Raw genomic sequence first — 57671 nt, 5'->3', positions numbered from 1 at the left:
GCCGTGGCGGTTGCCGCGTCTGGCGCTGCTGCGCAGGCGTACAGCTTTTCGTGCGTGGCAGGCGACGTGACGCCCGGCAGCAATGCCGTGGGGTGTACGACAGCCGGCACGAGCCTGGCCAGCTGGAGCCTGTTGGGCAATGTGCTGACCATCCAGAACGCATCTGGCGCTGGCAATGGCTCGGTCATCACCGGCATCAGCTTTGACGGCAGCCTGGGTGACACCGTGGCCTTGTCCGCCACACAGGGTACGGGTGTCCTGTACACCACCGGTGGCGGCGCCCATCTGCCCGCCAGCCTGAACTGGACGGTGGATTTCAACTTCCAGCCCGATCGCAAGCCCACCACCAACGGCATCAACGCAGGTGAATCGCTGGCCTTCAACCTCGGCGGCGTGTCGCTGGCCGACATCCAGAATGGTTCGTTCAAGTTTGGCCTGCACATCCAGGCCCTGCCTGGTGGCCGCAGCGAGAAGCTGGTGACGACAGCGGTGCCCGAGCCTGAGTCTTACGCCATGGCGCTGGCCGGTCTGGCCGTCGTGGGTGGCGTGGCGGTGCGCCGCAGGGTGCGTGGCTGAGGCTGAACAAGAAGGAAGAAGGCATCAGCGTCACGGGTTGATCTCACCTGGGCTCAAACGTCTCGACGTTGTTCCGGCTGGCCGATGGCGTCTAGCACCTCTTGGGGCCACTCAACGGGGTAGGCCGTTTTGCGGCTGAGCCAGTTGCCAAACCCTACAACGAGGTTGATGGGCAGAAACAAGGGAAAGGCCAGGTGGCTGAAAAACGTGAATGTCGGGTTGGTCTTCCACCATGTCAGGTAGCCCTTGCCAAAGACGCCCACGGCACCCATGCATTGCCACAAGGTTTGCGGCGCTTCGTACTGGGCAAGCGGTTCGCCGCCCGGTACGGGGGGGCCGTTTTCCTCCATGTAGCGGCGGATGTGCTCCCACACGGCGGGGGTGGTGATTTCATTCATCACCAGGCCATTGCCGATGTTGAAGCTGTCGATGATGGTCGGGTCCGTGGCGTTTTTGCGCACGATGAACATCAAGGCGTGGCGGCGCGAAACCGTGCTGCCGTTGGTGCCAAGTTGAGCCACGTGCTCCACGTCAATCAAGTCCCAGTCGTATTCGCAGGCACGCATGGGCCAGGGCTTGAACTGGCCAAACCAGCCCGCAGGGAGTTCACGAAAAAGGCGATAGACCTTTCGATGCTCACGATCGAAGATCGTGGGTTCGTCCAGTGGGCAGAACATTTCAATTCGCCACATCTTGAGGGACATGACAATGGCGAAGTAGATGCTTCCGGGAACCACAATAAACCGCCCAAGTACGATCGCAACGATATCTGCGTTTGGACTAAAGGTTCCATCGAGAATTTCGTAAGTCGTCGCGAAAGCACCGATTGAAAAGCACAGAAGACCAGCGGCAAGGCCATAACCACGAATACCTTGTCCGACGCCAATGAAGGAAACGGCGTGCTTGTACACGGCAGTGATAAAACCCAAACTGAGCACATCCTTGCCAGCGGGCTGCTTTTTGGCGAACCGCTTGACCGTGCCTGAGAGCTTCCCGTCAGGGCGAGCTTGATCGGTGCTCACTCCGGCAGCGCTTTGGTGCTGCCCCTTTGCGGGCATGTACGCAGGGCGAAGGTATTCACCATGGCGTAACAGCTTGGAAACTTTCATTGGGCAGGTGCTGTGGCGTGTTCGGTTGCGGGGGTTGTCGATGCTTGTGGGCTTGCCGCCTTGAGGGCATCTTGCAAGCCCGCTAGTTCGGCAGCCCAGTCGCCCTTGGCAAACATGTCATCACGCTTACCGGACATGCTGAAGATACTCGAATCTCGACCAAAGTAGCTGCGCTGTGCCCAGCGCTGCATGGGCGATGGTGTCAGCACAATGGCGCCGAGTTGAAATGTGACACCGGCGCCTAGCAGTATCAGGCCCCAGCCTGACACTGATATGCCCAAGATGGTCAACGCTGCGTCAGTCCCAAGTGAAACGCCTAGTCGCAAGGCAACTGTTTCTACGACCGCTCCGCCAATCCCTCGTCCAATAAGGGCGTCGGCGAGGGCACCAGTGGCGCTTGCAACCGAGGTAAACCCCGTGCCTAGAAACATTGCCGCAGAAATTCGATAGGCCTGAGAAACGATAACGTCCCCCCCCTCCATCGCATCTCTACTTTTTGCTGTGTTGGCAACATAGTTCACCACACCACCTGCCGCACCAGCCAAGTTCGCGGCAAATCGCATGGCGGCAAGCGGCACACTGCTAGCCACCCCATCAGCCCCCCGGTTGGCCACCACCCTGGCCGCACCCGCCACAGCGGCCACTTCCAAGGCACCACTCACCAACCCAGCAGAGCTGTCATAGATGCCGTACAAGGCGTCTCTCACGCCATTTGCGTCACCCTTGGCCTTTGCCGCACAGAGTGCATTCAGGCCGTTCACCAGCCCCAGGCCCTGGACAAACATGCTGCCCAGCCCCAATCTGCCATCCACCGAGAGCGCGATGGCTTTGAGGTCTGCACCACCTTGCGTCAAGGCCTTGCCCACCGCCTTTGCCAAGGCCCCCTGGCTTTGCTGCCCGGCGTAGAGCCTCAAGAATTCGGATTCGCTGAGCACCAGCGCTCCGCTCAAGCCTTCGGTGGCGCTGTGTGCGGCTGCCGCCTTCATTTTCACGGTCCCGGTGTTCGGGTCTTTGATCAGCTTGTCCAGGTCACCTTGTGCAGCCTTGAGTGTGTCGGTGTCGGTCAGCAAACTCAGTGCAATCTGAGCCCCCTTGCCTTGCTTCTTGATGCGGCTGCGGCTGGTGCCCAGGCTTTGCCCGTCGCGCGCTCGCAGGGTGGCCAGCGCTCTTTGGGCATCCACGCGCATGGTGATCAAGACGGGCAGGTTCGCGGCCTGCTTATTGACCGAGCCCAAGGTGCCCCCTGCCAGGATCTCCAAGCCGCGATGCACTGCCCAATATTGCTGAGCCCGCCAGGCCAGTGACGATGCCTTCTTTTGCAGCTGACCGCCAGATTGTGAGCTCATTGCTGCGCTCATGATGGCAGCCGTAAAGGCGGTCGTCTGGCTGATGCTGAGCCGGGCCAAACCATCACCAAACCATTTGTAGTGCTCCAGGCGGGTCTTTTCTCGCAGGCCCTTTAGTACGTCGTAGGTCTTGTCGCGAATTCCGCCGCCTTCGCTGGCGTCCTTGCCAGGGTCTCCAACAAGTTGGGCGTACACCGCTTCGATCCAGCTTTGCTGATTGCCCAGGATGGCCCGGCTGATCACCGCAGCGGGTTGGTTGATGGGCACCTCAAACCTGGAGAGGTAACCCTCCATGACGGCGCCCAGGGTGTAGGGCGCAGGCGTGTTGATGAGGTTGTTCTCTTGCGCGTAATTCAAGCCTGGGCAGACGGGCTTCTTGGGGTCATTGACCGCTTCAGCATCAAAGTGCGCCAGGAAATAGTCCAGCGTGGCGGCATCATCTGAGGCGTTGCGCCAGTCTTGCTCGAACTTGGCCAAAGGCTGGTAATGCTCTTTGTTCATGCGTTCGTCAAAGGCCTTGACCCAGGTGGCCCGTTTGCCCTCGTCGTAGTGGGGGAGCATTTCATCCCAGGTCTTGGCAACCTGCTGCTCGGCCCATGCTTGCGCGCGGGTGTCGTGATCAGGGTAGAACACACGGCCCAGGTCGGTACGCCGAAACGCCAGTTCATAGGGCTTCAACCAGGCCGACTTGGAGGCAGCGTTCAGCCACCGGTCACGGTCTGCTGGGGTCAGGGCCTGCCATTCGGTACCTGGTGGCAAGGTGGCCACCGATGCGTCAAAGGCTTGTTTGGTCTTGATCGGGCTGACTCGGGCATAACTCTCCGTCATTTCCGCGTCCAGCATGGATTTTTTTAAACCCATCAGGACATTGGAGCTGTTCAAGGGGTGTGCGTTCTCGGGGCGTGCCTTGAATTGCTCAGCCAGGTCATAGCGGCGTAAACGCAGGGCATTGAGTTCAGCGGCCACACCAACTGGATCACGGAGAACCACAGCCATTTCAAGGCCTGTGGTCTTGGGGTGGCAAGCTGCTGCGCGTTTGAGGTTGTCTGCCAGGTTTTCAACCTGCGCGGCCATGGTGATGAAGGGGAACTCCTGATCTTGCTTGACGGCGCTTTTAGGATCGCCAGAAGCGGGTACTTTGATGTCACCAAGCGCACATTCCATCACTTGTCTCTTGAGCGCATCGGTCGTGGGCGTGAATGTATGTGCTCCACAGCTTCTCAAGCTCACCCTCTGCATGGCTCTCGGGTTTGCAGCGTTCTGGCCCTTCAGCTTGTCGCTCCAGAGGTTCGCGCTGAACGAGATCCAGATTTCACTGAGCTTATGGGCTTGAGGAATGGACAACAGCTTCATGCCTGCAGCGTTGTGCCCATTGCGGCTGCAAGCCGGGGGCATGGGCATTTGGCTGAATACCGGGTCAGTTTGGGCAATCAGGTCGGCCCCATCGGTTACCCGGTACACCATCCAGTTCTTCATCCCTGGTGGTGGACTGGGGATGAAGACGTGTACGTAGCCCGCGCGAAGAAGGCGCAGCACGTAGCGGCTCTCCGTAGGCTTGCGGGTGGGGATCAGGCCTTCCACTACGTTGTCGGCGCTGAGCAAGGCCTTTGCGCCGATGGGGGCCAGTGCTTCGTCCTTGGCGATGGGGCTGGGTCGTAGCAGCAACAAAGAAAGAACGCTCTTGTTGCAGGTGTCGCAACCTTGCTGTTTGGTGCTCATGACGTGGCTTTCAGGCACATGGCGTGGAGCAGGGGGCTCAACGCGTTGAGGGTTTCAAGAGGCTCGCCCGGTTGAGTTGCGGCGTCGAGTGAGGCAACGATGGCGGGCATCCGTTGTATGTCGCCGTGCAGCAGGGTCAGTACAGCCCAGGCGATGCGGTCGGAGGCGTTTGCAAAGCGCTGAGGCCAACGACGCATGGCTGCGTCAGCCTGTTCCAGCGCCACTGTGCTTTTGGCGTAGCAAGATTGCGTTGCGTGACGGCTTGTGGCTGGTTGCTCACCCAGCCATCGGGCCACTGTCGGGTGAAGCAAGTCACCTTTGATGAAGGAGGCCCATTCAGTGCGGCTCAGGCGCAACGGCGTAGCCGCTTCGGACGTGCTGCGGAGTTGCCTCAGTTTTCGGCATGGGTCGAGGTAGCACCAACGTTGTATGCGGCCCAGATGTGTGGCGATGCGTGCTTCGCCCACCACGTCGAGCAACAAGTCAAGTGCTCGGCGATCAGCCAGACGTTGATAGCGGGCTGTGGTGCTGGCTTCCGTGTTGACCTGCATCAGGGCACTGATGGCCTGAGCCAGCTCGTCTGGTGTCTGGCTGCTGAGCAGCCAACCTCCAATTCGATGGGCACTGGCTCCCGTGCCAGCCACGCCATCAGCTTGGGCCAGACTGAGCTCATCAAGTGCCATCTCAACGGTAGCGGCGAGCAAGGGGTCACTCGCGCCATTCAAGGCCACGAGGTAAGGGTGCAGATGCAGAGGCAGGGAAATGGGCCTGGCCAAGGTGATTTGGTGGACTGGGCGCATCCAGGCTTGTTCGCGAGACGCGACCAATGCGCTTTGATCCACGTTCGCTGGCTCGTATGACATGGGCAAGGGCTCGCCCAGCATCGGATCCACGAGAACGAAACACGGTGTACCAATGTCAAGTAGCGATGCCATTTCTGACACCAACGCAGATGCTTCCATGAGATCAATGGTCAGATGGCGCTGGCGCCGCTCGCGCCAGCTGAAGCGAGGGCGGTGGGGCATTCAGCCAACTTGCCAGGCTTGGACAGGTTGAGCGATGCGCTCGCACTGCTCCCTCCCGCCAACTCCTTCATCGACGCCAGGAAACTCGCATTCCCACTCGTCCCGATTTCGATGTTGCCGCCTTCGATCTTGATGTAGCCCCCGCCTCCATTGAGCAGAATCTTCTCGGGTGCGCTGATGGTGATGCTGGCCGCCGTGCTCTGCAGGTCCACGGCCTTTTCGGCTGTCAGTGTGAAGGCGTCGCTTTGCGCCTGCACGTTCACATTGCCGCTGGCGGCGTGCAGCTTCATGCCCACGTCCTGCACGGCGCGTTGGCCATCCTTGGCTTCGCCGCGTGTGAACAGGCTGATGCCGTCTTTCACCGCCCATGCGGCATGGCGTTGGCTCAGCAGGTTGGTGTCCTGGCCGGCGGTGAGCGTGGTGTGCTGACCGGCGCTGATCACGGTATGTGCTGGGGTGGCGCTGCTGATGTCGGCCGCGGCGCTGACGACGAGGTCCGGGCGCTCGGTGATGGGGATGCTGCCGTGGCCGCCGTCGATGGCGACCATGTCGTTGCCTGCTGAATCGGCGTCGGAGTTGTTGGCACCGCCACCGGAAGCGTTGACGCCCTTGAGGCTGCTCAGCGTGGCCTGCAGGGCCAGTTGTGATGGCAGTTTGTCAGCGGTGGCCTCATTGGGCAGCTTGGCCAGGTGCGTTTGCGCGTTCTCGCTCAAGGCTTTGACCAGCTCGGCGTGGCTTTGCAGTTGGGACTGCGCCTCGCGGGTGTTGGTGGGCTGGCCTTGTGTGGCACTGCTGCCGCCGTGGCGCGCGTGCGTGCTGATGTGCAGGCCGCTGGCGGCGCGCACGGCGCCTTGTGCCTGGGTGTGCAGCTCCAGGCCGTGGCCGCGGCGGGCCAGGCGCTGGTTGTCGTTTTGCTGGAGCAGGTGGCCGATCTGCAGCCAGGTCTGGCTTTGCGTGGTGTGTGCCAGCACGCGGCCCTGGCCGGGCGTGTCGTCGAACACCAGCTGGTTGTAGGCGCCGCCGCCGGCCTGGGATGCGTCCAGGCTCTGGCTCTTGAAGCCGCTGAGCGTGGCGGTGTGGGCATGGCCCTCTTGCTCACCTTGGCGCGCTGAGCCAGGGAACCACACCGGCGCGTTGCCGGTGGCGTTGGCCGCACCACCTGCCACCGCGTTGCCTTGGGCGTTCTCGCTGCCCTGGCCGTTGTAGGCCGCGCCGATCACCACGGGGCGGTCGATGTCGCCTTCCACGAAGGCCACGACCACTTCCTGGCCCAGGCGCGGGATGAAGACGCCGCCCCAGTTGGCGCCGGCCCAGTCTTGTGCCACGCGCACCCAGGTGCCTGAGGCATCGGATGCCGGGGCGTTGTCGCTGGCCGGGTGGCTCAGGCGGTGGCTGCTGCCTGCGCCGCGTTGCCAGTGGAACTGCACCTTCACGCGGCCATCGCGGTCGGTGTGAACGGGGCCGTCCAGGCCCACGACCAAGGCGGTCTGCGTGCCCCAGACCGTGGGTTTGGGGTGGAGCAGGGCGCCGTGCTCGTCTGTCAGGGCAGGGCGCACGGGCACGCTCACACGCTGGGCGTCAAAGCGGGCTTCGTACAGGGGCTCGGCGCTGTGGTTGCCGGCGGCGGCGTCCTGGGCGGGCGCATGCTCGCCACCGAGCAAGGCGTGGCCCAGCAGGTGCTGCAGGCCGGCCTTGGCGTCGGCGCTCATGTTGTTGCGGGCGGTGTGCACCACGCTCAGCACGACGAAGCGGGCGCTGTCGTCCCCGCCGTGCAGCAGGTCGGCGTCGTGCTCGGCATGGTCGGCCAGCACGAAGCTGGTGGCGGGCGACAGGGTGCGCACGGTGGCGCGGCCTTCGAACTGCTTGCGGCGCGCTTCAAGTGACTGCAGGTAGACCAGGGCGAGGCGCTCGGCCTCGGCCGGGGTCTCGTAGGCGTAGGCGCCGGGCTGGTCGCTGTGGACCAGGGGCATGGGCTGGTCGTGGCCGGCGCCAACCGTGCCGCTGGCGGCGTGGTTGGCCACCGAGCGGTAGTCGAAGCTGGCGGTGTTCAGGGTGCTGACACCCACGCGGCGTTTGCCGTGCCAGCGGGTGACGCTGTCTTCCTTCATCACCGCGCCAGGCTGGGTGAAGCGGATGCGGCCTTGCGCGTTGGCGGCGAAAGCACCGTTGTGGTCGGCGATGACCAGGGTGTGGCTGCCCAAGGTGGCCGGGTCGGACGCATCACCCGTGTGTTCGAACCAGCAGAACAGGCCGTTGGCGGCCCACAGGCGCTGCAGGAAGTCGAAGTCGGTTTCGTCGTGCTGGCTGAGCGTGCTCAGCTGGGGGTAGACGGCCTCGTCCTTGATGTCCCAGCGCCACTTGGGTTGCAGGGTGCCTTGCGCGGCGTAGTCGGCAAAGATGGCCTCGGTGATCTGGACCACGCTCTGGTCCTGGAAGATCCAGGCGTCGGTGCGGTGGCGCAGGAAGTCCAGCCAGGCGCCGATCTGCAGTCGGTAGCGGGCGTAACCGCCATCCGAGCCCAGCAGCTCGAAGCCCAGCACATGGCCATGGAAGGGGCGCAGCGCCGTCGTGCTGTGGGCGGTGAGCAGCTCCAGCAGCACGGGCTGGCCGATGAGGTCAACAGGCTGGATGCCGGCGTTGGTGCTCAAGGCCAGCAACTCGATGGCGAAGGGGGCCTGGGCCTGGCGTGGGCCGATGCCCTCGGTGACCCGTGCGCGCTCGGCCAGCAGCATGTTGGGCCCCAGCGGGGTGTGCAGCCGCAGCAAACGGGTGTGCTGGTTGGGGCCGAAGCCGAGCAGGTCGCTCAGCAGGCCATCAACCAGGTCGTGTACGGCGCCGGCCAACGCAGATTGGATGCCGGATAGGTCGGTCATGCTTCCATCCCAGATTTCTTATAGGGCGAATCAATGGAAACCCACGTCGCCTGAGGCTGGGAAGTTAGCGCAAAAGGCCCTGCCCGGACCGGGCCTACCCCCGCTTGGGGGCCCGCTTTGCCCTACCAATGTGCAAGCAAATGTTAGGCAGCGTGTGACATCAGCTGCTTGGCATCGCCGGCCTGATTTCACGGCTTTGACAACACCCTGAGCTGCACCCCGGTTGACAGTTGTAACGGCTTTGGCACACTGTTTGCAGCGAGTGGCATCATGAGTGCAAACCAGATTCACCCGCCCCTTGTGCTGGTGCCCGCCTGTCAGCGCATCCTCGGGCGTCATCCCTTCCATGTCGCGGGCAAAAAGTACATCGATGCGGTGCGCATGGCGGGTTGTGTACCCTTGGTGGTGCCCGCTGCACAAGCAGACGAGTTGCCAGCCTTGCTGGACATCGCCAGCGGCATCTTGCTGACCGGCTCACCCTCCAACGTCCACCCCAGCCATTTCGGCGAGGCCGTGCTGGACGAAACCCTGCCGCTGGACCCCGAACGCGACGCGTGGACGCTGCCCCTGATCAGGATGGCCTTGCGCCGGGGCATGCCTTTGCTGGGCATCTGCCGGGGCTTTCAGGAGGTCAACGTCGCCTTGGGGGGCTCGCTTTACCAGGCTGTGCACGAGCAACCAGGCCTGATGGACCACCGCGGCGATGGCAGCAAACCGGTTGAAGAGGAATATGGCCTGTCCCATCCCGTCAAGCTGATTCACGGCGGGGAGCTGGACCGCGCCCTGCACGGTTTGACCGAGCCGGTGCTCCAGGGTGGCGAGTTCATGGTCAACAGCCTGCACGGGCAAGGCGTGAGGCGGCTGGCCGAGGGCGTGCGCATCGAGGCGCTGGCGCCCGATGGCGTGGTCGAGGCCTTCTCGTGGCACCCCGGTGCAGACGACACCGAAGCGGTGCATGGCGGCTTCAATCTGTGCCTGCAATGGCACCCCGAGTGGCAGGCCGCCAGCAACCCGGTTTCGCAAAAGATCTTCCACGCCTTTGGGGCAGCCTGTGCCGTTTACCAGGCCGCGCCTCGGTCTGCGACCACGGGGCATGGCTCGGACCACGTCGAGCCCGTGCCGCGCCCCGAGCGACGTTAGTTTCCAACCCGTTCAACACAGAACTTAGGTGATGACATGCAAAGCAAGTTACCCGGCAGCTTCAGCGATCTGGAGCAATGGCTCAACGAGCGGCGTGTCACCGAGATCGAATGCCTCGTCCCTGACCTGACCGGCGTGGCGCGCGGCAAGATCCTGCCGCGCGAGAAGTTCACCGAAGACCGCGGCATGCGCCTGCCCGAAGGCATCGTGGCCATCGGGGTCACCGGCGAGTTCCCGGCTTCCGGGCCGTATTACGACGTGATCACACCCACCGACCGGGACATGCACCTGCAGCCCGACCCGGCCACCGTGCGCATCGTGCCCTGGGCCACGGACCCGACCGCCCAGGTCATCCATGATTGTTATGACCGCGAAGGCAAGCTGATCCCGTATGCGCCTCGATCGGTGCTCAAGCGTGTGTGCCAGCTGTATGACGATCAGGGCTGGTCACCCGTGGTGGCGCCCGAGCTGGAGTTCTACCTGATCGAGCGCAGCGTGGACCCGAACATGCCGCTCAAGCCGCCCAAGGGCCGCAGTGGCCGCGCCGAGACCTCGCGCCAGGCCTATTCGATCGATGCCGTCAACGAGTTCGACCCGCTGTTCGAAGACATCTACGACTACTGCGAGAAGATGGAGCTCAACGTGGACACCCTGATCCACGAAGTGGGCGCCGGGCAGATGGAGATCAACTTCTTTCACGACCACCCGCTGGGCCTGGCCGACGAGGTGTTCTTCTTCAAGCGCACGATCCGTGAGGCGGCGCTGCGCCACGAGATGTACGCCACCTTCATGGCCAAGCCCATGGCCAACGAGCCGGGCAGCGCCATGCACATCCACCAGAGCGTGGTGGACAAGGTCACGCAGCAGAACATCTTCAGCAACGCGGATGGCTCGCCGTCAAAGGCCTTCTATTGGTTCATCGGCGGTCTGCAACGCTACATCCCTTCGGCCATGGCCTTGTTCGCGCCGTATGTGAACAGCTATCGCCGCCTGGTGCGCTCCAATGCGGCGCCGATCAACATCCAGTGGGGCACGGACAACCGCACCGTGGGCATCCGCTCACCCGTGGCCACGCCCGCCGCCCGCCGCATCGAGAACCGCGTGGTCGGATCGGACGCCAATCCCTATGTGGCCATGGCCGCCACACTGGCCTGCGGCTACCTGGGCATCATCAAGCAGATCGAGCCTTCGCCGGAATGCAGGGGGGACGCCTATCTGGGCGACTACCAGCTGCCGCGCAGCCTGGGTGAGGCCGTCAACCTCTTGCGTGACGAGGCCGATCTGGCCGAGGTGCTGGGGCAGGACTTCATCACCGTGTACACCGAGATCAAGGACGTCGAGCACGCCGAGTTCATGAAGGTGATCTCGCCATGGGAGCGCGAGCACCTGCTGCTGCACGTGTGATGCCGCCGCACCATTGATAAAGATAACGAGGACCCACCATGAGCCCCACCTTCGAACACAGCACCGCCGAGTGGCAGGCGCTGGACGCTGCCCACTTCCTGCACCCCTTCACCGACTTCAAGGCGCTGGCGGCCAAGGGCACGCGTGTCATCACCAAGGCCGACAACATCTACCTGTGGGACAGCGAGGGCCACAAGCTGTTCGATGCCATGAGTGGGCTGTGGTGCGTGAACGTGGGTTATGGGCAGAAGGCCTTGATCGACGCGGCCACCGAGCAGCTCACGACCCTGCCGTTCTACAACTCCTTCTTCCAGACCACGACCATGCCGGCCATCGCGCTGGCGCACAAGCTGTCGCAGCTCAGCCCGCCCGGCTTCGAGCATGTGTTCTTCAGCGGCTCGGGCTCGGAGGGCAATGACACGGTGGTGCGCCTGGTGCGCCGCTATTGGGACTTGATGGGGCAGCCGGGGCGCCACACCCTCATCAGCCGCTTCAACGCGTACCACGGCTCGACCATGGCGGGTGCCTCATTGGGGGGCATGACGGACATGCACGCCCAAGGCGGCCTGCCCATCCCTGGCATCGTCCACATCGACCAGCCCTATTTCGTGCAGCACGGCCGGCCCGGCGAAAGCAAGGACGACTTCGGCAAACGCGCCGCCTCCTGGCTGGAGGCCAAGATCCTGGAGGTCGGGCCCGACAAGGTGGCGGCCTTCATTGGCGAGCCGGTACAGGGCGCGGGCGGCGTCATCATCCCGCCTGACACTTACTGGCCCGAGATCCAGCGCATCTGCGATCAATACGGCATCTTGCTGGTGTCCGACGAGGTGATCTGCGGCTTCGGGCGCACCGGCCACTGGTTCGGTTGCGAACGCTTTGGCTACAAGCCTGACCTCATCACCTTTGCCAAGGGGGTCACCTCGGGCTACATCCCGCTGGGCGGTGTGCTGGTGGGCGAGCGCGTGGCCAAGGTGCTGATCGAGCAAGGTGGCGAGTTTGCACACGGCTACACCTACAGCGGCCACCCGGTGGCCTGTGCCGTGGCGCTGGCCAACCTGCAGCTGATCGAAGAGCAGGGCCTGGTGCAGCGCGTGCATGACGACACCGGCCCGTATCTGGCCGCGCAGTTTGCGGCGCTGGCGGCGCACCCCTTGGTGGGCGAGGCCGAGACCTGCGGGCTGATGGGGGCGATCAGGCTGGTGCGGCGCAAGGCGCAGGGCGATCAAGCGGCCGAGGCGTTTGCGGCAGACCAGTCAGTGGGCATGGTCTGCCGGGGGCATTGTTTTGGCAACGGGCTGATCATGCGGGCGGTGGGGGACCGCATGATCATCGCGCCGCCCTTGGTGATGACGCGTGTCCAGATCGATGAATTGACAGGGCTGATCAGGCATTGCCTGGACCTGACCCTGGCTGACCTGCAAGGCCGCGGCTGGGTTTGATGCCACGCCGCTGGCGGCGGCGGGCCAGGAAGCCAGCGACCATGCCCAGTCCGAGCAGGCTCATGGCCCCGGATGAGGGCTCCGGCACGGCGCTGGTGGTGACCGGCACGGCTGCGCCAGCGTCGAACGTGAGCGTCGCCCCCTGGGGCACTTGCAGCCCGGTGACCGTCAGGGTGTGCGCAAAATCGGCGTTCGCGTTGTTTGTGCTGACGGCGTCGATGCCCAGGCTGAAGCCGTAGAAGTACTTGCCGCAGTAAGCCCGGCCTGCGCCGATCTCCGGGCAGGCGAACGCCATGCCTTCGGCGGACACGGAGAAGTCCTTGTCGAAGGTGTCGGTGCCGCCCATGCCATCGGTGTGCTGGGCGCTGAAGACCCGCGCGTGGACATCGTTGATCTGGGGCAGCGTCTGCATGACTTGCAAGACATCCACCTCTCCGCCCTGGCTTGCCTGATCCAGCGCAGCCAGCGTGCCTTCATCGACGCCCGAACCCAGCGCCATCACCATCACGGCGGCTGTCGAACCCGCCGTGCGCGACGTCAAGGTGCCTGAGAGATGGAAGTCCATCTTGACGGTGCCTGGCTGGTCCATGATGGTGAAGTAGCTGACACCGGCCATGGCCAAGCCCATGGCGTGCACGTCGGAAAAGCTCTGTCCGGTGCTGGTGAATGCGGCCACGCTCAATTTGGTCGGTGAGACCGCCGCATAGGCCGAGGCGGTGTCGTATTCGCCTGCCACCACTTTGGTGATCGGCTTGGCCAGCCCCAGCAACATCGCCGAGTCCATGCCGGCATCGTCGCCGGCCGATTCGCCCGCCACGCTGGCCAGCGTGTTGGACGCCGATACATACCAATGGTTGAGTTGCCCCTCCTGGAAGGAGGGCAGGACGGAGATCGCGTTGGCGGGCGATACCGGGCCCAGTTGAGCCAGGGCCTGGCCGCCGCTTGTGCTCAACAGCAAGGCCAGTGCAACGCCCAGGCAAGGGCGCCCATGACAGATGGTTCTCATTTGATGTTCCCTGAATATGTGTATTTGGAGGCGCTTGGCGCCGCCCAGATTCTAGGGTTGGCAATGGGCCGTGCAGGCTCCCACCTGTGGGGGGCTCGTGGCGCCAACGGGGCTTCGTGCCGCTTGGCTTGCAGCGTTCTTTTGGCGCAACAATTGCTTCGTGGATAGGGGTTTGACCGCTGGCGCCTTGGGCGATCGGCTTGGACTTGAGCGCAAGATGCGCAGACAATACCAACGACTTCAAGGAGCTGGACACCATGACCGCAAGGACGACTGTGAAGACCTTTTTGAACCCGCTGTGCGCCGCCACGTTGCTGGCGCTGACGGCTATGGGCACGGCCCATGCCGAAGAAGAGAAGGTGCTCAACGTCTACAACTGGTCCAACTACATTGCGCCGGACACAGTGGCCAACTTCGAGAAGGAGTACGGCATCAAGGTGCGTTATGACGTGTTCGACTCCAACGAGATCGTGCACGCCAAGCTGGTGGCCGGCAAGACGGGTTATGACATCGTCGTGCCCTCGTCCTACTGGGCCAAGATGCAGGCCGATGGCGGCTTGCTGCAGAAGGTCGACAAGGCCAAGCTGCCCAATCTGAAGAACATCGATCCGGCCATCCTGGCTCAGCTGGCTCGCCTGGACCCAGGCAACCAGTACATGGTCAACTGGATGTGGGGCTACACCACGGTGGGCATCAACGTCGACAAGGTCAAGGCCGCCCTGGGTGACCTGCCCATGCCGGACAACACCTGGGACCTGGTCTTCAAGCCCGAGTACATCAGCCGGCTCAAGAGCTGCGGCGTGTCCTTCCTGGACTCCCCCACCGAAGTGGTGCCCGCTGCCTTGCACTACCTGGGCCGCCCCGCCTACAGCAAGAACATCGCCGATTACCAGGCCGTGCCGCCGCTGCTCAAGTCCATCCGCCCTTATGTGACGCTGTTCAGCTCGACCGGCTACATCAATGACCTGGCCAATGGCTCCATCTGTGCCGCCTTCGGTTACTCGGGCGACATCAACATCGCCAAGAACCGCGCCCTGGAAGGCCGCACCGGCCAGAACATCAAGACGCTGACACCCAAGACGGGCGGCGTGATCTTCATGGACACCATGGTGATCCCTGCGGATGCACCTCACCCCGAGAACGCGCACCTGTGGATGAACTACATCATGCGCCCCGAGGTGCATGCGTCGTTGACCAACAAGGTGTTCTACGCCAACCCCAATCTGGCGGCACGCAAGTTCGTCAAGCCCGAGATCGCCAATGACCCGGCCGTGTTCCCGCCCGAGTCCGAGATGAAGAAGATGGCCCAACCCGAAGCGCTCAACAACGACATCCGTCGCCAGATGACGCGCATCTACACCTCGTTCAAGACCGGCCTGTAAGCCACACCAAAGGGGCCCGGCATGAGCGTTGGTGATCCGGCTGAGGCCTTCCTGCGCATCGACAAGCTGATCAAGGATTTCGGTGCGCAAGACGGCAGCGTGTTCCGCGCTGTCGATGGGGTGTCGCTGGACATCGTCAAGGGTGAGATCTTCGCCTTGCTGGGGCCTTCCGGCTGCGGCAAGACCTCGCTGCTGCGCATGCTGGGGGGCTTTGATCTGCCCACCTCGGGCCGCATCCTGCTGGGCGGGCAGGACCAGGCGCAGCTGGCGCCTTATCAGCGGCCCATCAACATGATGTTCCAGTCCTACGCGCTGTTTCCGCACCTGAGCGTGTGGGACAACATCGCCTTCGGGCTGCGGCGCGAGGGCCTGCCCAAAGCCCAGATCAGCGAGCGCGTGGAGGCCATGCTCAAGCTGGTTCAGCTGGGCAAGTTCGCGCACCGCAAACCGCATCAGCTCTCAGGCGGGCAGCAGCAACGCGTGGCCCTGGCACGCAGCCTGGCCAAGCAGCCCAAGCTCTTGTTGCTGGACGAGCCCCTGGGTGCGCTGGACAAGAAGCTGCGCGAAGAGACCCAGATCGAGCTGGTCAACATCATCGAGACCGTGGGCGTGACCTGCGTGATGGTGACGCACGACCAGGAGGAGGCCATGGCCATGGCCAGCCGCATCGGCGTCATGAGCGAAGGCCGCATCCTGCAAGTGGGCTCGCCACGCGAGATCTACGAAACCCCGGCCACCCGCTTCGTGGCGGACTTCATCGGCAACGTCAACCTGATGGACGGCACGCTGGAGGTGGACGAGGCCGCGCACGTCGAGATCACCTGCCCGGATGTGCGGCACTACGTGGGCCACGGCATCACCGGCCACACCGGCATGCCGGTGACGGTGGCGCTGCGCACCGAAAAGATCCGCATCTCGCGCAAGCCCCCTGTGCAGGAAGAGGGCATGGCCCCCGCGCCCTACAACCAGGTCAAGGGGCGCGTGAAGGACATGGTCTATTTCGGCAGCGACACGCTCTACCACCTGCAGATGCCCAGTGGGGCCATCCTCAAGGTCACGCAGAGCAACACCGAGCGCCACCCGGATGACACCCTGAGCTGGGACGACGAAGCCTATGCCTGGTGGCTGCCCAGTGCCCATGTGGTGCTGACTCAATAAGGTGGGCCGGGCATGAGCAGCATCGCCAAGCCAAAGCTGACCTGGGCCGGCCGCAGTGTGATCGGCGTGCCCTATCTGTGGCTGCTGCTGTTCTTCATGCTGCCCTTCCTGATCGTGCTCAAGATCAGCATCTCCGAGATGGAGACGGTGGCCTTCAAGGACCTGATCACCTGGGTGGACGGCGTCTTGCAGGTGCGCGTCAAGCTGAGCAACTACCTGTTCATCACGCAGGACGACCTGTATTTCAAGACCTACCTGGCCAGCCTGAAGTACGCCGGCATCACGACCGCACTGTGCCTGATGGTGGGTTACCCCTTCGCCTATTTCATGGCGCGTGCTGCCAAGGCCGTGCAGCCCGCCTTGTTGATGATGGTGATGCTGCCCTTCTGGACCTCCTTCCTGCTGCGGGTGTACGCATGGAAGGGCCTGCTGACCGAAGGCGGCTGGGTGGCGACGGTGCTGGACGCCTTGCACATTGACCAGTTGTTGATCGCCACGAACCTGATCCCCGGGCCGGGGCAGTACATGAACACGCCTTTCTCGCTGGTGCTGGGCATGGTCTACACCTACCTGCCCTTCATGATCCTGCCGCTGTACGCCAACCTGTCCAAGATGGACATGCGCCTGCTGGAGGCCGCCTCCGACCTGGGTGCCACGCCCTGGGTGACTTTCTGGAAGGTGACCGTGCCGCTGTCCCGCGCGGGCATCGTGGCAGGCTCCATGCTCGTGTTCATACCCTGCGTGGGTGAGTTCGTGATCCCCGAGCTGCTGGGTGGCCCGCAGACGCTGATGATCGGGCGCGTGCTGTGGGACGAGTTCTTTGCCAACAACGACTGGCCCATGGCGTCCAGCGTGGCGGTGGTGATGATCCTGCTGATCCTGGTGCCGCTGGCGCTGTTCAACAAGGCGCAGGCCGACCAGGAGGCTCACCGATGAGCAAGCCCCTGGCCATCCCGGCTTACCAGCGGCGCGGGCAATGGATCGCGCGGGCCTGGCTGACGGCCGGCTTCGTCTTCCTGTACCTACCCATCGTGGCGCTGGTGGTGTACTCGTTCAACAACTCGCCCCTGCCCACGGTGTGGGGCGGCTTCACCTTGCAGTGGTTTGCCAAGCTGGCTGAAGACACCGAGATCCTCGGTGGCCTGTGGCTGTCGCTCAAGATCGCGTTCTGCACGGCCTCGGCTGCCGTGGTGCTGGGCATGCTGGCGGCCTGGGGGCTGGCCAAGTTCAAGCGCTTTGGTGGCCGCACGCTCATGGTGGGCATGATCAACGCACCGCTGGTGATGCCCGAGGTCATCATCGGGCTGTCCTTGCTGCTGATGCTGGTGTCCATCCAGCGTGCACTGGGCTACCCCGAGCGCGGCATGCTCACGATCTGGCTGGGGCACCTGCTGGTGGGCATGGCCTATGCCACGGTGGTGATCCAGGCCCGTCTGCAAGACCTCAATCCGCAACTGGAAGAAGCCGCGCAGGACCTGGGCGCACGGCCCCTGCAGGTCTTCTTCCTGATCACCCTGCCGATGATCGCGCAGTCCCTGGCTTCGGCGTGGCTGCTGACCTTCACCCTGTCGCTGGACGACGTGGTGCTGGCGGCCTTCCTGTCGGGGCCGGGCTCGTCCACCCTGCCACTGGTGATCTTCTCGCGGGCGCGCCTGGGGCTGGACCCCAGCATCAATGCGGTGGCCACCGTGGTGATCGCCGTGGTGTCGCTGGCCGTGGTGGGGGGCAGCTATGCGCTGGCCCGTGCCGAGCGGCGGCGCGCGCAGGAAATCGCGCAGGCAACAAGGGCCTGAAGTCCACAGGCCTCGTCCAGGCCTTCGCAATCGTGAATGAAACAAGGAGCACAGCAAGATGAAGCACAAACTGACCTGGTCCCTGATGCCCGTGGCACTGGCCGCCTGCCTGGCGTGCGCCGCCGCCCCCGCGCAGGCTGACACGACCCAAGACCTGCTCAACGAGCTGCGCGCCCTGAAGGCCCGTGTGGGCGAGCTGGAAAAGAAGCTGGAAGCGCAGGCGAGCAAACAAGCCAGCAAAGAGGCCAGCAAGGAAGCCGATGCCCCCACCCCCGGCATGACCCCGGAGCAGCAGCAGGACTTCAACCGCATCGCCGTCAAGACCGAGGCGCTGGAAGACTCGCGCGACATGCTGGGCTTCAAGGGCCTGAAGGTCAGCGGCTACATGGACCCGACCTTTGTCTTCAACCAGCGCCAGCACCGGGCGGGCTTCCAGTTCTTGAACGCGGTGGGCGATGGTGGCTATACCTATGACAACTCCTACATCGGCTCGGCCGCCATCGACTTTGTCAAGGAAACCGACGGCGGCTCGCGCTGGCGCCTGACCTTGTCGCCACAGCGCAGCACGCAGGCGGTGTCCGAAGGCAGCGCCTCCATCCTGCACGAGGCCTCGGTGTCCATCCCGCTGACCGACCTGCAGACGCGCTTCATTGCCGGCCACATCCCGGACTGGTCAGGCTACGAGTACCTGCAGCCCACGCTCAACAAGCTGATCACGCACAACCTGCTGTTCGACCTGACCTTGCCCACGGCCTACACCGGCGCCGGCATGGAGATCACGCGCGACAAGTGGATCGTCAAGGGCGTGGTGGCCAACATGAACGCCAGCAAGCGCAACGCCAACGAGAAGACACCGGTGCTGGCTTACCGCGTGGACTATGCCAAAGGCGAGTTCCAGGGGTTTGGGTTTGCGGGGGTGCATGGGAAGGCGCACAATGGATCAGAAAACGTGGTGGACGTCATGGGGGACGTGGTTCCTCAGCGTGACTCGCGCGTGGATCTGTTCGAGTTCGACGCCTACTTCATCCGTGGCGACTGGACCGTGCAGGGACAGCTGAGTTGGGGGCGTCAGGAAAAGGCATCCATCATTGCTGGAGCCCAAGGCGAGTTGCGCAGCGCGTTGTGGTCGGGTCTCTCTGGCTTGGTGGCCTACAAGTTCGAGCCGCGCTTCGAGGGTGTTGCTCGCTTCGACTACATCTTTAACCGCAAGAACGGTGGTGGTCTGCTGACCTATTCGCAAGCCGATGGCGTCAACGGGATCGGACCCGCAGTGGATGGCTATGACATCTTTGACAGGCCGAACACCTTCATCGATGAGCAAAAGGGTGTCAACCGCGCCGCACTCACCATTGGCATGAACTACGCCTTCAACCTGAGCACGGTCTTCAAGCTGGAATACCGCTACGACTGGGCCACGGGCCCTGTCTTCCTGGATACCAAGTCGCGCGAGGCCACGAAGAGCAACCAGTTACTGAGCACCGCTGTGGTGGTGAGTTTCTGATCAATGCGCGAACACGGGGCTGTCCATGCCCATGGTGGCGCGTGACGGCGTGAGGAGTGTGCTGCATGGGCGATCCGCGCAATGACTTTGATCAGTTGCTGAAGCAGCGGCGCTGGCTGGATCCGATCCCGCTGGAGCTGCAGCGGGCTTACCGTGCGCAGCGCCTGGAGGAGTTCAACCGCCTGGTGAAGCTGTGGGGGCCGCTGCTGCCCGTCAGCTTCATCGCCTTTCAGGCCTTCACGCTGGTCTTCTACACGGCCGAGCTGCACGGCCCGGACCTGACCTTGCTGTTTTCGACAGAGGGTGTGGTGGTGGTGGCGATCCTGCTGGGGCTGCTGGTGGCGCACCAACCTGCCCAGCGCCTGTCATACGAAACATGGATCCCCTGGGTGCTGGGCCTGATCATCGCCATCAAGGTGGTGGCCGGCTTCAACCTGGCCAGTACCTTGCTGGCCATCAATCAGGTCTACATCACCTTGCTGGTGGTGCTGATTGGCACGCTGTCGCTGCAGTTGCCCATCCGGGCGTGCGTCAAGGGCTGTGTGCTGGGCGGGCTGCCCTTTCTGGCCGTGCCCTGGCTGGCGAACCTTCACTATGGCTTGCTGTTCTTCGGGCACTACCTGTTGACGACCACCGTGGTGATGTCGGTGGTGGCCATGCGCGAAGACAAGGACCGCATGATGTTCCTGCAGTCCATGCAGTTGAGCCATGAGCGCCAGGAGGTGCAGCGGCTCAATGTGGAGCTGGCCGAGCTGGCCCGCAGGGATGCGCTCACCGGCCTGCCCAATCGGCGGGTGTTCGACGAGGCCTTGAGCAGCGAGTGGGACCGCGCACGGCGTAACCGCGCCAGCCTGGCCCTGCTGATGATCGATGTGGACCACTTCAAGCGCTACAACGACCGTTATGGCCACCCGGCGGGCGACCACTGCCTGACCGAGATCGCCGGCGCCATCGGCGGGGTGGTGCGCCGGCCGGGGGACGTGGCGGCGCGCTATGGCGGCGAGGAGTTCGTCATCTTGCTGCCGGGCACGACCGAAGACGGGGCGTGCGAACTGGCGGCCAGGCTGATCGCCAAGGTCGATGCCCTGAAGCTGCCGCACGAGGCGTCGTTGACCGCACCGTTTGTCACGGTGAGCATCGGCGTGTCAGTGTGCGTACCCCTGGGGGCCACGAGCGCGCAGAGCCTGACCGACGAGGCCGATGCCGCCTTGTACGAAGCCAAGGCGGCGGGCCGCCACACCATCCAGTGCCGGACGGTGGGGCAGGACGAGGGGGCATCAAGCTAATCCTTGAGCCACTTGAGTATCGGCGCCCATTGATCCAGGTCTTTGTCGACCTTGGTCGCGGCCACATCCCACAGGCTCAGGCCGTGTGCGGCGAGGTGGGCGTAGTTCTGGGTGTCGCGCAGCAGGCCCAGCAAGGGGATGTCCAGCGTCTGCAGGAACTCCTTGAGGTGCTCGGTGGCCTTGGTGTGGTCCTTGATGCGGTTGCCCACCACCGCCAGTTGGGCCTTGCTGGCCTTGTCACCCTTCTTGCGCCCGGCCAGCTCGGCCAGGAAATCCTGCGTGGCGTAGATGTCGAACACGCTGGCCTGCAAGGGCACGATGACCTTGTCGGCCAGCTTCATCACCGCCTCCAGGCCGGGGCCATGCAGGCCGGCCGGGGTGTCCAGCACGATGTGCGTGGTGCCCTTGGGTGGCCGCGCGATGTGGTCGTCGGTGATGTCCCAGCTCTGGATCTGGGGGAGGTTGTCGGGGCGCAGCTTGAGCCACAGGCGTGAGGACTGCTGGCGATCAACGTCGCCCAGCATCACGGCATGACCCTGGCGGGCGAAGTAGCCCGCGATGTTGCTGGACAGCGTGGATTTGCCCACACCGCCCTTTGGATTGGCGACCACGATCACCGGCATGGTGTCCTCCTCATCAGCAGCTCGGAAAGCTATTGTGACCCATGCAGCCTGCGCATGGCCCTCTTCGTGGCTACCCGCGAAAACCCGTGTAGGGCGCTGGCCATGCTCCCGTACCTGAGGGGGATACAGCGGGCGTCGTGGCGCCTAAACTCACTCCTCATAAATGATCATTCAACGATGAGGGAGGAAATGCCATGAAGGTAGCTTGTTTCGCGCCTGTGCGTTCTGCGTTGGTGTTGGCTTGTGTCATGTCGGGCATGGCGGCGCAGGCGCAATCGACGGGCGATCTGGCCAGTGGCTCGGCTTCATTGAGCAACGTCGCTTTCAAACTGGAATCGCTGGCGCCGCAGCCTGGCGGCGCTACCTGGATCCAGTTCGGGCAACCGGTCGGTGACACGGTCTACGAACAGCAAGGCTGGGCCTACACAACCGGCCAGGTGCTGCGCGAGGCGGACACGGGCAATGCCGTGACGCCGTACTGGCAGGATACCTACTTCAATGCGCCACTGCCTGGCCAGGTAAGCAATCTGGCTGCCACCGATGGCACCGGCACGGTCTCGGTTGGCCCCAATGGCCTTTCGGCCACGACGCGCGTGGGCGCGGATGCCCTGAGCAAGGCCACCACCTGGAACGGCGCCAGCAGCAAGGTCTATGAGGTGTACAGCACGGCCTCATCGGGCTCCTACCTGTACGACCATCCCATGGACACCAATTACGAGACGGGGGCCATCACGCTCCAGCCCTGGTCGCCCATGCAACCCGTGCAGTTCACCTTGTCGGCCCATACCAGGCTTGTCCTGGAGGGTGACGCCGCCGTGCAAGCCAGCCTGGCCGCCGGCATGATGGTGCCTTGGGACGACCCCAACAGTGCCTACAACCCGACGGTCTCGGCCTTTGCGCAGCTGAGCATCGGCCGAGGGGTCGCCTCGCGCCCCTTGATCGGCAGCTACGCCTCGTGGTCTGACTATGTGGCCGACATGCAGGATGCGTACGCCTGGACCGGGGACTCGGTTGGTGTCTACAACTCGATGGACCCCGCGACGCTGGACCCGCAGTCGCGTCACCTGTCGGTGGCCCTGGTCAATGACAGTGACACCGAAATGACCGGCGTGTTCCTGATGAACGTGGGTGCCGGCGCCTACTTCCAGCAGCCGCTGGACGTGCCCGCCATCCCCGAGCCCTCGACCTATTTGTTGATGGGGCTGGGGCTCGTGGGCCTGGTCTGGCGCCGTCGCACCCTGGTGAACCCGTCCTGATCTGGATCAGGAATTGACGTGATGGCCTCGCCTCTCATGGGGGCGGGGCTTTCTTTTTGGCCTAAAACATATACCATTGATGAATGTTTTAACGGTGTAGAGACCAACCATGACCTTCCTGCAGCAATCCCTGGGGCAGATCGCCCGCGAAGTGCCCGGCGCAACCGACGTGTTCCATGACCACAAGCTCGACTTCTGCTGCGGTGGCGCCCACACCCTGCAAGAGGCCACGGCCAAGAAGGGCCTGGACCCGGCACCGATCGTGGCGCGGCTGGCGCAGTTGGTGTCGCAGGCGCAGGAAGCGCCGCGCCAGTGGGCCGCGCAAGACATGCCCGAACTGGTGGACCACATCCAGTCCTACTTCCATGAGCGCCACCGCGAGCAGTTGCCCGAGCTGGCACGGCTGGCCAAGCGTGTCGAGGCCGTGCACCGCGACCACCCCGCCTGCCCGCTGGGCCTGACGAAATTGCTGACCGAGATGAACTCGGAGCTGGCCAGCCACATGGAGCGCGAGGAAAGCATCCTCTTCCCCTTGCTCAAGGCGCAGCAGTACGGCGCTTCGCAGGGGCCGATCGAGGTCATGCTGGGTGAGCACGACCACCATGGTGAAAACCTTGAGCGCGTGGAGGCCCTGACTCAGGACATGACGCCGCCACCGGGTGCCTGCAACACCTGGCAGGCCCTGTACCTGGGCTTGCGCGCCTTCCGCAAGGACCTGATGGCCCACATCCATCTGGAAAACAATGTGTTGTTCGACCAGGCGCGCAGCGCCGCGTGAGTGAGCCATGGCCATCGCAGCTGCTGCCCCCCTCTTGTCCGCCCCGCCCACCCCGCCTCGTGCGGAGCCTGGCCCGGCGCTGGGCTATACCGGCATGTGGGTCGGCATCTGCCTGGAGTTCTTCGAGTTCTCGGTGCTGTTTGCCGTGTACTTTGGCGCCCGCGTGCTGGACCCCAGCGCCTTCCGCGATGGGGCGGGGCGCCTGTCGGCCCTGTCAGGCATGGCGATCACCTTGGTCATGGTCAGCGCGGGCTTCTTCATGTCCCGCACCGTGGACGCGTTGCGGGCCAACCAGCAGCGCGCAGCGCGTTGGTGGATCCTGGCGGCGCTGCTTTGTGCCTGCCTGTACCCGGTCATCAAGTACCTGGAGATCCAGTCCAACAACGCGCACCACCTGAGCGCGGCGGGCAATGTGTTCGTCACGGTGTACTACTACCTCACGCTCAACCACCTGATCCACGCCTCGTGGGGGATCATGGGCATGACGTGGCTGACCACCTGCGTGTGGCTGAACCGTTTCAACCAGCGCAGCGTCGAGGCGCTGGCCATCTACTGGCACGCCACCGACATCGTCTGGTTGATGATCTTCTCGTTCTTCTATGCCTTTGTGTGAGGCCGACATGAACCACAAGCTGTCATCGAACAAGGGCGCGGCGCTGGCCTGGCTGGCGCTGGTCGTGCTCTCTGCGCTCAGCCTGATGCTCACGCACCAGGGCCACGGTGTCTCGGCATCGGCCCTCGTGGTGGCGGCGCTGGTGTGGATCAAGGCGCAGATCGTGGCGCGCCGCTTCCTGGAGTTGGGCCATGCCAGCCCGACCTTTCAGTGGGCGATCAACATCTTCATGGCTTACGGCCCCATCGGGCTCGTCGTCATTGCCTTGACGGTCAACCGGGTGTCTTGACGCGGCCGCTGCCCTTGATGGGCATGGCAACGGGTACCTCGGTGGCCAGGCCCAGCAGGCTGGCCGCCGCCGCCGGGGCGGTGATGGCTTCGGCCAGCGTCAGGCCATCGAGCTCGCGCATGAAGGCCGCCATCGCGCGCCGCAGCACGCGCTGCAGATTGCAGGCCGGCTGGATGGTGCAGATGTCCAGGGTGTCGGGGTCATGGCAGGCCACCACGGCGAAGTCTTTTTCCGCCAGGCGCACGATCTCGCCGACGGTGATCTGCTCGGGTGGGCGGGCCAGTTGCATGCCGCCGCTGCGCCCGCGCACGGTGACCACCAGGCCGCTGTGCCCCAACTCGTGCACGATCTTGGTCAGGTGGCTGCGGGAGATGGCGTAAGCCTGGGCGATGTCATCGATGCGTGACAACTCTCCCGAGCGATGCTTGATCGCCAGGAACATCATCACCCTGAGCGTGTAGTCCGTGTAGACGGTCAGGCGCATGTCAAATCATTCCGGCTCATGTGGTCCATTGTCTGCGAGTTTCGCGCGGCAGGGGGCACAGATGGCTAGACTAAGCGCAAAGACCTTGCACAGATTGCCGGAGCCCCGCCATGACCGCCTTCCAAGTCGCCAGCCCCCAGGCCCGCATCTGGCGAGACCGCGCCGATGCCTTGATTGCCGAGGGCCGCATCGATGGCCGTGCCTTCATCGAGGGGCAACGTGTGGCAGCGCGCAGCGGCGCCAGCTTTGAGGGGCAGTCGCCCATTGATGGACGGGCGCTCACTGCGGTGGCCCGATGCGATGCGGCCGATGTGGACGCGGCCGTGCAGTCGGCCCGTCGCGCGTTTGAAGACGGCCGTTGGGCCCGCCAGGCTCCGGCCGATCGCAAGCGGGTGCTGCAACGCTTTGCCGAGCTGATGCTCCAGCACAAGGACGAGCTGGCCCTGCTGGAGACGCTGGACATGGGCAAGCCCATCCAGTACAGCCTGAGCGTGGACGTGCCACTGGCCGCGCGTTGCATCAACTGGTTCGGCGAAGCGATCGACAAGGTCTATGACGAGATCGCGCCCACGGCCCACACGGCCCTGGCCCTGATCCAGCGCGAGCCGGTGGGTGTGGTGGGCGCCATCGTGCCTTGGAACTACCCCATGCTGATGGCGGCCTGGAAGCTGGGGCCGGCGCTGGCTTGCGGCAACAGCGTGGTGCTCAAGCCTTCTGAAAAATCGCCATTGAGCGCCTTGAAGCTGGCCGAGCTGGCCATCAAGGCGGGCCTGCCCGAAGGCGTGTTCAATGTGGTGCCGGGTTACGGCCATGAGGCAGGGCAGGCCCTGGCCTTGCACATGGACGTGGACGCCCTGGGCTTCACCGGCTCGACCCGCGTGGGCCGCCAGATGCTGGCCTATTCGGCGCAGAGCAACCTCAAGCGCGTGTTCAACGAGCTGGGGGGCAAGTCGGCCTTCATCGTGTTCGATGACGCCGACAGCATCGAGCGCGCGGCGGACACGGTGGCCGGTTCGTTGTTCTTCAACCAGGGTGAATCGTGCAATGCACCATCACGCTTGTTGGTGCACGAATCGGTGGCGGATGAGATGGTGGCGCGCATTGTGGCGCAGACCCCGCGCTACCAGCCCGCTGATCCGCTGGACCCGTCCACGGTGATGGGCGCCCTGGTGGACGAAGGCCAGTTGCGCACGGTGCTGGGCTACATCGACGCCGGCCGCCAGGAAGGCGCGCGTTGTGTGGCCGGTGGGGCGCAGGCGCTGGCCGATACGGGCGGGCAGTATGTGCAGCCCACGGTGTTCGATGGCGTGCGCCACGAGATGAAGATCGCGCAAGAAGAAATCTTCGGGCCGGTGCTCAGCGTGATCCGCTTCAAGGACGAGGCCGAGGCGATCCGCATCGCCAATGGCACGCCTTATGGCCTGCAAGCCAGCGTGTGGAGCCAGCATATCGACAGGGCCCATCGCGTGGCGCGGGCCTTGAAGGCGGGCACGGTGCACGTCAACCAGTACGACGAAGACGACATCACCGTGCCCTTCGGGGGCTACAAGCAGTCCGGCAACGGGCGGGACAAGTCCTTGCATGCGCTGGACAAGTACACCGAGTTGAAGACCACCTGGATCCGGATCAACGGCGCGTGAGCCGGGCCGGGTCTCAATAACCCACGGTGAAGCGGCGGCGCAGGTGCTGCGGCGCTTCGATCTCGTTGACGATGGCCACGGCCAGGTCGGGTGTGGAGATCTCGGCGGGGCCCTTGTCCGTCATCAGCACCTCGTCGCCACCGAGGCGGAAGGCGCCGGTGCGCTCGCCGGGGTGCAGCATCACGGGCGGCGAGATGAAGGTCCAGGCCAGATCGGGCTCGCCTTGCAGCAGCGTGAGTGCGTCACGGGCCGCGGTGGCGCCCACCTTCCATTGCGCGGGGAACTCGGGCGTGTCCACCAGCTGCACGCCGGGGGCCACATACAGGCTGCCCGCACCACCCACAACCAGCAGGCGCTGCACGTCGGCGGCTTTCACGCCCGCCGTGATGGCGCGGCTGCCGGCCATGAAGTCTTCGTACAGATTGGGGTTGGCCCAGCCCGCGTTGTAGGCGCTGATGACGGCGTCGTGACCCTTCACGGCCTGCGCGACCTGGCTGGCTTGCTGCACGTCGGCCTGCACCACGGTCAGGCCGGCTTGTGCGGCGACCTTGCTGGGGTCACGGGCCAGGGCGGTGACCTGGTGGCCGCGTTGCAGGAGCTCGGCGAGGATGGCCGAACCGACGAAACCTGTGGCGCCAATGAGTGCGATGTGCATGGTGGTGTCCTTTTGGAAAGTGCGTGACGTGAGGCCTTGAGCCGATGCCTGAACGATACGGGCTTCACAATCAGCCTGGAAGTCCCCAAAATAGGCAATCATTGTTTAGAAAACCTTCATGTTTGATCAACTCAAGCGCATGGCCACGCTGGTGACGGTGGTGGAGCAGGGCTCGTTTGGCGCGGCGGCCCGGGCGCTGGGGACCACCACCTCGGCCGTCAGCCAGCAGATCCGCGCGCTGGAGCAGAGCCTGGGCCTGCCCTTGCTGGCCCGCACCACGCGCCAGCTGCGGCTGACCACGGCGGGTGAGTCCTTTCACCGCGAGTGCGTGGCCATGGTGGACGCCGCCCGCCGCGCCGAGCAGGCCTTGCAGACCATCAAGGACGCGCCCACGGGCGAGCTGCGCATGACCGCACCGGCGGGCTTTCTGGCCCACCTGAGCCGGGCCTTGGCGCCGGTGCTGCTGCGCCACCCCGGCCTGAAGCTGCACGTGCTGGCCGACGACGCCATGAGCGACCTGGTGGGCCAGCGCATCGACGTGGCGGTGCGTTTCGGGCGCCTGCCCGACAGCAACTGGGTGGCACGCAAATTGGGCACCATGGCCATGGTCCTGTGTGCCTCGCCGGCCTACCTGGCGCGTTGCGGCCAGCCCGCCCACCCGGATGAGGCCGGGCCTTTCGAGTGGGTGGCGCTGGACACCGGGGGCAGCGCCCCGCGCACAGGCCTGCAATGGCAAGGGCAGGGGCCTGAGCACCACGTGCACTGGCCGGTGCGTGTGAGCGGGAACAACCAGGCCTGGGTGCAGCACATGTGCGAGGCGGGCCTGGGTGTGGCTTTGCTGGCCGAGTGGGACGTGCGCGAGGCCCTGTCCCAAGGCCGACTGCAGAGGGTACTGCCGCAATGGGAGGCCCCGCCGCTGGACATGTACGCGGTCATGCAGCCACGCAGCGCGGGCACACCCAAGGTGCAGGTGGCGCTCGATGCCCTCGCGCGGCTGGTGACACAATCGGAGCATGTCCGCGCCCATTCTTGATGCCGTTCTTGACGTTGTGTGCCTGTGCGCCGCCTGGTGCGGCACCTGCCGCGAGTACGAGGCCACCTTCGCCGAGTTGCAAAAGGCCAAACCCGGGCACCGCTACCGCTGGATCGACATCGAGGACGAGGCCGATTTCGTGGGCGATGTGGACATCGAAACCTTCCCGACGCTGCTGGTGGCCTACCAGGGCCAGGTGATGTTTGCCGGGCCGGTGCTGCCGCGCCTGGGGGATGCGCAAAGGTTGGTGGAGGTGCAGCAGCATCAGGCTGCGCAAGGGGCCGTGCCCAGTGCCACCTTGCTGGGCTTGCCGGCCGATCAGGTCGAGGCGTTCAAGGCGCTGGCCAAGGCGCTTTGAAAACGCGCTTTGAATGGCGCCCTGCGAACGGGCGCACCAGGTCACTCAGAACATGTCCGCAAATTCGCTGGGCAGGTGTTCGTGCGTGGTGTCCGGCGGGGTCCACTGCTTGACCCAGTTGGCGAACTGGGCGCCGGGCATGGGCTTGGCGATGAAGTAGCCCTGCACCTCGTCGCAAGACAGGCTGTCGAGCAGCTTCCAGGACTTGGCGCTTTCGACGCCTTCGGCCACCACGGTCAGGCCCAGGTTGTGGGCCAGGTCTACCGTGGAGCGCACGATCTTGGCATCTTGCAAGTCGCTCTCCATGTTCATCACGAAGGACTTGTCGATCTTGAGTTCGTCCACCGGCAGGCGCTTGAGGTAGGCCAGTGAGGAGTAGCCCGTGCCGAAGTCGTCGATGGAGAGTTTCAGGCCCATGGTGTGCAGACGGTTGAGCGTCTGCAGTGCGCGCTGGGGGTCGTCCATGATGGCGCTTTCGGTGATCTCCAGCACCAGCAGGCCGGGTTCGATGCTGTAGCGTTCCAGCACCTTTTCGAGCTTGTTGGGCAGCTCCTGGTCCATCAGGTCGCGGGTGGACAGGTTGACCGCCAGCTTCATGCGCATGCCCTGCTCGGTGAGCGAGTGGCTCATCTGGGCGACCTGCTCGATCATCCACATGGTCAGCACGCGCACAAAGCCCGTCTGCTCGGCAAAGGGGATGAAGCGCATGGGCGGCACCATGCCGCGCACCGGGTGCTCCCAGCGCACCAGGGCTTCGGCGCCCAGCACCTCGCCCGTGCGCAGGTTGATCTTGGGTTGCAGGAACAGGCGCAGCTGGTCCTGGTCGACGGCCGAGCGCAGCTCGCTGAGCATGGTCAGCGACTCTTCGCTGGTGGAGTCCAGGCCAGGGTGGTAGGTCACGGTGCCGGACTGGTTCTGCTTGGCGGCGTACATGGCCACCTCGGCGCGGCTGAGCAGGGTGTCGGCGTCCACGCCGTGTTCGGGGCTGCTGGCCACGCCGATGCCGGCGCCCAGGTCCACGGTGTGGTCGTCCAGGGTGATGGGGCGCTCGAAGGCGGCCAGGATGCGCTGGGCCACCGGGAAGGCGGCCTTGGCATCGGTGGCTTGCAGCAAGATGGCGAACTCGTCGCCACTGAGGCGGGCCAGCACATCGCGTTCGGTCAGGGCGTCGTTGCGCAGGCGCTCGGCCACGGCGCGCAGCAGGCGGTCGCCAAAGCGGTGGCCCAGCACGTCGTTGACGTGCTTGAAGCGGTCCATGTCCAGCAGCAGCACGGCGCAGGGGGTGCCATCTTCGTCGGTCTTCTGGATGGCCTGGCGCAGGTCGTGGCGGAACTGCTCGCGGTTGGGCAGGTCGGTCAGGGCGTCCTGGTAAGCCAGGCGGCGGATCTCGCCTTCACGGGCCTGGATGGCCTGGCGCATGGTCTCGAAGGACTGGGCCAGCTCGCCGATCTCGCCCTTGAAGGCGGTGCGGACCTCGGCGCCGTAGTCACCCCGCTCCAGGCGGCGCGCCGAGCTGGACAGCACGCGCAGCGGGGTGGTGATGCGCCGTGCCGTGACCAGGCTGCCCATGGCGAACACGGCCAGGCCCACGGCGGTCAGCAGCAGCAGCTTGAACTTGAGTTGGTTGAAGGGCTCCAGTGCCTTGTCCACCGAGCGCATCAGCAGCGCGGTGGTGGGGGATTGGCCCGGTGCACCCGGCAGCATCACCGGCAAGGCGCTGTATTCGGTGCCGCCCACGCGCATGGCCACGCCTTGGGCATCGCCGTCGTTGATGGGCTTTTCCCAAGCGGCGGCCAGGGCCGGCCACTTGGCGGCATCCATCGTGGCGACGGACACCCGCCAGTCGCCGCTGTTCTCGCGCAGCATGAGCGCCACTTCCATGCCGGACAGGTTGTTCATGTCCTGCAGCAGCTGGCGGTCGATCTTGAAGCCCATGCCCACCCAGCCGATGGTGGCGGGTGCCCGCACGGGCACGGCCACGATCTGGTAGGGCAGCCCGTCGATCACCTCGACCTGGTATTGCTGCGCGCCGCCGGCCTGCATCTGCTTGGCGTAGCGGCGCACGGCGGCCAGGAAGTGTTCCGCATGGGGGATGGTGCTGGCCTTGAGCTGGAAGTCGTTGTCCGTGAACAGCGCCAGGTTGGCGTGGATGCGTTCACTGTTGTTGACCAAGGCGGACTGCACGGTCTCCTGGTCGCCACTGGCCACCGCCGAGCGAAAGCCGTAATCGGCCGACAGCACGCGCGTGGCTTGGTCCAGGTTGGCGTTGTTCTGCCCGAGCAGGCGCAGGAACACACGCTCGCTGGTGGTCAGCTCTGCGCGGATGGCCGTGCGCGCGTTGTGGTCGATGCTGTCCTGAATGAACCAGTAGCTGGCGGCCTGGATGACCAGGAGCAAGCCCAGGTACACGGCAACGATCCGCGTCTGCAGCTTTTCCGGGTTGAAGAAGGCAGGCAGCATGGAGGGGCGGGTAGACCTCGGCGATCAGCAGGTGCCCGGGGCCGGGACGTGATCCGGGCGAGTCAGGCGCCGGGTGTCATCGTCGCGCAGCCAGATGGCCATGGCGGTATCCAGCCAGTTGCATGCTGACATTTCCGTCACGTTGTCTGGCCGAGCCTGTACCTGAGGTTCACAGATTGCCGGAATCGTCTTTTTACTGGATTGTTGTTGGTCGATCCGTTCCATATACAGCCTTTAGAAACGTGGGTCACTTTTTCCTGACCTCTGTCTATCGGCTATCTTGGCGCGGTGGTGAAGGGTACTGCGTGCCCATGAGGGATGCAAAAACACCCCATTTCGTGTGGGACTTCACGTCGGCTGTGACTCTTTCATGACGTGCTGAATCTGCCGATCGAACTCGGTGCGGAATGCCTCGACCGCCTCTTGCGGAATTTCATCATGCTGATGGACGAGGCACAAGAACTGTTTGCCGTTGAGGATCACCGCGCCGATCAGGAAGACCGTGCTGAGCGTGGCCGGCCACAGCTCGTGCAGCCGGACGCTGGCGTTCTTGGGGTTGATGAACTCGCAGGCGCCCAGGTTGCTGAAGTGGCAGCTCAGGGTGGGCAGGGTGCCTTTGGCCTTGCTGTTGAAGATCAGGTAGCTGAACAGGTTGCGGCCCAGCAGGGGCAGCAGCTCGTAGAACAGCAGGGGCAGGGCGTAGTCACGCGAGGCGTAGCGCGCCAGGTGCGTCTTGACCTGGTTTTCCAGATCGTTGATTTGCTCGCCCATGCTGGCCTGCCGGTTGGCCAGGATCGTGAAGGAGTGCACGAAGTTGCCGAACTCGGGCGCCGATCGTTTGGGAAAGTAGCGGCGCAGGTCCACCGAGATGCGGATGGCGGCGGTGGCCTTGGGGTCCTGCTCGGCCAGGGCCAGGAAGGTGTTGCCGACGATGGCGGTCAGCAGGGTGTTGACCGTGGTGCCGTATTGCTTGGCCAGGGCCTTCATGGTGTCCGCCGGGCAGGGGATGTCGTGGTAGCAGATGCCGGTGGTGGTGTAGCGCGTGCTGGGGTGGCGTTTGAGCGTGACGATGTGGCGCCCGCTTGCCGCCGCCTTGTCGGCGCGGCTGTTGCGCCACCAGCGGGCGATGTTGGCCGGCCATTGCCACCACTTGAGCGGCATCACGGCCGGCAGCATGGTGGGGTTGTCGATCTGGCAGGCGGTCATGGGCTGGCCACTGAGGCGGGCCATGATGGCGCACAGCATCTGCACCATGGAGCGGCCATCACCGATGATGTGGTTGATCGCAAACAGCAGGGCCGGCTGGGTCGGGTGCGGCACGAAGCGCGCCACCCAGGGCAGGCCGCGCTCCATGCAGATGGTGTGGTTCATGAACTCATCGTGCAGGGCCCGCAAGGCTTCGCGCGAGGAGGCATCCACGCCTTGCTGCACGCGAAAGGCGTCGTCGAACAGCTGGTCGATCTGGCGTTCGTCGCTCAGGAGGCGCAGCTTGTAGCTGAAGGCCGTGGGCTCGATCACGCCGCGCATGCGCGGAAAGGCCGTCGCCAGCTCGCGCATGGTCTGGCGCATGAGCTCGGTGCCCACGGGGGCATCAAAGCGCAGGATGAAGGGGATGTTGATGGGGCCGAGGTAGCCTTCGGCGGCCCAGTACATGTGTTCGGATCGGTTCAGCGGGATCAGATCAGGGGCGGCCACAACAGGGTTCCAGCTCGGGTTCGACGCCCTTTGATCAGGCGCCATCCAACGGGTGCCGAGGGACTATAACAACCGCCCCCCAGCCGCCCTGTGCGGGCTTTCCAGCGCTGATGGCCGCCGAGGTGGTGGCAGATGGCCCCGACTCAGGGGGGCCTCAGTGAAGGGGCAGGCCCTTGCCTGGCCTGGCCGGCTCAGGCGCTGGCGACCTTGGCCAGCTGCAGCGCCAGGCGGCGCAGGGCTTCCCACGGGTCTTCGGGCCATTGCGGGTGGCGCAGGCCTTTGACGATGCCGTCCACCGTGCTGGCCGAGGCCACCAGGCGGGCCAGGGCGGGGGCCTTGGCGCGCGGCAGGATGCGCTCGAACAGGCGCTCGCGCGGGCCCCAGACGCGTTGCTCGCGCAGCACCATGGGCAGCGGCTTGCCGCCGTCCAGCGCGGTGCGGGCGCGGTGCAGGGCCAGGATGTCTTCGGCCAGGGCCCAGTGCACCAGCACGGCGGCTTCGCCTTCGGCCTCCAGGCCGTCGATCATGCGCAAGGTGCGCTCGATCTGGCCGGACAGCACCGCCTCGCTGAGCTTGAAGACATTGAAGCGGGCCACGTCGACCACGGCCTCTTCGATGTGTTCGATGGTGAGCGTGCCGGGTGGGTGCAGCAGGCCGAGTTTGACGATTTCCTGGTGCGCGGCCAGCAGGTTGCCTTCGACACGGTCGGCAAAGAAGGCCAGGGTGCGCTGGCCGGCTTCACCGGCTTCGACCTGCTGGCCTTGTGCAGACAGGCGCTGGGCGATCCACAAGGGCAGTTGCTGGCGCTCGACGGGGTCGCAGCGCAGGGTCATGCCGATGCCGTCCAGCGCGGTGAACCAGGCGCTGCCTTGCTGGGTCTTGTCCAGGCGGGGCAGGGACACCAGGGTGATCACGCCATCGTTGCCTGCTGCCATCTCGCAATACTGCTGCAGGGCCTGCGAGCCATCCTTGCCGGGCTTGCCCGAGGGGATGCGGATCTCGATGAACTGCTTGTCCCCGAACAGGGACATCTCGCTGGCCGCACCCAGCAGGCTGGACCAGTCGAAGTAGGCGCCGGTGACGGTGTGCACCTGGCGCTCGGTGTAGCCCGCCGCGCGTGCGGCCTGGCGGATGGTGTCGCCACCTTCCTGCACCAGCAGGGGCTCGTCGCCATACAGGGTGTAGATGGGCTTGAGCGCACCGGCGGCTTTTTGCAGGTGGGCGGTGAGCTGGTCCAGGCGCAGTTGCATGGGGCCTTGGGGTGCGGGTGTCGGTGGGGTGGTCAGCTGGGCGGTCAGCGCGACGCGGCAGCGTCAGGGGCCGAGGGCGCGTGGACGACCGACGGCACGGGCGCCTCGACCGGGGTGATCAACTGATCGGGCCGGATGGCCGCCAGGCGGCGCAGCAACTGGTTGACGATGTCGGACTGCATGGCCGTGTGCAGGGCGGCGAGCTCGTCCTGCTTGGCCAGGGCGTCTTTTTCGTTGTAGGTCATTTCACGCGCCAGCGCGAGGTCGGCGGCGGGCAGCAGGATGCTGCCGTCCCCGCGCTTGATCTGAAAGCGCAGGGTGTTGCGTGCCGTCATGTCGCGGATCTGGCCGTAGGCCGTGGTGGTCGAGACCACCATGTCGCGCTTGTCCAGCAGGGCCTCGAACACGATGTGGCTGCTGGGCACGCTGCTGGCCGAGGCCGCTTGCGTGGCCGCCAGGGTGCTGTCAACCACGGACACGCCCGAGGCTTCCAGGGCACGTGCCAGCTCGGCGGCCATGGGCGAGGTGCCCACAAAGCCGGTGAGCTGGATGGTCTTGAAAGCCATGTCGTAGCCACGGCGCAGCTTGAAGCCGCAGCCGCTGCTCGCGCCAATCAGGCCGATGGCGGCCACGGCGATGGTCAGGCGGCGGGTCTGGCTCAGCCAGTTGCGTCGTGTGCTGTTCATCATGATCCTCAGACCACCACGTTGACCAGGCGGCCCGGTACCACGATGACCTTCTTGGCCGGCTTGCCTTCGGCGAACTTGGCAAAGTCCTCGCTGGCCAGGGCGGCGGCTTCGATGGCGGCCTTGTCGGCATTGGGGCTGACCTTGATCGCGCCGCGCAGCTTGCCGTTGACCTGCAGCATCAACTCGATCTCGTCTTGCACCAGGGCCTCTTCGACCACCACGGGCCAGGGCGCATCCAGCAGGTCGCCTTGGCCGGCTTGTGCGGCGTAACCCAGGTCTTCCCACAGCACGTGCGTGAGGTGCGGGCAGGCGGGGTACAGGCCGCGCAGCAGCACGCTGAAGCCTTCACGAATCACGGGCATGTCAGCGGCCAGGTCAGTCGGGGTGTCGCCCTTGTGGGCTTCGAGTGCATTGAGCAGCTTCATGGCCCCGGAGGCCACGGTGTTGTACTGCATGCGCTCGTAGTCGTAGCTGATCTGCTTGAGGATGACGTAGACCTCGCGGCGCAGGGCCTTGGCATCGGCGCTGAGTTCGGCTTGCACCACCGGGCCAGCGGCCTTGATGGCCTCGGCATTCTTGGCGCCGAAGTTCCACACGCGCTTGACGAAGCGGTGCGCGCCTTCCACGCCGGCGGCGCTCCACTCCAGTGTCTGCTCGGGTGGCGAGGCGAACATGGTGAACAGGCGGGCCGTGTCGGCGCCCATGGTGTCGATCAGCTCTTGCGGGTCCACGCCATTGTTCTTGGACTTGGACATGGTGCCCACGCCGCCGTACTCGATGGCCGAGCCATCGGCCTTGAGCTTGGCGCCGTTGATCTTGCCGTTGGCGTCAAAGGTGTTCTCGACCTCGTGCGGCCAGAAGTACTCGATGCCACCTTGCGCCGTTTTGCGCGAGTAGATGTGGTTGAGCACCATGCCCTGCGTGAGCAGCTTCTTGAAGGGCTCGTCGATCTTGACCAGGCCCAGGTCGCGCATGACCTTGGTCCAGAAGCGCGCATACAGCAAGTGCAGGATGGCGTGTTCGATGCCGCCGATGTACTGGTCCATGCCGCGGTTGCCGGCTGCATTGGCGGCGCCCATCCAGTAGTTGGTGCGCTCGTCGACCATGGCTTGCGCGTTGTCGGCGCAGGTGTAGCGCAGGAAGTACCAGCTCGAATCCACGAAGGTGTCCATCGTGTCGGTTTCGCGCTGGGCGGGCTTGCCGCACTTCGGGCAGCCCACGTTCAGGAAGTCGGGGCGCGATTTGAGCGGGTTGCCGCTGCCATCGGGCACGACGTCCTCGGGCAGGACCACGGGCAGGTCCTTCTCGGGCACGGGCACGGAACCGCAAGTGTCGCAATGGATGATGGGGATGGGGGTGCCCCAGTAACGCTGGCGGCTGATGCCCCAGTCGCGCAGGCGCCAGGTGGTTTTCTTCTCGCCCACACCCTTGGCAATCAGGATCTCGGCAACCTTGTTGACCGCGTCCTTGTAGGCCAGGCCATTGATGCCATCGCTGTTGACGGTCACGCCGCGTTGCTTGTCACCGTACCACTCGGCCCAGGCATCGGTGCTGAAGGTTTCGCCTTCTGCTTGAATAACCTGCTTGATGGCGATGCCGTACTTCTTGGCAAAGGCGAAATCGCGTTCGTCATGCGCGGGCACGCCCATCACGGCGCCATCGCCATAGGACATCAGCACATAGTTGCCCACCCAGACCTCGACCTGGTCGCCGGTGATGGGGTGGGTGACGAACAGGCCCGTGGGCACGCCCTTCTTTTCTTGCGTGGCCAGCTCGGCCTCGGTGGTGCCACCGGTCTTGCATTCTTCGATGAAGGCTTGCAGCTTGGCGTTGCCGCCGTTGTGAGTGTTGGCGGCGTGCACGGCCAGCGGGTGCTCCGGCGCCACGGCGCAGAAGGTCACACCCATGATGGTGTCGGCGCGGGTGGTGAACACCCACAGCTGGCCCTGGTTGATGAGGCTGCCTGCAGCGTCCTTGATGTCATGCGCAAAGGCAAAGCGCACGCCTTCGCTCTTGCCGATCCAGTTTTCCTGCATCAGGCGCACGCGCTCGGGCCAGCCGCTCAGGTAATTGGGGTCTTCCGGGTTGGCCACGGCCGACAGCAGCTCGTCGGCGTACTTGGTGATGTTCAGGTAGTAGCCGGGGATCTCGCGCTTTTCAACGGGCGCGCCCGAGCGCCAGCCCTTGCCGTCGATCACCTGTTCGTTGGCCAGCACGGTCTGGTCCACCGGGTCCCAGTTCACGGTCTGGGTGCGGCGCTCGCACACGCCCGCTTCCAGCATCTTGATGAACAGCCATTGGTTCCACTTGTAGTAGTCGGGCTGGCAGGTGGCGATCTCGCGCGACCAGTCGATCGCCAGGCCCATCGCCTTCATCTGCTTCTTCATGTAGGCGATGTTGTCGTAGGTCCAGGCGGCGGGCGGCACCTTGTTCTTCAAGGCGGCGTTTTCAGCCGGCAGGCCGAAGGCGTCCCAGCCCATGGGCATCAGCACGTTGTGGCCGTTCATGCGCAGGTAGCGCGTGAGCATGTCGTTGATCGTGTAGTTGCGCACGTGGCCCATGTGCAGCTTGCCCGAGGGGTAGGGCAGCATGGAGCAGGCGTAGAAGGCCTTTTTGTCCTTGGATTCGGTGACGCGGTAGGCGTCGCGGTCATTCCAGTGCTGCTGTGCACGGGCCTCGACGGCACGTGGGTCGTAGGTCTGGTTTTCTTGAGAAGCGCTCATGAGATCGGTCACCGCAAAGACGAATTCAGGCTGGCAGCCCTTCACCATGCGGGAAAAGGGCTCCAGCCTGTGAAAGGTGGAATCTGGGGATTATAGGAAGCGGCGGCGCCCCCGGCGCTGGCGGAGGTGGTGATCTCTGCAGCTGGGCTGGGTGTCTAGTGCAGGGCCTGGGCCGGTCGCAGGTTTTCCAGCAGCGTCGCCACGCGCTCGTGCGGGACGTAGATGAAGTTGTTGATGTAGCGGCCCACCTTGCCTTGCAGGCCCACGTTGTGGATGTCCTGGTCCCGAGCCAGGTCGAAGGTGCTGAGCGGCTTGAGTTCGCCGTCCAGCAGATAAAAGCCCTCGTAGCCCAGCGCAGCCAGGAATTGGGCCACGCGTTGGACGGAGCCGGCGTTGTGCCGCTCTTCCACCTCGATGATCAGGTTGGGTTGCTCGCGGCGCAGGGTGGCCACAGCGCCTTCCAGCACGGCTTCTTCATTGCCTTCCACGTCGATCTTGATGAGGCTGACGTGGCGGTAGTCGTAGCTGTCCAGGGTGCGGACCTCGGCGTCAACCGTCTCGATGGCCTTGTCCGGCTGGGCCATCTCCAGCTTGTTGGTTTGCGCCATGGTGGCCCACGAGGGGTTGCCCGCGGGCATGCGCAACTGGGCGCGGCCGGGCGCGCGGGACAGGGCCACGGGCTCCAGCCTGATCTTGTCGGCGTAAAAGCGCCGCAACTGCGCCTGCATGGCCGGTAGAGGCTCGAATGCGATCACCTGGCTGACCAGGGGCAGCAAATGGTGGACGTACAAGCCTTGGTTGGCCCCCACATCGATGGCGATGCCATCCGCCTGGCACAGCAGGGGCAGCAGCGCGATTTCCTTTTCAGCCAGCGAGGCGGCCTCGATGCGCCGCAGGTAGCGTTGCGCCATCCATCCCGGGGCGAGGTGTTCAATGGCGTTTTTGACCGTGAGACGTAGCAAACCCATATGCCCTCCTAGGCGAGTTCAACTCTCGGACGTGCACAGGCGCCGTTTGCCTCATTGGCGTGCAAACTGGGCGCAACCTTTACTGCGAGGGGCAGCGTAGCAGGGTGGGCGCGCCGTGCCTAGTCGGGCTTGAGCCGAGACGTCTGCCGGGGTGGACGGATGTGTATCGAGTTGTTGGGCGTGGGGGCCACTCGAGTCGGCCGGCCCCGCTCACGCCGAGGTCGGCAGCTTGATCCGCCGCAGCAGGTCGGCCAGGGTCTTGCCGGCTTCGTCGGCAAAGGTCTGCTCATCAATGGCCAGTTGCTGGATGCGGTCCAGCCGGAACTGGCGAAAATCCTGCCGCAACTCGCACCAGGCCGACAGTGTCCAGGCCGATTCCCAATACAGGCAGACCAGGGGGCGCAGGGTGCGGCGGCTGGGTTTGCCTTCGGCATCGGCGTAGTCCAGATGGACCAGGCGGCGGGCCTCGATGGCGCGGCGCAGTTGGCCCAATCTGTCCAGCACGATGGTGTCGTGCGGGCGCGCGGGGGCGTGCAGGGGCAGGCTGTCGGCGGCGGCGCGGCTGCCCAAGGGCAGCACGCTGAGGATCTTGCTGAGGGCGTCTTCCGCTTGCGCCGCCAGGGCCGGGTCCAGCCGGCTGCGCGCGATGCGCACCGAGGCGACCAGGGCTTGGGCTTGTTCGGGCGTGAACATGAGCGGCGGCAGGCTGTAGTCGCGGGCCACGCGGTAGCCCACGCCGGCCTCGCCTTCGATGGGCACGCCCTGCGCCTGCAAGGCGGCCACATCGCGGTAGACCGTGCGCACCGAGACGGCCATGCGCTCGGCCAGCCATGCCGCGGTGGACAGGCGGCGCCCGCGTATCAGTTGCAGCAGCTGGAAGAGGCGGTCGGCTCGGCGCATGGGCGCAGTGTGACAGCAGTGGGCGGTGTGGCTGTGTCAGTCCAGCGCGTGCAGGCCGATGCGCTGGCCGTCCGGGTCGGTGATGTGCGCAAAGCAGCCCATGCCATCGGGCAGCACCACACGGGGTGTCAGCAGCGTGCCGCCGCAGGCCGCCAGCCGGGCCAGCACGGCGTTGAGCGACTTGCCGGCGTTCAGGTAGATCAGCACGCCATCGGTGTGTGGGGATACCTTCTCGACCGCCATCAGGCAGCCCTTGACGGCGTTGGGGTCCGTGGCGGGAAAGACGGCCAACTCCATGCCGGCGATGACTTCAGGGCGCAGGGTGACGCCCAGCAGGCGTTCGTAGAAGGCCACGCTGCGGGCCATGTCGCTGACGGGGATCTCGAACCAGTGGATGGCGTGGTCGATGGGGGCTTGGCTCATGGAAGGCTCCTTGTGTTGAAAGAGCCTCCATGGTGCGGACCTGCTGCTGACAGCGTCCTGTCAGCAGGCTTGTGTCATCGTTGCATCAAGTTGGCATCGAGGGCCCGTATCAGGGGCCTGCATCAGGCTGTGGAACTGCCGATCGAGCTCGGCCTGGAATGCCGCCACCGCCTCCTGCGGGATCTCGTCGTTCTGCGAGATCAGCGTGAGGAACTGTCTGCCGTTGAGGCTGAGCGCGCCGAGCATGAAGACGGGGTTGGTGGTCATGGGCCACAACTCGGCCAGGCGGACCTTGGCATCCGGCGGGTTGATGGCATCCGCATTGCCCAGGTTGCTCAGGTGGCAGCTCAACTGGGGCAGCCGCCCTCGGGCCTTGTAGCGCACGACCAGGCGGCCAGACAGGGCACGGCCCAGCCAGGGCAGGCATTCGTAGAGCAGCACGGGCAGGGCATAGTCGCGCCGTTCATAGCCCAGCAGGTGTTCCTTGACCTGGCTCTCCAGCGCGTTGACCTGGGCCCGCAGATTGGCCTGCCGCTGGGCCAGCACGGTGAAGGAGTGCACGTAGTTGCCGAACTCGGGGGCGGTGCCCGGGGGGTAGTAGCGGCGCAGGTCCACCGACAGGCGGATGGCGGCCATGGCCTTGGGGTCGTTGGCCGCCATGGCCAGGAAGGCGTTGGCCACCAGGGCCGTCAGCAAGGTGTTGACCGTGGTCCCGTTGGCCTTGGCCAGCGTCTTCATGGTGGCGCTGGAGCAGGGCAGCTCGTGGTAGCGGATGGCCGAGGTCGTGTAGCGCGGGCTTTTGCGCCGCGCCAGCGTGACGATGTTCATGCCTTGGCGTGCGGTGGCTTCGGCCTTGGCCTGTCGCCACCAGCGGGCGATGCTGGCCGGCCATTGCCACCACTTTTGCAGCATGACGGCGGGCAGCATGCTGGGCGAGTCGATCTTGCAAGGGGCGATGGGCTGGCCACTGAGGCGGGCCATGATGGCGCTGAGCATCTGCACCATGGAGCGGCCATCGCCCACGATGTGGTGCACCGAGAACATCAAGGCCGGCCGCGTGGGGTGCGGGATGAAGCGGGCCCGCCAGGGCAGGCCGCGCTCCAGCGAGATGGGCTCGTTGATGAACTCGTTGTGGAAGGCGGCCAGCGCCGGGCGCGATGACGCGTCGATGTGGGGCAGCACGCGGAAGGTGTCCGCAAACAACTGGTCCACATACAGGTCATCGTCCAGGATGCGCAACTGGAAGTGCAGGCCGGTGAGCTCGATGATGCCGCGCATGCGCGGGTAGGCCGACGCCAGCTCGCGCAGGGCCTGGCGGATCAGCTCGGTGTCCACCGGGCTGTCAAAGCACAGGATGTAGGCCTGGTTGATGGGGCCGAGGTAGCCTTCTGCGGCCCAGTAGAGGTGTTCGGATCGGTTCAGTGGAATCAGCTTGGAGGCGGTCATGGCGACGGTCCCATCTCGTTTATTGACGCCTGATCGAAGCGTCATACAACAGGTACCGGCCCAATATAGTGGGCGTTCGACACAAGCTGTTACGGGCTTTCCAGTGGCGCCCCCATCTCCATCAAGTCCGGGCACTGACCTGCGTCAATGAACCCGCACATGCACCCCGCACAGGGGCTCACGGCGCCTCAGACCTTGAGCACGATCTTGCCGATGTGGCTGCGGCTTTCCATCAGGCGGTGGGCCTCGGCGGCTTGGTCCAGATCAAAAACCTGATGGACATGGGGCACGCAGCGGCCCGCTGACAGCGCCGGCCACACGAGTGCGTGCAGTTCGCGGGCGATGGCCGCTTTCTCTTCGGTGCTGCGCCCGCGCATGGTCGAGCCGGTGACCGTCAGGCGCTTGAGCATGATGGGCAGCAGGTTGAACTTGTCGACGGTGTCACCCGCCATGAAGCCGATCAGCAGCAGGCGGCCGTCCTTGGCCAGGGCGCCCAGGTTCTGCTCGAAGTAGCCCGCGCCCATGATGTCGAGGATGAGGTCCACGCCGCGGCCGCTCGTCCAGCGCATGACCTCGGGCACGAAGGCCTGGGTGCGGTAGTCGATGCTGAACTCGGCGCCCAGTTCGACGGCGGCGGTGCCTTTCTCCGGGCCGCCGTCGGTGGAGACGGCATGCAGGCCCATCTCCTTGGCCAGCATCAGCGCGGTGGAGCCGATGCCGCTGGTGCCGCCATGCACCAGCAGGGTCTCACCGGCTTTGGCGCGGCCCATCATGAACAGGTTGGCCCACACGGTGAAGAAGGTCTCGGGGATGGCGGCGGCGTGGATGGCGTCCATGCCGCGCGGGCGCAGCAGGGTCTGGGAAGCGGGCAGCACCACGTACTCGGCATAACCGCCGCCATCCGTCAGGCCGCAGACCGGGTTGCCTACGCTGAAGCCCTGCGCGCCTTCGCCCAGGGCCACGACCTCACCGGCGATCTCCAGCCCGGGCGTGGGGGTGACGCCGGGGGGCATGGGGTAGAGGCCGCGCCGTTGCAGCACATCGGGGCGGTTGACGCCCGCCGCTTCGACCTTGACCAGCAGCTGCCCGGGGCCGGGTTCAGGCAGGGGAACCTGGCGGGCTTGCAGCACTTCAGGACCACCCGGCTGGGTGATCGCGATCTCGGTCATCAAGGTGGGCAGGCTGGGCATGGGCGGTGGTCCTCAGGTCGTCCTTCAAGGGGCGGCCTGATTTTGCGCCTGCTGCGGTGGCCTCGGCTCTCACGTGGCCATTTTCAAACCACGGTTTTCAAGCTGCCATCTGCGTGCGTGCCGTGCCACCCAGAGGCGCCACTTCAGCCCAGACGCAGCTTTGTGCATACAACTCGTCCTGCAGGGCCTGGTTGCGCGCCGCACGCGACACGATGCGCGGGTGCTGGATGGAGAAGTAACCCCCCGTCTCGCCACGCCGTGACACGTCCAGCGCCAGCTCGGCCGCCAGCTGGCCCGCGCGCTCGGGGCCGATCAGGAAGGGCTTCATCACGGCGTATTGCCAGCCGGGGATGTCGCGGTACAGCGGCGAGGCCACGCCACCGGGGTGCATCGCCTGTGAGGTGATGCCGGCGGGCAGCTTGCGTGCCAGGGCGTTGCTGAACAGCAGGTTGCCCAGTTTGGATTGCGCGTACGCGGGCAGCACGCGGTAGGGCTTGCGGCCTTTGGCCGTGTCCAGGTCCATGCGGCCGATCGTGTGCGCGATCGAGGACAGGTTGACGATGCGGGCGTCGCCCTGCCCGGTGCCGCCTTCATCGGCAGCGGCCTGCAGCAAGGGCATCAGCAGGTGCGTGAGCAGGAAGGGCCCCAGGTAGTTGCCACCGAACTGCAGCTCGAAGCCCTCGGCGGTGAACTGCTGGCGCGTGGGCACGGCCCCGGCGTTGTTGATCAGGGCATGAAGCTTGTCGTGCCGTGCAGAGAAGGCCTGCACGAAGCGGTGGATGGCGTCGAACGAGGCCAGGTCCAGCGGGTAGATCTCCACCTGCGCGCCGGGCGTGCGCTGCATGATCTCGTCGCGGGCGGCGGCGGCCTTGCGTTGGTCGCGGCAGGCCAGGCACACGGTGGCGCCGCCCAGGGCCAGTTCATGGGCAATGGCCAGGCCGATGCCCGAATTGCCGCCTGTGATCAGAACTGTCTTGCGCATGGGGTTTACCTCGCGGCAGGGATGGGGATGGTGTCGATGAAGGATCGCACGTGCTGCGTGAACAGTTCGGGCTGCTTGAGGGTGACCCAGTGACCGGCAGGGATTTCCCGGCGCGTCAACTGCGGCACCCAGCGCGACAGGTTCTCACTCAGCCAGGGGCTGACGAAGTGGTCCTTCGTGGGCACCAGCACCTGCACCGGCGCATGGGCAAAACGCTGCTGCGGCCGCAGCATGCGCTGAAAGACATTGGCGCGGTACAGGCCCACGCCGTGCACGCCATCGGACGTTTGCGAGGCGCGGGGCGCGATCTCGGTGCGCTCGAGCAGGCGCATCAGGCCCGGCCAGTTGGGGCCGATGACGGTGCGCCACAGGGCCTCGGGCAGCAGCGGCAGCTGGAACATGTAGACGTACCAGGACTTGAGCATCTGCAGTGTCACACGGCCCAGGTTGCGCGGCGTGGGGCGCTTGAGGCTGTCGCGCAGCCAGTGGCCGAAGTGGTCCAGGCAGGGGCCGGAGCACGAGGTGAACGAGGCGATGCGACCTTTGAGTGCTGGGTCGGTCACGAACTCCCAGCTTTGCACCGAGCCCCAGTCGTGCGCCACCAGGTGCACCGGGCGCTTGGGGCTGACGGCTTGCAGCACGGCCTTGAAGTCGGCGGTGAGGTTTTCGAGACGGTAGTCGCGCCGACGCGTTGGCTTGAACGAGTCGCCCGCGCCGCGCACGTCATAGGCGATGACCTGGTAGCGCTCACTCAGCTGGCGGGCGATGGGCTCCCATTTGCTGCGGTTGTCCGGGTAACCGTGCACGAGGATGACGACGGGGAGGGCGGCGTGGCCCCAGCGTTGAACGGCCAGAGGGCCGTGCGGGCCGTGTACGACAAAAGAGGTCGATGGCTTGGGCGTCATGGGTACTGCGTGCGGTTGGTGCGCGGTGGGTGCAACGGGGTTTCGCATGCTAGGGCGACCAAGCCTTTGTGACCAGAATAATTCACGACAGCAAGGAACGAGCGGCGACAGCCCGCCTCGGTGTTTCCACGAAGTCAGGCGGTCGAGTGGCCAGCGCTCAGGCGCTGAAGAAGCCCAGGTCGCTGCTGGCGAAGCGGCCGATATTGGGCAGCACGGTGCTCAGCTGGCTGGCCCCCACGCCCAGCCAGGTGGCCAGCGTGGCGGTGTACTGGTCCACGGCGGTGGTGGGGATCAGGCGGCCGTTGCCCGCGTCGTCATTGCTTTTGAGGGCCACCGTGGGCCATTGGCCGAAAATGCGCTGGCCGTGCACAGCCCCACCGACGATGAAGTGGTGGGCGCCCCAGCCGTGGTCCGAGCCGTCGCCGTTGGACTGCAGGGCGCGGCCGAACTCCGAGGCCGTGAAGGTGGTGACCTTGTCGCTGACACCCAGGGCGACGGTCTGCAGGTAGAAGTCCGACACGGCGGCATCGATCTCGGCCAGGCGCTTGGCATGGTTGGTGATCAGGTCGGCGTGCATGTCGTAGCCCCCGTGCGAGACATAGAAGATCTGGCGTGTGTGGCCCAGGTCTTTGCGTGCGGCGATCATGCGCGCGACCATGCGCAGTTGCGCGCCCAGGTTGCCTCCGCCGAAGGTGGGCAGGGGGTTCGCGCCTGTTTTGGCGTCGGTGCTGGCGATGGCCGAGCTCACGGCCGCTTCGGTCGAGATGGCGCGCCGCGCCACGGCGGTCAGCTCGCGCTCCATCTTGTTGGTGCGGGCGTTGTCGGTCATCAGGATGCGCAGGGCGGGCGTGTTGATGCCATAGGGGCTGTCCAGGTCACGCAGGGCGACAGGGCCTTGTGTCGTGAGCTGGTACTGCACGATCTTGTTGCCCACCTGGAGCATGTTGTTGCCCCCCAGGGACATGCAGATCGACACCGGGCTGTTGTTGAGCGCATCGAGCAGGTCACCGGCGCGGCCCAGCCAGCCGGTGCGCGAGGTGGCATCCGGGATGCCGGTCTGCCACTCACGGCTTTGGTCCGAGTGCGAGAACAGCTGGTAGGGCAGCTGGGTAGCGGGGCTGCGTTTGTCCCATTGGTCTTTGGTGATGGGGTGGGCCAGGGTGCCCACGTTGGCCATCACGGCGGCCTGGCCGCTGTTGAACAGCCCCCGCAGCCGCGCCAGCGAGGGGTGCAAGGCCAGCGTGGGGCCGCTGTAGCCGGTGGGGTTGAGTGTCAGCAGCGCGCTGGTGGGCAAGGCCAGGGACTGGCGCGCTGCGGCATACGCCGCGTACTCGGCCGGGCTGACGGGCACCACCGTGTTGGCGTTGTCGTTGCCGCCGCCCAGGTTGATGCACACCAGCGCGCGGTAGTCACTGGTGCTTTGTGCGGCGGCGGCACCGATCAGGGCCAGGTTGCTGGCCAGGGACGAGCCGGCCAGGGCGCCGAGGGCCGCACTCTGGCGCAGAAACAGGCGGCGATCGGCGTGGGTGTGGATGAAGCTCATGGCGCGCTCGTTTTATTTCTGGACCAGGTACTCGGGGGAGGCCATCAGCAGGCGGATGGCCATGTGCACGCGGGTCTCTTCCTTGGGCCAGATCCAGGCCTTGGCGGTGATGCGGGTGAGTGTGTCCTTGATGAGGGCGCGTGTGGCCGCCGTCATCTGGCCGTTCATCAGCAGGATGTCGAGCCGATCGAGCAGCTTGTCCGGGTCATTGGCTAGGGCGATCTCGGCGCTGTAGTCGGCCACGATGGCGTCCGCCTTGGCTTGGGTCGCACTGACGTAGGCCGCCGTGGTGGCGCGGATCTTGTTTTCCATGAAGTTGTTGTAGCCCGTCAGCGAAGTCTCATGGGTGATCTGGAACTCGGGTGCGGCCAGGCCGGCATCCAGCAGTTCACCGGGTGGGCTGTAGTCCGGGCTGTACCAGTTGAACACCGAGGGGGCGTGCAGCGGGCCCTGGCCCAGGCCGTATACCGGGTCTTCGAGGTACTGGTTGCGGAACTGGCCGGTGCTGGAGCGGACATGGAAGGCGCGCAGGTAGTTGCCCCAGCGGATCATGGGCTCGCGCAGCTTGCCCCAGTTCGGGTCGGTGAGCTTGCCCAGGTCACGGGCCTCGGGGTCCAGCAGGACGGCGCGCAGCACGGCTTTCATGTCGCCGCGCACACCGTGGCCGTTGTCCTTGAAGGCCTGGGCCACGCGCCAGACGTAGTCGGCGCTGGGGTTGCTGGTGACCAGGCGCTTGATGAGCTGCCTGCCAAAAAAGGCCGGCACATTGGGGTGGCGGAACAGGGTGTCCAGCGCCATCTTGAGGTCGGCGTCGGCCATGGCCTGCGTCATCTTGTCGGTGGTGGCCGGGATGTGCACACCCAGGAAGACCTTGTCGCCGCTGGAGTGGTATTGCGGGTACATCTGCATGGGCTGGTTCCAGGTCTTGCCCGTCTTGCCCCACCAGGTGTCGTTGCTTTGATCGGGGCCATGCCAGCTCAGGCCGGTCAGCACGCGGGCCAGGCCCATGACATCGTCCAGGCCGTAGGTCGGGATGTCCTGCTTGTTGGCGTCCTTTTTGCGCATGCCGTAGTCGTCGATCTCCCACAGGCCGATGGTGAACAGCTGCATCACCTCGCGGGCATAGTTTTCGTCCGGGGTGCGGCCGTAGGTGCTGCTCTTGGGGTTGGTGTCCTCCTTCATGTTGACGATGTGCGAGAGGTAGTAGCCCATCGCCGGCTGGCGGGTGACGTCCTCCAGCAGGCTACGGAAGTTGCCGAAGGCGTTGCGCGATAGCATGTCCAGGTACGCGGCGAAGGCGGCATGGTCATCGATGCTGCTGTTGACGGCGCTGATCACGAAGATCTCGGACAGGGCCAGCGCCACGCGTTGGCGCAACTGGTCGGTGCCCAGCGCAGCCTGGAACCAGAAGCTTTCCATGGGGGCGTCCGAGTCCGAGGCGTCGCACACGGTGCAGCCTGGCGGCCCCATGCGCTGCACGTAGTCCCAATGGGTGTCGATGCCGGGCCGGGCGAACTGCCGTGTCAGCCAGTTGCCATAGCCGATCTGCCTGAGCTCGGCGATGGCCTCCGTATTGGGGCCGAAGGTGGACTGGGTCAGGAAGCGCGCGGCCTGGGCGTCATCGGGGACCGTGTCCTGCACGCTTTGTGGCTGCAGGGGAGGGTCAAGATCGGTGGGGGCAGAGGGGCCTTCCTTGCCGCCACCGCAGGCGCTCAACAGCAGCGCGGTGAACAGGCCGGTGGCCAGCTTGGTGACCTGGCGCCAGGTGCTCAGGGTCTGAACGTTCATGTTCTGTATCCGGGTGGTCGCTCCCAACCACCATGTTTATGAATGGGCGCGCCCATGATGCCTGCGGCGCAGAACAATTTTGATTCAAGCCGGTGATGCCATTGACCACGCTTACCTGTCGTTGCAGATGGCCCGCGTTCAAGGGGGTGTGCGGCGCGTGGAATCAGGTAGGCCAAACAGGTGGTCGAACAGCCAGTTGAAGCCGAAGGTGTAGAACAGGAAAAACACCACCAGGCCCAGATCGGTGACCAGGGCCTGCCACCAGCTCATGTCCAGCCACCAGGCGATCATGGGCACCGTCATCACCACCAGGCCGCCCTCGAAGCCGATGGCGTGCGCCACGCGGCGGGCCAGGGTCCGCTCGTGTCGGATCTGGCGGCGCTCCCAGCGCTCGAACAGCGTGTTGAACACCATGTTCCACAACAGGGCCACCACCGAGGTCGACAAGGCCAGGCCGCCGGCCTCGGCGGTGCCTTTGTCCGACAGCCAGCGCATGGCCAGCGTCACGACGACGATGGCGATGAGTTCGTACAGGGTGGCGTGGAAGATCTTGCGCTGGGGGCCTTGCATGGGGCGCAAGGGTATCAGGTACCTGGTGCTGGCTAAGGCGGGGTGGGCCGGGCCCATTTCAGCAAGGTGTCCACCAGGGTCTCGGGCACGATGGGTTTGGTGACCATGTCGACCATGCCGGCCTCCTGGCAGCTTGCGCGGTCGGCGGGCAGCACCGCCGCGGTCATGGCGATGATGGGGGTGCCCTGCGCTTGAGCCATCTGGCGGATGCGCCGCGAGGCTTCCAGCCCGTCCATCACGGGCATGTGCATGTCCATGAGGATGGCTGCGAAGTGGCCGGGCGGCATGCGCTCCATCAGCTGCACGGCTTCTTCGCCATTGCCCAAGGTGTGGACCTCCATGCCGGCTTGCTGCAGGAAGGCCTGGGCAACCATCTGGTTGAGGGCATTGTCTTCCACCAGGAGGATGCGGCGGCCGCGCAGGGCCTGGCCGCGCTGTTGCAGCAGATGGGCCGGTGAGGCCCGGTGCGTTGAACCCGCCTGGTTGTGTGTGCGGGCGTGTTGCAAGGCCTTGAACAGGGCCGAGGGCAACACGGGCTTGAACAGCAGCACATCCGGCTCGGCCTCTGGCATGGCCTGCAGCGGGCGGTGCTGCTCGAAGCCCGGCACAAGGGCAATGTGCGGTGTGGCGGGTGCGCCCTGTTGCCGGCATTGTTCGCGGGTGCGCCGGATCAATGCCGCCGCCGCGGCGTCCAATTGGGGCCAGTCGATGAGCACGGCATCGATGGGTTGTTGAACTTGCGCCGCCTGGGTGATGAGCGCGCATGCGGTCTCCACCTCTTCGGCCAGCGCCACCTGGCTGCAGCGTGGGCCCAATTGCCGGGCCAGTTGCTGCGTGCTGTCCGTGTCAGGGCCCACCAGCAAGATGCGAAAGCGTGGGCTGTCGACCGGGTGATCAAGGGGAGAAGGGGCTGCTGCCAGCGGCAAGGTGAACCAGAACGCGCTGCCCTGGCCAGGTGTGCTGTCGACGCCGATGCGCCCGCCCATCATGTCGACCAGGCGCTTGCAGATGGCCAGCCCCAGGCCGGTGCCGCCAAAGCGGCGTGTGATGGACGCGTCGCCTTGTGCAAAGGCGGCAAACAGCGCGTCCTGCTGTTGCGCATCGATGCCGATGCCGGAGTCACGCACCGCAAAACGCAGCGTGTCGATGCCTTGTTCGCGCAGCCGGGTGACGGCGATGTGCACGCCGCCCTTGTCCGTGAACTTGACGGCGTTGCCCACCAGGTTGTTGAGGATCTGGGACAGACGCAAGGGGTCGCCCATGATGCGCTCGGGCACGGCAGGCATCAGGTCCACGGTGAAATGCAGGCGCTTTTGGGTCATGCGCCCGGAGAACAGGTCCACGACCCGCTGCAGCATGTCCTCGATCACCACCTCGGTATGCTCCAGCCGCATCTGCCCGGCCTCCACCTTGGCGTAGTCCAGCACATCGTCGAGGATGCCCATCAGGGCCAGGGCCGAGTTGTGCACGCGTTCGATGTAGCCTTGGGCCGAGGGCGTGATCGTTTCTTCCAGCGCCAGCCGCGACAGGCCGACGATGGCGTTCATCGGCGTGCGGATTTCGTGGCTCATGTTGGCCAGGAAAGCGCTGGTGACACGGGCGGCCTCCTGGGCGGCATTGCGGGCATTGACCAGTGATTCGTGCAGGGACTTCTGTTCGGTGACGTCGCGGGCGGTCACCAGCAGATGGGGTTCATCGCCGCGCTCGATGCGTGCCAGCGACCAGGCGATCTGGGCCTGGTGATCCTGCTCGCGCTGCAGGGCCACTTCGATGTGCCGGGTGCGGCCGTCGCGCAGCGTGGCATGGGCGGCCTCGATCAGGCTGACGGGCTGGCTGGCAGACAAGGCGGACAAGGGCTGCTGGCGCAACTGCACTTCGCTCAGGCCGGTGACGGTGGCCATCTCGTGGTTGGTCAGGACACAGGGGCCATCGGCGCGGTAAACGGCCATGCCCACGGGCGAATTGCCGATGACGCCTTCCACAAAGTGCAGCAGCTCCTCGATGCCGGCCTGGGCAGCCTTGATCAGGGTGATGTCGGTGATGGTGACGTAAAAGCCTTGTGTCTGGCCGGACGCATCCATGTCGGGGCGGTACTCGGCCTGCACGTGCCGGGTCTTGATGCCATTGGTGCCTGGCAGGGTGTGCTCGAACACTTGGGGCACACCATCCAGCGCCTGCTTGATATGGGGCTCATGGAGTGCGTACATCTGCTCGCCAATGGCTTCACGCACCCGCATGCCGGGCAACTGGTCGGCATCGATGCCGAACCAGGCCTGGTGGGCGCGGTTGCCAAAACGCACGCGTTGGGCGTCATCCCAGTAGCCGATCAGGCTGGCGGCGTGGTCCAGGATGTCTTGCAGGTCACGCTCGCGCTGGCGGATGATGGCGGCCTGCTCCTCGACGCGCCGCTCCAGCTGGCTGTGCATGTCATCGAGCTCACGGCGCAACTGGTGGTGCTCCAGGCTGCGCATCACCGCACGCACGAGGTTGTCGGCGCTGAGGTGGATCTTGGACAGGTAGTCGGCGGCGCCATCTTGCAGGGCCTGCACGACCAGGGCTTCGTTGCCCGCGCCGGTCACCATGATGACGGGGCAGTCCTGGCAAGTTTCCTTGCGCAGGCGCAGCAGCAGGTCGGAGCCGGTGGTGTCGCCCAACTGGTTGTCGAGCACGACGCAGTCGAAGGCCTGGCTGCGCACCAGGCGCAGGGCTTCTTCCCCCGAGGCGGCCTCATGGGTGATCACTTTCACTGGCGAGTGCCGCATGAAGCGCTGCACACGCTCGCGGTCGACCTCGTCGTCGTCGATCACCAGCAGGTGCACAGGGTTGACGCGGGCGTTCACGGGGGTGTCCTGGATCACGGCAGTTTGACCGCGCCCTGGTAGCTTTGCAGCAGGGCGACCAATTTGGAGAACTGGGGGCCCACCGCGGACTTCACCATGTAGCCGGCGATGTTCTCGTGGTAGGCGCGTGTCCGATCAGATTCGTCATCGGAGGTGGTCAGAACGAAGATGACTTCGTCCTTCAGATCGGGGTCGGTGCGCAAGGTCTGCAGGAACTCGAATCCGTTCATGCGGGGCATGTTCAGGTCCAGCAGGATGACCCGGGGGCGAGGCGCCTGGACTTGGGGGCGCCCGCCGCGCAGGATGTCCAGGGCGACCAGACCGTCTTCGGCCCACACGACCGGGATGCTCAGGCCACTGCGGCCAATGCTGCGGGTGACGGCCTCGGCCGCCACGTCGTCGTCTTCGACGAGCAGGATGCTCAAAGGCTCAGGCTTGCTCATCGCTGGTTCTCCTTTGAAAGCGTGGCCAACGGAAACGGAAGCAGGCGCCGCGGCCATCCTTCACGGGCGAGATGACTTCGATGCCGCCGCCATGCACCTCCACCAGGCGCTTGGTCAGCGCCAGGCCGATGCCCGAGCCGCCGCGCTCGGTGGCAGTGAGTGTCTGGAACAGCTTGAAGACGCGCTCACGGGCCTGCACCGGGATGCCCGGGCCATCGTCCTCGATCTCGATCTGGCAGTGGTTGTCGTCGGTGCTGGCGCGAACGTGGATATGGCCTTGCGCGCGGTCATGGTGCTTGACGGCATTGCTCAGCAGGTTGCGCAGCACCGTTTCCAACGGCGTGCGCGCGGCCTGCATGGACGGCACGTCAAGGGCCAGCGTGACCGTGAAGCCCTCGGGTGGCGGTTGCAGCTCCAGGATGTCGGAGACCAGCGTTTGCAGGTTCACCTGGCGGAACTCCGTGTCGGCTCGGCCTGCGCGTGCATAACGCAGCAGATCGTCGATGAGCCGGTCCATGCGCTGGATGCGTTGCTTGACGCGGTCCAGGTTGCGCCGGACATCGGCGGATTGCTCAGGGCCCAGATCGGTCTCGATCCATTCGATCAGATCTGCGATGCCGCGCAGGGGCGAGCGCAGGTCGTGCGAGGCCACGTAGGTGAACTCCTGCAGGTCGGCATTGACCTGCCGCAGCTCCAGCTCCAGCCGCTTGCGCACGCTGATGTCGGTGATCACGACCAGGGTCGACAGCTTCTTCTCCCAGCGCACGCGGCTGAGCCCGATCTCCACGGGCAGCTCGGTGCCATCGGCATGCAGCGCGGTCAGGTCACGGCCCTGGCCCATCATGCGCGATTCGCCAGTGCGCCGGTAGCTGGCCATCAGGGCGCCGTGGCGCTGCCGGTAGCGTTCGGGCAGCAGCATGTCCAGCGCCTGCCCCTTCAAGGCCGAGGGCGTGTAGCCCAGCGAGGCGGCCAGCACGCGGTTGGCCATCATGATGCTGCCCGCATCGTCGATGATGAGCTGGCCATAGGGCGAGCCATCGAACATGCCCCTGAACGCGGACTCCAGCCCGATGCGCTCGCTGATGTCCACCACCGAGGCCAGCACCAGCAGGCCCTGGGCGCTGGGCAGGGGGTTGAGGCCGATCTCGACCGGGAAGTCATGGCCATCGGCGTGGCGGGCGAACAGCACGCGGCCGGCCCCCATGGGGCGTGGCTCAGGTCGCGCATGGAAGCTGGCGCGCAGCGCGGCGTGATCGGGGCGAAGCGCGTCTGGCAATAGGCGGTCCACCGAGGTGTTCAGCAGCCCATCGGGTGGGTAGCCGAACATCTGGAACAGGGCCTCATTGGCCGCCACGATGGCGCCCGCCTCGTTGACCAGCACAAAGCCGTTGGGCGCCGCATTGAATGCACGAGCCAGCAGATCCGGCGTGGGACCTGATGCCGCCTCGGTGTGCGTGGAGACCATGACACCCTCATTTGTTGTGATGAGGGCTGGACAAACCCTCTGGCGCAAATATGTGCGCCTTGCGCGAGAGTGGGGCCTGTCTGCTCAGGGCGTCAACTGGCAACCCTCTCAGTTGCGGTGTCAATGTTGGTGCGGATGTCCTGAGGCGGGATCAGCTTGCCGCCCTGCAGCACGTAGATGGCATCGCCCGGGCTGAGGCTGTGTTCGCGGTGGGTGATGATGAAGCGGCCGCAGCCCAGGGCGTTGATGGACTGTTGTACCAGGGCCTCGGTGTGGAAGTCCAGGTGGCTGGTGTACTCGTCCAGCAGCAGAAAGCGGGGCTTCTTGTACAGCGCCCGCGCCAGCAGGAGGCGTTGCTTTTGCCCACCCGACAGCGTGGCACCCATGCCGCCTACCAGGGTCTGATAGCCCATGGGCATGCGCAGGATGTCTTCGTGGATGCGGGCCAGGCGGGCGGCTTCGGCCACCTTCTCTGGCGTGGCCTCGACGTCGTTCATGGCGATGTTGTCGTAGATGGAGCAGGAGAACAGCTGGTCATCTTGAAAGACGGTGCCCAGCACCGAGCGGAAGGCCTGCGCGCCCAGGCGCTGGATGGACACGCCATTGAGCAAGACCTCGCCCGATTCCGGGATGACCTGCCCCGACAGCACCTTGAGCAAGGTGGACTTGCCGCAGCCGGAGGGCCCCACGATGGCCACGGCCTGGCCGGTGTGCACGCTCAGCGAGATGTCGTCCAGCACGGGCTCCTCCCCCGCCGCATAACGGAAGGTGACGTTGCGCACTTCCAGGGTCATGGGCTCGTTGGCTTTCAGCGAGGCCGCAGCGTGGGCTGGTGAGGCGGCTTCGGTTTCGCTCAGCACGATGTCGGCCAGGCGCTCGCCTTGCAGCTTGAGCAGGCGCAGGTTGATGACGCGCTCCAGCAGCTCGCTGGCGCGTTGCAGGAACTGCGCCTTGTAGGCCATGAAGGCCACCAGCATGCCGATGGAAAAGCGCTCGTCGATGATCATGCGTGCGGCCAGGTAAAGCACCAGCGATTGCTCCACCGCGCTGATCATGCCGTTGATGCCCTGGTACAGCATGCTGATGCGCTGCTGGCGCACCTGGGCGTTGACCATGGCGGCCTGCTGGTTCATCCAGCCGCCCACGCGCCAGTTGGGCTTGGCAAAGAACTTGATGGCCGAGACGCCCCGCAAGGTCTCCATCAGGAAGGTCTGGGCATTGGCCTCGCGCACGATCAGCTCTTCGGCGGCTTGCCGATAAGGCCTGAATACCGCAAAGCGCACCGCCGTGTAGGCCAGGGCCACGGCCAGCACGATGCCCGCCAGCATGGGGCTGTAGAGGAACATCAGACTCAGCGTGACCAGGCTGACCACGCCGTCGAGCACCGCTTCGACCAGGTGGCTGGTGATGGTGTCCTGGATGTGGCCCACCGAGGCGAAGCGCGACATCACATCGCCCGTGTGGCGCTTGTCGAAGTACGACAGCGGCAGCTTGAGCAGGTAGCGAAACACATTCGTGCTGGAGGCGATCTTCCACGACAGGCTGGTGCCCAGCACCACCCAGCCGCGCAACAAGCGCGTGGCCAAGGCCATGCCGGCCAGCAGGAAGGTGGACACGGCCAACACGGTGAGCAAGGGTGCATCGCGGGTCACGACCACGTCGTCGATGATCCACTGGCTGAGCATGGGCATGAGGATGGCGAACACCTCCAGCACCAGCGACAGCAGGGCCATCTGAGCGAAGGCGCGCCACAGGCCGGCCTGGCCGGTGAACAGCACGCGCAGGTCAAACGGGGTCTTGTCCTGCTTTTTCTGAAAGCCCTGGCTGGGGGCGAGCTCCAGCGCCACGCCGGTGAAGTGCGGGCTGGCCTCCTTCATCGTCAGCGTGCGCTCGCCCAGGCCCGGGTCGTGGATGGTGATGCCGCGTGCATCGGCCTTGGTCAACACGACGAAGTGGTTGAGGTCCCAGTGCAGCACACAGGGGCGCTGCAGTTGCGGCAGCTCTTCGAGCTCCAGGCGCACGGCGCGGTTGGCCAGGCCCATCTGCTCGGCGATCTCCATCAGGCGCGCCAGCGTCGCCCCGCGCGAGGACAGCTCGAAGCGCCGGCGCAGGGTCAGCAAGTCGGTGTCATGGCCATGTGCGCAGGCGATCATGGCCAGGCAGGCCAGCCCGCATTCGGCGGCCTCGGACTGCAGGATCAGCGGCACGCGCTGGCGTGGCCACAGCGATAGCAGGTTGGCGGAAGGGGCGTGGGCGTTGGAGGGCATGGCGGGCTCCTGCGGCGGTCAGAGCTTGCCGCTGAAGGCAAGCAAGGGGTCGAGCATCCAGCGGATCAGGCGGCGGCGGTCAATCTCGATGTCCGCGCTCAGCGTGTGGCCCGGGCGCAGCGCGATGTCCTGGCCATAGGCCCGCACGTGGGCACTGTCCAGGCCCACCCGCACGATGAAGAAGGCGCGGTGGTCTTGCGGGTTGGGGCCGCTCGCCACGGGCACGTCGGTTTGCGACACGCTTTGCACCGTGCCGTGGTACTGGCCAAAGCGCTGGAAGGGGAAGGCGTCGTAGCTCACGCGCACTTGCTGGCCAGGCTTGATGAAGCCCACGGCGGTGCTGGGCACATACAGCACGGCCTCCATGGCCGAGTGCGTGGGCACGATGGACGCGATGGGCGCGCCTGCCACCACGCTTTGCCCGGCTGTGACCGACAGGCCGGAGACCACGCCATCCAACGGCGCCTTGAGCACGGTGACGCGGCTGCCATGGCGCTGCACGGCTTCTTGCTGCAAGGTGAGCAGGTCACGGTCCAGGCCGGCTTGCGTGACGCGGTGTTGCGCGCTGAGCCGGCTCTGCTCATCACGGGCCTGGGCGATGTCGGCCTCGGCGGCGCCACGCTGGCGTTGCAGGGCCTGCAAGCGGGCGCTGTGTTCCAGCAGGGCCTGGCGCTGTTGTTCGTATTGCAACTCGGACACGATGCGCTCGTTGAGCAAGGGCTGCATCTGGTCCAGCAGGCGGCGCACGGATTCGCGTTGTTGGGTCTGCAGGCGGATCTCTTCGCCCAGCGAGGCCAGGTCGCGCTGGCCCTGGGCCACACGTTGCGACAAGGCCGCCAGCGCAGCCTCCTTGGCCTGCGTCTGCCCTTGGGCCTGCGCCAGCACCTGCTCGCGCTGGTTCTGTAAGTTGGTCTCGATCAGGGCCTGGGTGCTGCCTTCGTCGCTGAAGCGTTCGTTGCTCAGCTCGATCAGCACCTCACCGGCCTTGACGGCCTGGCCCTCCTTGACGCGCACCTGCCGGATCAGACCGGCCTCGGGCGGCACGACCATGGCCACGCCGTCACGGGCCTGCACCAGGCCTTGCACCCGCTCCTTGCGCGTGTAGGAGCCCAGCACCAGCACGGCCAGCACGGTCAGGCACAAGGCGAGCAGGAACAATGTCAGGCGGCGGGCGCCCACTGGACGGATGTGCAGGGCCGCACCGGCGCTGGTGTCGGCGCGCGCGGCCAGCACCTCATGGCGGAACAGCGATTGGGGATCGTGCTTCATGGGGCGCTCCCGGTGAGCAGGTCGAACTGGGGCAGCAGCGGTGCCACATGGGCCGCATCGATCTGGTCGAGCAGGGCCAGGATCTGGATGTGGGCGGTCAGGGCGGTCACGCGGGCCGAGACCAGGGCCTGACGCGCGGCGTAGATCTGCTGCTGGGCGTTGAGCAGGTCGAGGTTGGTGCGGGTGCCGGCCACAAAGGCCTTGTGCACAGCCTCGTGGGTGGCCATGGCCGTCAGCTCGACCTCGTGCTGGGCGGCGATCATGGCTTGGGCTTGTGCGAGGCTTTGGTAGGCGTCTTGCAAACCGCTTTGCACCAGCGACTGGGCCTCGTCTTGCCGGGCCTGTGCGCGGCTGAGCAAGGCGGCGGCTTCGCGGCTGCGGCCTTGCTGGTAGCCCCCGGTGAACAAGGGCCAGTTCAGTTGCACGCCGATGGCCTGGGTGCGGATGTTCTGGGGCTCGCTGATGCCTTCAAAGCGCTGCGTCTGCCGGGTGTGGCTGGTGGCCGCGCTGGCGTCCAGCGTGGGTTGCCAGTACTCGGCATCTCGCGCCCGTGTGGTGGCCAGGGCGGCGGCCACGTCGGCGTGGCTGTCCTGCCACTGCGGGTTGCGCTGCGCGGCTTGTTGCAGGGCTTCGTCCAGGCTGGGCAAGGTGTCAGGCCAGGCGGGTGCGCTCGATGTCAGGCCGGCGGGCAAGCCCACGGCCTGGCCTGTCAGGCGCTCGATGACCAGTTGCTGGGTGCGGGCGCGCATGGCCAGCTCGCGGATGCTGGCGCGGGTCTGGTCCACGCGGGTGCGTGTCTCCAGCTGGTCCAGCACGGTGCCCACGCCGGCGCGCAGGCGCTTGTCATTGATCAGCAATTGGGTGTCGAGCAGGGCCAGCTGGCCTTGGGCCAGTCGTTTTTGTTCATGGGCCTCGGCGGCGGCCACATAGGCCAGGCTCAGTTCGCGGGCCACGTTGACGCGTTGGCCGCGTGCCTGCCAGAAGGCCTGTTCGGCCAGGGCCTTCTGGGCTTGCGCTGTCGCCCGGTCGGCGGCGCGCCACAAGGGCAGGGTGGCGGTGAGCGAGACCACCGAGGCGGGCGTGTGGCTGTCGATGCCGTTGTAGGTCTGTTGCTGGCGGCTGCTGCTGGCGCTGGCATCCAGCCGGGGCATCCAGGCATTGGCCCAGGCCTGCTGATGCTGGGCCTGCGTGGCCTGCGCCTGGGCGTCGGCCGCGCGGTTGCTGGCGGCTTGCTCAGCCCGTTGCAGCAGCTGGGGCCAGGGGGTGGGGTTATCGCCGTGCGCCTGCTTGCTGCGCGCCGCCCAGCGCAACGACATCTCCATCGAGTCGCGTGCCTGTTCTTCGCTCGCCGGATAAGGCGTGCACTCAT

General features: G+C 65.4%; 47 protein-coding genes (1 of these 47 running past the window's edge). 17 read left to right on the top strand and 30 right to left on the bottom strand.

What is annotated here, in order from left to right; genetic code table 11:
• Positions 1-576: the 3' portion of a PEP-CTERM sorting domain-containing protein gene (locus HY019_RS00460; RefSeq protein WP_290687461.1), read on the top strand. The gene continues 39 nt to the left of window position 1, outside the view; 576 of the gene's 615 nt are visible here — the last part of the coding sequence; the start codon falls outside the window, past its left edge; the stop codon is at positions 574-576.
• 53 nt (positions 577-629) lie between these two features.
• On the opposite strand, the gene HY019_RS00455 is transcribed toward HY019_RS00460, so the two are convergent.
• The 4 genes from HY019_RS00455 to HY019_RS00440 all read right to left on the bottom strand — a co-directional run bounded on the left by HY019_RS00455 (position 630) and on the right by HY019_RS00440 (position 8648).
• Entirely contained in the window at positions 630-1685 is a 1056-nt protein-coding gene (locus HY019_RS00455; protein WP_290687459.1) for a DUF6708 domain-containing protein, read from the bottom strand.
• Entirely contained in the window at positions 1682-4750 is a 3069-nt protein-coding gene (locus HY019_RS00450) for a T6SS effector BTH_I2691 family protein (protein WP_290687458.1), read from the bottom strand. Before HY019_RS00450 ends, HY019_RS00455 begins: the two co-directional genes overlap by 4 nt.
• Positions 4747-5301 (bottom strand): hypothetical protein, encoded by a 555-nt coding sequence (locus tag HY019_RS21495; RefSeq protein ID WP_363302005.1) that lies wholly within the window; start codon positions 5299-5301, stop codon positions 4747-4749. The genes HY019_RS00450 and HY019_RS21495 overlap by 4 nt, the downstream gene beginning before the upstream one ends.
• Before the next feature lie 422 nt (positions 5302-5723).
• Positions 5724-8648 carry a type VI secretion system Vgr family protein gene (locus HY019_RS00440; RefSeq protein ID WP_290687455.1) on the bottom strand — a complete coding sequence of 975 codons (2925 nt, stop codon included), beginning with the start codon at positions 8646-8648 and terminating at the stop codon, positions 5724-5726.
• Between the two features lie 270 nt (positions 8649-8918).
• Between HY019_RS00440 and HY019_RS00435 the strand changes: the two genes are divergently transcribed.
• Genes HY019_RS00435 through HY019_RS00425 form a run of 3 tightly spaced genes read left to right on the top strand, consistent with a single transcriptional unit; the run spans position 8919 to position 12631 of the window.
• Entirely contained in the window at positions 8919-9788 is an 870-nt protein-coding gene (locus HY019_RS00435) for a gamma-glutamyl-gamma-aminobutyrate hydrolase family protein (protein ID WP_290687454.1), read from the top strand.
• Positions 9789-9824: 36 nt separating this feature from the next.
• Positions 9825-11192 carry a glutamine synthetase family protein gene (locus HY019_RS00430; protein WP_290687453.1) on the top strand — a complete coding sequence of 456 codons (1368 nt, stop codon included), beginning with the start codon at positions 9825-9827 and terminating at the stop codon, positions 11190-11192.
• A gap of 38 nt (positions 11193-11230) precedes the next feature.
• A complete protein-coding gene (locus HY019_RS00425) occupies positions 11231-12631 on the top strand; it encodes an aspartate aminotransferase family protein (RefSeq protein WP_290687452.1) in 1401 nt (466 codons plus the stop codon).
• Here the strand turns inward: HY019_RS00425 and HY019_RS00420 are convergent.
• The gene (locus tag HY019_RS00420) at positions 12576-13637 is read right to left on the bottom strand and encodes a PEP-CTERM sorting domain-containing protein (protein ID WP_290687451.1); all 1062 of its coding nucleotides are present in this window, start codon (positions 13635-13637) and stop codon (positions 12576-12578) included. The genes HY019_RS00425 and HY019_RS00420 overlap by 56 nt on opposite strands.
• Positions 13638-13966: 329 nt before the next feature.
• On the opposite strand from HY019_RS00420, the gene HY019_RS00415 reads away from it, so the two are divergent.
• From HY019_RS00415 to HY019_RS00390, 6 genes are all read left to right on the top strand, one after another.
• Positions 13967-15019, top strand: coding sequence for a polyamine ABC transporter substrate-binding protein (locus HY019_RS00415; RefSeq protein WP_290687830.1), 1053 nt, complete (start codon positions 13967-13969; stop codon positions 15017-15019).
• A 21-nt stretch (positions 15020-15040) separates the two neighbouring features.
• Positions 15041-16177, top strand: coding sequence for an ABC transporter ATP-binding protein (locus HY019_RS00410; RefSeq protein WP_290687450.1), 1137 nt, complete (start codon positions 15041-15043; stop codon positions 16175-16177).
• 12 nt (positions 16178-16189) lie between these two features.
• On the top strand, positions 16190-17113 hold the full coding sequence (locus HY019_RS00405) for an ABC transporter permease subunit (RefSeq protein ID WP_290687448.1): 924 nt from the start codon (positions 16190-16192) through the stop codon (positions 17111-17113).
• A complete protein-coding gene (locus HY019_RS00400) occupies positions 17110-17970 on the top strand; it encodes an ABC transporter permease subunit (protein WP_290687446.1) in 861 nt (286 codons plus the stop codon). The genes HY019_RS00405 and HY019_RS00400 overlap by 4 nt, the downstream gene beginning before the upstream one ends.
• Before the next feature lie 58 nt (positions 17971-18028).
• Positions 18029-19471: a DUF3138 family protein gene (locus tag HY019_RS00395; RefSeq protein WP_290687444.1), complete on the top strand. Its 1443-nt coding sequence runs from the start codon at positions 18029-18031 to the stop codon at positions 19469-19471.
• A gap of 65 nt (positions 19472-19536) precedes the next feature.
• Complete coding sequence (locus HY019_RS00390) at positions 19537-20757, top strand: diguanylate cyclase (protein ID WP_290687443.1); 1221 nt, start codon at positions 19537-19539, stop codon at positions 20755-20757.
• Here the strand turns inward: HY019_RS00390 and HY019_RS00385 are convergent.
• A complete protein-coding gene (locus tag HY019_RS00385; RefSeq protein WP_290687442.1) occupies positions 20754-21380 on the bottom strand; it encodes a ParA family protein in 627 nt (208 codons plus the stop codon). The two genes, HY019_RS00390 and HY019_RS00385, sit on opposite strands and share 4 nt — an antisense overlap.
• A gap of 194 nt (positions 21381-21574) precedes the next feature.
• On the opposite strand from HY019_RS00385, the gene HY019_RS00380 reads away from it, so the two are divergent.
• The 4 genes from HY019_RS00380 (at position 21575) to HY019_RS00365 (ending at position 24316) form a co-directional block, all read left to right on the top strand.
• On the top strand, positions 21575-22636 hold the full coding sequence (locus HY019_RS00380; protein ID WP_290687440.1) for a PEP-CTERM sorting domain-containing protein: 1062 nt from the start codon (positions 21575-21577) through the stop codon (positions 22634-22636).
• 109 nt (positions 22637-22745) lie between these two features.
• The gene (ytfE, locus tag HY019_RS00375; RefSeq protein ID WP_290687438.1) at positions 22746-23414 is read left to right on the top strand and encodes an iron-sulfur cluster repair protein YtfE; all 669 of its coding nucleotides are present in this window, start codon (positions 22746-22748) and stop codon (positions 23412-23414) included.
• 7 nt (positions 23415-23421) lie between these two features.
• Positions 23422-24027, top strand: coding sequence for a hypothetical protein (locus HY019_RS00370; protein ID WP_290687436.1), 606 nt, complete (start codon positions 23422-23424; stop codon positions 24025-24027).
• Between the two features lie 7 nt (positions 24028-24034).
• The gene (locus HY019_RS00365) at positions 24035-24316 is read left to right on the top strand and encodes a cytochrome C oxidase subunit IV family protein (RefSeq protein WP_290687435.1); all 282 of its coding nucleotides are present in this window, start codon (positions 24035-24037) and stop codon (positions 24314-24316) included.
• Here HY019_RS00365 and HY019_RS00360 read toward each other — a convergent pair.
• Positions 24300-24800 (bottom strand): Rrf2 family transcriptional regulator, encoded by a 501-nt coding sequence (locus HY019_RS00360; protein ID WP_290687433.1) that lies wholly within the window; start codon positions 24798-24800, stop codon positions 24300-24302. The two genes, HY019_RS00365 and HY019_RS00360, sit on opposite strands and share 17 nt — an antisense overlap.
• Before the next feature lie 110 nt (positions 24801-24910).
• On the opposite strand from HY019_RS00360, the gene HY019_RS00355 reads away from it, so the two are divergent.
• On the top strand, positions 24911-26440 hold the full coding sequence (locus tag HY019_RS00355; RefSeq protein ID WP_290687431.1) for an aldehyde dehydrogenase: 1530 nt from the start codon (positions 24911-24913) through the stop codon (positions 26438-26440).
• Between the two features lie 13 nt (positions 26441-26453).
• Here the strand turns inward: HY019_RS00355 and HY019_RS00350 are convergent, their stop codons facing one another.
• The gene (locus HY019_RS00350) at positions 26454-27095 is read right to left on the bottom strand and encodes an NAD(P)-dependent oxidoreductase (RefSeq protein ID WP_290687430.1); all 642 of its coding nucleotides are present in this window, start codon (positions 27093-27095) and stop codon (positions 26454-26456) included.
• A gap of 118 nt (positions 27096-27213) precedes the next feature.
• Here HY019_RS00350 and HY019_RS00345 point away from each other — a divergent pair, with 118 nt between their 5' ends.
• Together HY019_RS00345 and HY019_RS00340 are read left to right on the top strand one after the other, a co-directional pair.
• A complete protein-coding gene (locus tag HY019_RS00345) occupies positions 27214-28128 on the top strand; it encodes a LysR family transcriptional regulator (RefSeq protein WP_290687428.1) in 915 nt (304 codons plus the stop codon).
• Positions 28109-28486, top strand: coding sequence for a thioredoxin family protein (locus HY019_RS00340; protein ID WP_290687427.1), 378 nt, complete (start codon positions 28109-28111; stop codon positions 28484-28486). Before HY019_RS00345 ends, HY019_RS00340 begins: the two co-directional genes overlap by 20 nt.
• A 45-nt stretch (positions 28487-28531) precedes the next feature.
• Here the strand turns inward: HY019_RS00340 and HY019_RS00335 are convergent, their stop codons facing one another.
• From HY019_RS00335 to HY019_RS00230, 22 genes are all read right to left on the bottom strand, one after another.
• Positions 28532-30946 (bottom strand): EAL domain-containing protein, encoded by a 2415-nt coding sequence (locus tag HY019_RS00335; protein WP_290687425.1) that lies wholly within the window; start codon positions 30944-30946, stop codon positions 28532-28534.
• A 24-nt stretch (positions 30947-30970) separates the two neighbouring features.
• Entirely contained in the window at positions 30971-31171 is a 201-nt protein-coding gene (locus tag HY019_RS00330; protein WP_290687423.1) for a hypothetical protein, read from the bottom strand.
• 123 nt (positions 31172-31294) lie between these two features.
• Positions 31295-32641, bottom strand: a complete 1347-nt coding sequence (locus HY019_RS00325) for a hypothetical protein (RefSeq protein ID WP_290687421.1) — start codon at positions 32639-32641, stop codon at positions 31295-31297.
• Between the two features lie 191 nt (positions 32642-32832).
• Positions 32833-33891, bottom strand: a complete 1059-nt coding sequence (holA, locus tag HY019_RS00320) for a DNA polymerase III subunit delta (protein ID WP_290687419.1) — start codon at positions 33889-33891, stop codon at positions 32833-32835.
• A 44-nt stretch (positions 33892-33935) separates the two neighbouring features.
• Positions 33936-34577, bottom strand: coding sequence for an LPS assembly lipoprotein LptE (lptE, locus tag HY019_RS00315; RefSeq protein ID WP_290687418.1), 642 nt, complete (start codon positions 34575-34577; stop codon positions 33936-33938).
• 8 nt (positions 34578-34585) lie between these two features.
• The gene (gene leuS / locus HY019_RS00310) at positions 34586-37303 is read right to left on the bottom strand and encodes a leucine--tRNA ligase (protein WP_290687416.1); all 2718 of its coding nucleotides are present in this window, start codon (positions 37301-37303) and stop codon (positions 34586-34588) included.
• Positions 37304-37458: 155 nt separating this feature from the next.
• Positions 37459-38271, bottom strand: a complete 813-nt coding sequence (locus HY019_RS00305; RefSeq protein WP_290687414.1) for an FkbM family methyltransferase — start codon at positions 38269-38271, stop codon at positions 37459-37461.
• A 210-nt stretch (positions 38272-38481) separates the two neighbouring features.
• On the bottom strand, positions 38482-39171 hold the full coding sequence (locus HY019_RS00300; RefSeq protein ID WP_290687413.1) for a YafY family protein: 690 nt from the start codon (positions 39169-39171) through the stop codon (positions 38482-38484).
• A gap of 36 nt (positions 39172-39207) precedes the next feature.
• Positions 39208-39594 carry a VOC family protein gene (locus HY019_RS00295; RefSeq protein WP_290687411.1) on the bottom strand — a complete coding sequence of 129 codons (387 nt, stop codon included), beginning with the start codon at positions 39592-39594 and terminating at the stop codon, positions 39208-39210.
• Between the two features lie 60 nt (positions 39595-39654).
• A complete protein-coding gene (locus HY019_RS00290) occupies positions 39655-41040 on the bottom strand; it encodes a condensation domain-containing protein (RefSeq protein WP_290687410.1) in 1386 nt (461 codons plus the stop codon).
• 188 nt (positions 41041-41228) lie between these two features.
• A complete protein-coding gene (locus HY019_RS00285) occupies positions 41229-42230 on the bottom strand; it encodes an NAD(P)H-quinone oxidoreductase (RefSeq protein WP_290687408.1) in 1002 nt (333 codons plus the stop codon).
• A 97-nt stretch (positions 42231-42327) separates the two neighbouring features.
• Positions 42328-43212 carry an SDR family NAD(P)-dependent oxidoreductase gene (locus HY019_RS00280; RefSeq protein WP_290687406.1) on the bottom strand — a complete coding sequence of 295 codons (885 nt, stop codon included), beginning with the start codon at positions 43210-43212 and terminating at the stop codon, positions 42328-42330.
• A gap of 5 nt (positions 43213-43217) precedes the next feature.
• Entirely contained in the window at positions 43218-44117 is a 900-nt protein-coding gene (locus HY019_RS00275) for an alpha/beta fold hydrolase (RefSeq protein ID WP_290687405.1), read from the bottom strand.
• Positions 44118-44274: 157 nt separating this feature from the next.
• On the bottom strand, positions 44275-45660 hold the full coding sequence (locus HY019_RS00270) for a DUF1501 domain-containing protein (protein WP_290687404.1): 1386 nt from the start codon (positions 45658-45660) through the stop codon (positions 44275-44277).
• 12 nt (positions 45661-45672) lie between these two features.
• Positions 45673-47448 carry a DUF1800 domain-containing protein gene (locus HY019_RS00265; protein ID WP_290687403.1) on the bottom strand — a complete coding sequence of 592 codons (1776 nt, stop codon included), beginning with the start codon at positions 47446-47448 and terminating at the stop codon, positions 45673-45675.
• A gap of 138 nt (positions 47449-47586) precedes the next feature.
• Positions 47587-48018 (bottom strand): PACE efflux transporter, encoded by a 432-nt coding sequence (locus tag HY019_RS00260; protein ID WP_290687402.1) that lies wholly within the window; start codon positions 48016-48018, stop codon positions 47587-47589.
• Positions 48019-48050: 32 nt separating this feature from the next.
• Entirely contained in the window at positions 48051-50858 is a 2808-nt protein-coding gene (locus HY019_RS00255) for a response regulator (protein ID WP_290687401.1), read from the bottom strand.
• A 14-nt stretch (positions 50859-50872) separates the two neighbouring features.
• Positions 50873-51301, bottom strand: a complete 429-nt coding sequence (locus tag HY019_RS00250) for a response regulator (RefSeq protein WP_290687400.1) — start codon at positions 51299-51301, stop codon at positions 50873-50875.
• Positions 51288-52766, bottom strand: coding sequence for a PAS domain-containing sensor histidine kinase (locus HY019_RS00245; protein ID WP_290687399.1), 1479 nt, complete (start codon positions 52764-52766; stop codon positions 51288-51290). Before HY019_RS00245 ends, HY019_RS00250 begins: the two co-directional genes overlap by 14 nt.
• A gap of 92 nt (positions 52767-52858) precedes the next feature.
• Entirely contained in the window at positions 52859-55033 is a 2175-nt protein-coding gene (locus HY019_RS00240) for a peptidase domain-containing ABC transporter (RefSeq protein WP_290687398.1), read from the bottom strand.
• 18 nt (positions 55034-55051) lie between these two features.
• The gene (locus HY019_RS00235; RefSeq protein ID WP_290687397.1) at positions 55052-56302 is read right to left on the bottom strand and encodes an HlyD family efflux transporter periplasmic adaptor subunit; all 1251 of its coding nucleotides are present in this window, start codon (positions 56300-56302) and stop codon (positions 55052-55054) included.
• The coding region (locus tag HY019_RS00230; protein WP_290687396.1) for a TolC family protein at positions 56299-57671 on the bottom strand (1373 nt) is incomplete at its 5' end. The genes HY019_RS00235 and HY019_RS00230, both read right to left, overlap by 4 nt.

It is taken from the genome of Aquabacterium sp., assembly GCF_016195855.1.
Classification (GTDB): domain Bacteria; phylum Pseudomonadota; class Gammaproteobacteria; order Burkholderiales; family Burkholderiaceae_C; genus Aquabacterium.
This window is presented reverse-complemented; position numbering and strand designations above follow the sequence as displayed.

Excerpts from the sequence above, each read along its gene's own strand:
- HY019_RS00455 (WP_290687459.1), bottom strand. The coding sequence starts at position 1,685 with ATGAAAGTTTCCAAGCTGTTACGCCATGGTGAATACCTTCGCCCTGCG.
- HY019_RS00450 (WP_290687458.1), bottom strand. The coding sequence starts at position 4,750 with ATGAGCACCAAACAGCAAGGTTGCGACACCTGCAACAAGAGCGTTCTT.
- HY019_RS21495 (WP_363302005.1), bottom strand. The coding sequence starts at position 5,301 with ATGCAGGTCAACACGGAAGCCAGCACCACAGCCCGCTATCAACGTCTG.
- HY019_RS00440 (WP_290687455.1), bottom strand. The coding sequence starts at position 8,648 with ATGACCGACCTATCCGGCATCCAATCTGCGTTGGCCGGCGCCGTACAC.
- HY019_RS00435 (WP_290687454.1), top strand. The coding sequence starts at position 8,919 with ATGAGTGCAAACCAGATTCACCCGCCCCTTGTGCTGGTGCCCGCCTGT.
- HY019_RS00430 (WP_290687453.1), top strand. The coding sequence starts at position 9,825 with ATGCAAAGCAAGTTACCCGGCAGCTTCAGCGATCTGGAGCAATGGCTC.
- HY019_RS00425 (WP_290687452.1), top strand. The coding sequence starts at position 11,231 with ATGAGCCCCACCTTCGAACACAGCACCGCCGAGTGGCAGGCGCTGGAC.
- HY019_RS00420 (WP_290687451.1), bottom strand. The coding sequence starts at position 13,637 with ATGAGAACCATCTGTCATGGGCGCCCTTGCCTGGGCGTTGCACTGGCC.
- HY019_RS00415 (WP_290687830.1), top strand. The coding sequence starts at position 13,967 with ATGGGCACGGCCCATGCCGAAGAAGAGAAGGTGCTCAACGTCTACAAC.
- HY019_RS00410 (WP_290687450.1), top strand. The coding sequence starts at position 15,041 with ATGAGCGTTGGTGATCCGGCTGAGGCCTTCCTGCGCATCGACAAGCTG.
- HY019_RS00405 (WP_290687448.1), top strand. The coding sequence starts at position 16,190 with ATGAGCAGCATCGCCAAGCCAAAGCTGACCTGGGCCGGCCGCAGTGTG.
- HY019_RS00400 (WP_290687446.1), top strand. The coding sequence starts at position 17,110 with ATGAGCAAGCCCCTGGCCATCCCGGCTTACCAGCGGCGCGGGCAATGG.
- HY019_RS00395 (WP_290687444.1), top strand. The coding sequence starts at position 18,029 with ATGAAGCACAAACTGACCTGGTCCCTGATGCCCGTGGCACTGGCCGCC.
- HY019_RS00390 (WP_290687443.1), top strand. The coding sequence starts at position 19,537 with ATGGGCGATCCGCGCAATGACTTTGATCAGTTGCTGAAGCAGCGGCGC.
- HY019_RS00385 (WP_290687442.1), bottom strand. The coding sequence starts at position 21,380 with ATGCCGGTGATCGTGGTCGCCAATCCAAAGGGCGGTGTGGGCAAATCC.
- HY019_RS00380 (WP_290687440.1), top strand. The coding sequence starts at position 21,575 with ATGAAGGTAGCTTGTTTCGCGCCTGTGCGTTCTGCGTTGGTGTTGGCT.
- ytfE (WP_290687438.1), top strand. The coding sequence starts at position 22,746 with ATGACCTTCCTGCAGCAATCCCTGGGGCAGATCGCCCGCGAAGTGCCC.
- HY019_RS00370 (WP_290687436.1), top strand. The coding sequence starts at position 23,422 with ATGGCCATCGCAGCTGCTGCCCCCCTCTTGTCCGCCCCGCCCACCCCG.
- HY019_RS00365 (WP_290687435.1), top strand. The coding sequence starts at position 24,035 with ATGAACCACAAGCTGTCATCGAACAAGGGCGCGGCGCTGGCCTGGCTG.
- HY019_RS00360 (WP_290687433.1), bottom strand. The coding sequence starts at position 24,800 with ATGCGCCTGACCGTCTACACGGACTACACGCTCAGGGTGATGATGTTC.
- HY019_RS00355 (WP_290687431.1), top strand. The coding sequence starts at position 24,911 with ATGACCGCCTTCCAAGTCGCCAGCCCCCAGGCCCGCATCTGGCGAGAC.
- HY019_RS00350 (WP_290687430.1), bottom strand. The coding sequence starts at position 27,095 with ATGCACATCGCACTCATTGGCGCCACAGGTTTCGTCGGTTCGGCCATC.
- HY019_RS00345 (WP_290687428.1), top strand. The coding sequence starts at position 27,214 with ATGTTTGATCAACTCAAGCGCATGGCCACGCTGGTGACGGTGGTGGAG.
- HY019_RS00340 (WP_290687427.1), top strand. The coding sequence starts at position 28,109 with ATGTCCGCGCCCATTCTTGATGCCGTTCTTGACGTTGTGTGCCTGTGC.
- HY019_RS00335 (WP_290687425.1), bottom strand. The coding sequence starts at position 30,946 with ATGCTGCCTGCCTTCTTCAACCCGGAAAAGCTGCAGACGCGGATCGTT.
- HY019_RS00330 (WP_290687423.1), bottom strand. The coding sequence starts at position 31,171 with ATGGAACGGATCGACCAACAACAATCCAGTAAAAAGACGATTCCGGCA.
- holA (WP_290687419.1), bottom strand. The coding sequence starts at position 33,891 with ATGCAACTGCGCCTGGACCAGCTCACCGCCCACCTGCAAAAAGCCGCC.
- lptE (WP_290687418.1), bottom strand. The coding sequence starts at position 34,577 with ATGAACAGCACACGACGCAACTGGCTGAGCCAGACCCGCCGCCTGACC.
- leuS (WP_290687416.1), bottom strand. The coding sequence starts at position 37,303 with ATGAGCGCTTCTCAAGAAAACCAGACCTACGACCCACGTGCCGTCGAG.
- HY019_RS00305 (WP_290687414.1), bottom strand. The coding sequence starts at position 38,271 with ATGGGTTTGCTACGTCTCACGGTCAAAAACGCCATTGAACACCTCGCC.
- HY019_RS00300 (WP_290687413.1), bottom strand. The coding sequence starts at position 39,171 with ATGCGCCGAGCCGACCGCCTCTTCCAGCTGCTGCAACTGATACGCGGG.
- HY019_RS00295 (WP_290687411.1), bottom strand. The coding sequence starts at position 39,594 with ATGAGCCAAGCCCCCATCGACCACGCCATCCACTGGTTCGAGATCCCC.
- HY019_RS00290 (WP_290687410.1), bottom strand. The coding sequence starts at position 41,040 with ATGACCGCCTCCAAGCTGATTCCACTGAACCGATCCGAACACCTCTAC.
- HY019_RS00285 (WP_290687408.1), bottom strand. The coding sequence starts at position 42,230 with ATGCCCAGCCTGCCCACCTTGATGACCGAGATCGCGATCACCCAGCCG.
- HY019_RS00280 (WP_290687406.1), bottom strand. The coding sequence starts at position 43,212 with ATGCGCAAGACAGTTCTGATCACAGGCGGCAATTCGGGCATCGGCCTG.
- HY019_RS00275 (WP_290687405.1), bottom strand. The coding sequence starts at position 44,117 with ATGACGCCCAAGCCATCGACCTCTTTTGTCGTACACGGCCCGCACGGC.
- HY019_RS00270 (WP_290687404.1), bottom strand. The coding sequence starts at position 45,660 with ATGAGCTTCATCCACACCCACGCCGATCGCCGCCTGTTTCTGCGCCAG.
- HY019_RS00265 (WP_290687403.1), bottom strand. The coding sequence starts at position 47,448 with ATGAACGTTCAGACCCTGAGCACCTGGCGCCAGGTCACCAAGCTGGCC.
- HY019_RS00260 (WP_290687402.1), bottom strand. The coding sequence starts at position 48,018 with ATGCAAGGCCCCCAGCGCAAGATCTTCCACGCCACCCTGTACGAACTC.
- HY019_RS00250 (WP_290687400.1), bottom strand. The coding sequence starts at position 51,301 with ATGAGCAAGCCTGAGCCTTTGAGCATCCTGCTCGTCGAAGACGACGAC.
- HY019_RS00245 (WP_290687399.1), bottom strand. The coding sequence starts at position 52,766 with ATGGTCTCCACGCACACCGAGGCGGCATCAGGTCCCACGCCGGATCTG.
- HY019_RS00240 (WP_290687398.1), bottom strand. The coding sequence starts at position 55,033 with ATGCCCTCCAACGCCCACGCCCCTTCCGCCAACCTGCTATCGCTGTGG.
- HY019_RS00235 (WP_290687397.1), bottom strand. The coding sequence starts at position 56,302 with ATGAAGCACGATCCCCAATCGCTGTTCCGCCATGAGGTGCTGGCCGCG.